This is a genomic window from Legionella fallonii LLAP-10, from assembly GCF_000953135.1.
Taxonomy (GTDB): domain Bacteria; phylum Pseudomonadota; class Gammaproteobacteria; order Legionellales; family Legionellaceae; genus Legionella; species Legionella fallonii.
The window spans coordinates 1-57,671 of the sequence record NZ_LN614828.1 but is presented as its reverse complement, the minus strand read 5'-3'; the positions used below and the strand labels follow the sequence as shown (position 1 = coordinate 57,671).

Below are 57,671 nucleotides of genomic sequence, written 5' to 3'. Positions count from 1 at the left end.
GATGCAAAGGCGCTTCTTGGGCTGCTTTTTCCATCAAATTGTCAAAATCTGCCAATCCTGATGCGGCACGCGTGTTGATGGGGCCTGGAGAAATGGCGTTGACTCGAATCTTTTTACTACCAAGTTCCATCGCTAAATAGCGCACTGAGGTTTCAAGTGCTGCTTTGACTGGCCCCATGAGATTGTAGTTTTTTACTACTTTGTCAGCGCCATAATAACTCATTGTGATTATTGAGCCTCCATCGGTCATCAGCGGCTCAGCAGCTTTTGCCAAGCGGATGAACGAATGACACGAGATATCCATGGCAATCATAAAACCATCGCGTGAACAATCCACGACACGACCTTGTAGATCAGACTTAGGCGCAAAAGCAATCGCATGAATCATAAAATCCAGGGTTCCCCAATGGGTTTTGATACTCTGAAACAAGGCATCCAATTGAGAGTCATCCATAACATCAAGTGGCATAAAGAGAGGACAAGAAATTCCATCAACTAAGGGTTGCACGTACTGTTTTGTTTTCTCATTCTGATAAGTGATGGCAAGCTCTGCACCTGCTTCATGCAAGACTTTAGCACATCCCCAGGCAATAGAATGCTCGTTCGCCACTCCAACAATCAGTCCTTTTAAATAAGTCATCAGTTATTTTCCTTACTGCTTTCGAGAAGCGACAGAGTGTGCATCGCCATAATTCGTTCTTCATTCGCCGGGATAATGTGCATTTCAAATGGCTTAAGAAATGCAAGATGGTGCAAAATAGTATTACGTACAAAGGCTGAGTTTTCACCAATTCCGCCAGTAAATACAACGCCATCGACACCACCCAATGCCACCGCCATCATGCCCATCCATTGGGCTGTTCTCATACAAAAATAATCAAGTGCAAATCGTGCTTCAGGCTCAACGCTATGTTGCAACAGACGGACATCCTGCGTCCAGTGTGACAATCCAAGAAGTCCAGACTCATGATAAAGGATAGACTCTATTTCTTCAGGAGACAGATGAAGCTCACGCATCATATAAATCACAGCGCCTGGATCAAGACTCCCACAACGTGTGCCCATTGGTAAGCCATCAAGGGCTGTCATGCCCATAGTCGTATCCACACTGATGCCATGATGCATCGCACAGAGACTCGCACCATTGCCAAGATGGGCTGCGATAATTCGTCCACTTGCTAATTTGGGTTCATTTTGCTGTAACGTATAAGCAATCCATTCATAAGAAAGACCATGAAAACCATAACGACGAATGCCTTGGTCGCGCAGTATTTGCGGTAGGGCATACTCCGTAAACAAAGGCTCGTGATGGGCATGAAAGGCTGAATCAAAACAAGCGATTTGCATGACCTCTGGCCTAAGTTCGCTAATCATTTTAATTGCCGCAAGGTTATGCGGTTGATGCAAGGGGGCTAAGGGACATAATGCCTCCAGTTGGATCATCACGTCCGGGGTGATGCGCGCACTGCTGGTGAAGTAAGTACCACCATGAACTACTCGATGAGCCACCGTACTCACCTGCCAGCTTTGATTTTGCGCTTCCATCCAGTGCAGAATAAAACGCAAGGCGCTTTCAGGAGTAGTGTCAGCAGGAAGTACTGTGTTATCCACATGATTCTGAGTATGGCGCGTTTCATGGGTTACTGTAAATAAGGGTTTGCTCTCAAAATCATACACTTTGCCTTGCGCGAGAAGAGGTAGCGCTGGCTCCCTAGCAAACACTTGAAATTTGACGCTGGAGGAACCGGCATTAATCACCAGAATGCATTCTTTTGATTTGCGTGTCATTTAATTTTTCCCGCCTTGCGTGCCGCCGCCAACTTGACGGCCAAGGCACAAGAGAAGAGCCGAGTCCGTAAGGAATCGGCACGACTCACTAAAATGATGGGCACACGTGCACCTAGAACAATACCGGCAGCATCCGCATGGCCTAAAAAAGTAAGCTGCTTTGCCAAAATGTTACCCGACTCAATTTCAGGGACGAGCAGGATATCGGCATCTCCTGCAACTGATGAAACAATGCCTTTATCCTCTGCAGCTCCCCTGCTAATGGCATTATCAAACGCCAGTGGTCCATCAAGAATGCCATCGGTGATTTGGCCACGCTCCGCCATTTTACATAAGATTGCGGCATCAACCGTCGCTTGCATCTTAGGATTAATCAACTCGACCGCTGCAAGAATGGCTACTTTGGGTTTTTTATCTTCACCGCATAAGACACGCCAAAGATTAATTGCGTTTTGACAGATATCTGCCTTCTCGCTCGCACTGGGCGCAATATTAATCGCAGCATCGGTAATAATGAGTGGTTTATGATAAGAGGGAATATCCATGACATAAGCGTGGCTAATCCGATATTGAGTTCTCAGGTTGGAAGTCGCAGGCACAATAGCAACTAACAACTCATGAGTGGTCAAAGCACCTTTCATAATGGCATCTACTGTACCAGTCGCTGCTAACTCCGCAGCTACGCTGGCTGCAGCATCACTATGCTCCGTATCAATAATTTCCCACTCAGAGATATCAATTTTAGCCTCAGTAGCGGCTGACTTAATTTTTTCTATTGGGCCAATTAATACCGGGATCATAAGCTTAGCTTTCACCGCATCAGCTACTGCTTCCACCACATTGGCTTTTACCGGATGGACCACCGCGGTACGAATCCTTCCCATACATTGACAGGTTTGAATGATGGCTTGAAAACGATCATGATTATGAATTTCCACCTGAGGCAGATTCGCTTTGGCGACTCGTATTTTTTGTGTTGGTGCGAGCACAGTAGCCATACCTTCGATCACGATTTCGCCGCGCTGATTTACCCCCTTGCAATCTAACGTGACGATGGCTTGCTTAGCCCGTTTGTCACGGACAATAAGCGTGATGGTAATCGTGTCGCCAATGCGTACTGGTTTTTTAAATTGGATATCTTGCTCAAGATAAATCGTTCCTGGCCCCGGTAAAATGGTTCCGAGCAATGCCGAAATCAGCGAACCAGACCACATGCCATGCCCCACAATGCCATGAAAAATATCGCTTTGGGCGAATTTGGGATCCATATGCGCCGGATTCACATCACCGGACATGGCCGCAAAAAGCTCGATGTCCTTTTGAGTGAGCGTCCTGCTCAGGCTCGCCTGCTGCCCCATGGTAAGCTCATCAAAAGTGACATTCTCCAGAAATTCCTTATCCATCATAGTTCCTTTATTTTTGCATCACATAACTGCCAGGAGCTAAGGGCAGCGCGTTATCGATGGCAGGCGGGGAAATCCGCTTTGGGGTATCTTGCCGCACCAGCCAATCATGTAAAGCGTGCCACCAGGAATCCTCTCGCTTTTCTGCTTTATTTAACCAGCGAGGAGGGCTTAAATAAGCGTCACCCTTTTTGCGTTCATGAATACGATAATAACATCCGGGACGACCTGGTTCGCTGACAACCCCTGCATTATGCCCACCACTGGTCAAAATAAAGGTGGTATCACCATTAGCCATCAGATGAATTTTATATACCGATTGCCAAGGCGCCACGTGGTCTTTTTCAGTACCTACCGCAAAAATAGGCAATTGAATGTTTTCAGCAGCAACCGGCTCGCCTTCCACAGTGAAGCGTCCCTCAGCAAAATCATTGTTTAAGAAGAGCTGTTCAAGGTATTCACTATGCATTTTGTAAGGCATACGGGTGGCATCTGCGTTCCACGCGAGCAAATCAATGGTGCCGCGGCGCACCCCGTGCATGTAATCCTGAATCATTTTAGACCAAATCAAATCATAGGCACGCAACATCTGAAAGGAACCCGCCATTTGTTTGGTATCAAGATAGCCTTGCTCCCACATCATGTTCTTGAGAAAAGCAACTTCACTGTCGGTGACAAAAAGCATCAATTCTCCCGCTTCGGTGAAATCGCCTTGCGCAGCAAGTAACGTGAGACTGTTAAGACGATTATCTCCATCGCGTACCATCGCCGCGGCTGTAATCATTGCCAATGTGCCACCTAAACAGTAGCCCATCAGATTAATTTTTGTTTGCGGAAACAAAGCAGAAACCGCATTTATGGCCGCCATTGCCCCTTGTCGGTAATAATCATCCATCCCTAAATCACGATCGTCGCCATTGGGGTTACGCCATGAAATAATAAACACGGTGTGCCCCTGACCAACAAGCCATTTAACCAGTGAATTATTGGGGGATAAATCCAAAATATAATATTTCATAATCCATGCTGGAATTATTAACACCGGCTCTTTAAATACCGTTTTGGTTTGTGGCTCATATTGAATGAGTTCAATTAAATGATTCTGAAAGACCACACGTCCTGGAGTAATCGCTACACCCTTACCGGGTATAAACTCTTCCGCGCCAGCAGGTGGTGCACCGGTTAGCCTATCGAGCATGTCCTGAATCGCTAGTTCAGTGCCATGAATCAAATTAAATCCATTGGAATGAATCGTTTCGTAGAACAAATCAGGGTTAGTCCAGGCAAAATTAGAAGGAGAACATGCATCAAGGAATTGGCGTGCCCAAAAAGAAACGGTGCGTTCAACCGATTTAGGTAATCCTGGAACCTGGGTTGTGGCACGTCGCCACCAATCTTCAACTTGCAAAAATTGCTCAGCAAACAACCGCCAGGGCATGGCTTGCCAGCTTTCTTTATGAAAGCGAACGTCTTTACCCCCTGCAGCACGGTCCACGCAGAGCACATTATTAATGCAATCATGCGAGTGCAAAGCTGGATAAAGTGCTAACTCCAATAAGAGTCCGGGTGACTGTTCCAATTGCACTAGCCAAGAAAAGAAGGCAATCCTCAGAGCTGCTGGGCTCATTCCTGCTGTTGCCTTACCCAGATTTGCCTGAAAAAATTGAGTGAGAAAGCTAAAAAAATGAGCGAGTTCATCTGAATCGCTAACCGAGCAACACGGCATAGAGGCATTTGATGACGTCAGTTCCTTCTGGGAAGTTGGTGTCTCCTCGTTGGAGCAGCATTTTTTCCTTGGTTCATTCATGTCGTATATCCGTCCTTGGTATAATTATGAATCAGGGTTGTAGTCTTGGGTGGCTCAATTGGCTCCAGCGATTTGCTTCTAATTTCTGCTCACTAAAACAAAAAACGTTTTCGCAAATTCAATGAATCCATTAGAATCATAGCATAATCATGATGCAATAAATTCTTCTAGGCCCTTCTCCTTAGTATTTATATTTAATTTATGTCGTAAATTTACGTAACGCAATATTGCGACTCGCAAATTTACGAGTTATAACGAATTAAAAAATAAGGCTGTTGATTTGACTTAGAGCCTTTGTGATTGCCTCCATTTATTGTCCAGTAATTAAAGTAGCGTGGCGCTGAAGTTGTAATGATTTGTATTTTATGTGAACCTAAAAATCCCCTCTAAAGCAAATGATTGTTGATTGTGACTTGTTGTAATATCGTTTTTATTCAGAAAAGAACTGACGTTAGAAAAATCACGTCGAGTTTCTGCACGAAACTCAAGATTTTTAATAGGAAAATAGCTCAATGTTACAGTGAGCTCATCCCAAGTTTGAGCGACTCCCGTGCGATAACCATTTCTATCAGAAAAAATTTCTCCACGTAAGGAGGTTCGCCATTTCTGATTCAATTGATAATTCACATATCCAGCAATACCTTGCCAGACTGCTTCTGCTATAGTGCCATTTGGAAGCGCGGCTTTCGTTTGTAGCGCACCATCATAGTTAATTACAAAACTTAACTGTTCCGTGATTGTGAGCGTGGCAATTAAATCAATCAGAGAGCGCTGCCCTGTAGGACCGCTTGATGTCCTTTCAGCAACACGCTGTTGACCCGAATAAGCATAAGCTGCTAAAGAAAACTTGGGGTTAAACGTATATGAGGCGCCCAATTCAATGGTTTTCTGACGACTCGTATCACGAATATTGTCCCAACCATTATTGATACCGCCTACCAAGGTGAGTTGATTGTTTGGAATATAGAAAACTCTAAATCCCGTCACGGTAAAAGGTTCTGCATAACCCCAGAGAATAGAGCGAGAAAAATTGGTATCATTATAAGAAAAGAGATTTTCAGCACCGGCTAATTCAATAAAACTTCCTCCCATGAAAGTCAAAGAACCGCTTGCATACTGCATATAAGCTTGTGGCATTGCAAGGGAACGAATATTCCAACCATAGGGTGCAAAAATATTGGGATCACTTCCTGCTACAGGCGTCATTAAACCGCCAAACCCTTGTTGCGGTTGATACGCCAAGGTAATACCCGCTTGTTGGAGTGTTAATCCATTCGGGTTGATGTCAAAGACGCGATCATAGGTGCCACTAGCAAACTTATTGCTGTTTTGAAGATAATTATAGGAACCATCAACATAACCCGAGAATTTAAAGTCAGATGGAGTTTTCGCTGTCGAAGGAGCGTGTTGCATCTTGGCTAAGGCTATTCCGGGTACTAAAAAAATAAATAGGATCAAAGCCATTCGCTGATGCATAGTGAATCATCCTAGTTATGAAACACCAGGACCATTTGTTGGGAAGTGTTCTGGATATTCATCACTTACTCACCGGACTCCTTTATTTCAGTTATTTTTGATTCTTGCCATATTAAAAAAACAGCCGGAATCACAATAAGTGTGAGTAGGGTTGCGGTAATCATGCCACCGACCATGGGTGCAGCAATACGACGCATGACTTCAGAACCTGTGCCACCACCAATCATAATGGGCAACAAACCACCAATAATAGCGAGTACCGTCATCATCTTAGGCCTTAGACGAAGCAGTGCCCCTTCAATCACGGCACTGCGCACATTGGCTTTGGTGAGCGCACGTCCCTCTTGCTGGGCCAGTTGTTGCTGCTTTAGAAGTGCTTGATCAAGATAAATAAGCATAATGACCCCTGTTTCAGCAGAGACACCCGCCAAAGCAATAAATCCAACTCCAACCGCAATCGATAGATAATATCCGAGTAAATAAATAAACCATACTCCACCCACGAGCGCTAAAGGTAAGGTGCCAAGAATTATGAATACTTCCGAAAAGCGACCAAAATTTAAGTAAAGTAAGACAATAATGATAAGCAGAGTCAGCGGGATAACAATCATAAGCCGTGCTTCAGCACGTTCCATATACTGGTATTGCCCTGACCATAATAAAGAATACCCAGGAGGCAATGAGATGTTCTGTTTCACTGCCTGTTGGGCTGCTTTCGTGTATGAGCCGAGATCGCGTCCTGCTATATCGACATAAACCCAACCTGCGGGACGCGTATTCTCCGTTTTAATCATATCCGGACCATCGGTCACCGATAAGGTTGCAACGGCCTCTAAAGGAATATGGGCACCAGTGGGAGTCACAATAGGTAATTGGCGCAATTGCGCCACTGAATCACGCACAAACTGGGGATAACGCAAATTCACCGGATAGCGCTCAAGTCCTTCGACGGTCTGCGTGATGTTCATGCCGCCCACCGCATTTTCAATCATCTCTTGCACATCGCGGATGTTTAAGGCATAACGAGAGGCTTTGAGTCGGTCAATGTCCACATTCACGTAGCGCGCACTCACTACTCGTTCTGCAAACACCGATGCAGTACCTGGCAAAGGCTTTAGTACTTGTTCAATTTTCTCTCCTATCTCTTGAATGACTTTTAAATCAGGACCAATAATTTTAATTCCCAAAGGCGTTTTAATGCCGGTCGCTAACATATCAATCCGATTACGAATGGGCATGACCCAAACATTGGTCACACCGGGTATTTGCACATGTCTATCCAACTCGTCTCTAATTTTTTCAAAAGTCATTCCAGGACGCCATTCACTCTGTGGTTTAAATTGAATGGTGGTCTCAATCATCGACATGGATGCAGGATCGGTTGCTGTTTCTGCATGCCCAATTTTCCCAAACGCTGATTTGACTTCGGGAACGGTAAGAATTAATTTATCGATCTGCTGGATTAATTGCTGCGCTTTACCCACTGCAATCGCTGGGAACGTCGTTGGCATATACAGCAAATCGCCTTCGTTTAAAGGCGGCATAAATTCAGAGCCTAAGCGGGTGACTGGCCAAAAGCCAATGAGTACAAGGACAAAGGCAATCACTAAAATCGTCTTGGGCGCTTTAAGCACCGCATGAATAACCGGTTGATAAACCGCTTGCAAGGCACGATTTAAGGGATTTTCTGTTTCCGGTCGAATACGACCGCGAATCAGATAGCCCATCAGCACAGGAACTAAAGTAATCGACAAGGCTGCCGCACAGGCCATGGCATAGGTTTTGGTAAAGGCTAAGGGTGAAAAGAGACGACCTTCTTCGGCTTGTAACGTAAATATAGGCAGAAAACTAAACATGATAATCAGCAAAGAAAAAAAGAGCGAGGGCCCAACTTGCAAGGTGGCTTCTTGAATAATTTGCCAACGATTTTCTTTGGTCACTACAGTCTGCTCAAAATGCTTATGCACATTTTCAATCATAACAATGGCAGCATCGACCATCACCCCAATAGCAATAGCAATGCCCCCTAAAGACATGATGTTTGCCGTAATGCCTTGCCAATACATAATAATAAAGGAAGCCAAGATACCGATTGGCAAGGTAATCACAATGACTAAAGCAGAACGCAAATGAAATAAAAAAGCAAAACAAATCAAGGATACTAAGACGAATTCCTCAATCAATTTATCATTGAGGGTATTCACTGCGCGTTGAATCAGGCTTGAGCGATCATAGGTTTCAACAATGTTCACACCCGGTGGCAGACTGTCTTTTAACTCCGCCAATTTTGCCTTAACATTTTGTATGGTTTTCATGGCATTTTCACCAAAACGCATGATGATGACGCCACCCACCACTTCACCTTTGCCATTGAGCTCTGCGATACCGCGACGATTTTCAGGACCCAGCCTCATGGTTGCCACATCAGATAAGAGGATGGGCGTTCCTTGTTTCGAAACACCTAAAGGAATGTTTTCAAAATCAGTAGTTTTTTTGAGGTAGCCGCGAGCACGTATCATATAATCGGCTTCACCCATTTCAATGGTTGAGCCTCCTGCTTCTTGGTTGGCATCTCGAATGGCTGCAATCACTTGGGGTAGGGTTAAATCAAAAGCACGTAATTTGCTGGGATCAAGAATCACTTCATAACGGCGCACCATCCCGCCAATCCGTGCCACTTCAGAGACGCCTGGTACTTTCTGTAACTGAAACTTTAAATACCAATCTTGCAGAGTTGTTAACTGGGATAAATCATGCTTGCCTGTCGTATCCACCAAGGCGTATTCATAAACCCACCCCACCCCTGTTGCATCGGGTCCTAATGCGGTACTTGCATTCGGTGGTAACCGATTGGCAACCTGGCTTAAGTACTCAAGGACTCGGGAACGCGCCCAATACAGATCGGTTCCGTCTTTGAAAATCAAATAAATATACGAATCATCAAAGGCAGACTGGCCTCGCACCGTCACCGCCCCAGGGACTGCAATCATCTTGGTGGTCAAAGGATAGGTGACTTGGTCTTCAACAATTTGCGGGGCTTGGCCAGGATAGGTTGATTTAATAATCACTTGCACATCCGATAAATCAGGAATGGCATCCAGCGGTGTTTGTTTCAGAATATAAAGGCCTGAAAGAATTAATAAAAGGGTTGCCAGCAGGATAAAAGGCCGATTCTGGATGGACCAGCGAATAATAGCCGCAATCATGGACGATGACTCCCTGCATGGATTTTAATGTGCATTCATTTTCCCTTTTTTGCTTTGCTTGTCATTCATGCGCTGTAAACTTGCTTTTAAACTGGCCTCCGAATCAATCAAAAACTCTCCTGAGCTCACCACGCAGTCTCCTTTTTTTAATCCCGATAAAATCTCTATTCGGTCACCTGATTCAATGCCGGTGACTACGGGTTGAACTTGGAAGCGACCTTCACTCAAAGCAACAATCACATGAGCCCCCTCACCCGTTTGAATGATGGCCTCTTTGGGAATGCTCAACACCTGTTCCAAGGGTGTCAGGGACAAGGTAACCAGGGCATACATGTTGGGTTTTAAGTGATTGTCCGGATTGTCAAAGCGTAAGCGCACTTTAAGGGTACGTGTTTTCAGATTGAGCTGAGGGTAAACGTAGTCAATCCTGCCCTTCCAAGCTTTGCCAGGAAAAGCAGGGAATTGCGCTTCGGCCAATTGCCCTACTTTAAGCCATGAGGCTTGTTGCTCAAACACCTCCACAATAATCCAGATGGTTGATAAATCAATAATACTCATCATTTTCATTTCAGGCGTTATCCGCATGCCTTCGCGAACATTTAAGGTAGCCACAATGCCATTTTGCGGGCTAAAGATATCCACAAGCTGACTTGCTTTGCGCGTTTTTTTTAACTGTTGAATTTGTGTTTCGGCCATGCCAAGGGAAATTAATTTTTGCTGCGAGGCATCAATCAGGGTCGACTCCTTGGTTTCAAGCGCAATTAAATATTCTTCTTCGGCATTGACCAGGGTTCGTGAATAAAGCTGCATGAGTAATTGGCCTTGGGTCACAGGAGCTTCGGTTGTTTTGACGACAAGATTTCGAATCCAACCATCAACATAAGCGTTAATGTTACTAATAAGATTTTCGTTCGAGGTCACATAGCCCACAGTGTCAATTTTTCGGACAAGCGTTCCTTTTCTGACAGGTGCGGTACGCACCCCGAGATTATCCACAATCTCAGGGGCTATGCGTACGGTTATTTTGCCATTGGTTGTCGCCCCTTCATTATCAGAATAAACGGGCACCAGTTTCGTCCCCATGGAAGAAAGGCCTGGCTTATTGTACCGAATCATGGGATTCATGGGGTCAATCCAATACATGGGCTTTCCTTTTTCATTGTTCGCATGTTCTTGATTCGTCGTTTTTTCAGTAGGGAAAGCGCATTTTTTCACTAAAAAAATGACTGCCAGTAACACAATAAGGAGTGCGACTATTTTCAGCTTCATCCTGTTTTTCCTTCTAGGTAGAGTAGTGTTACCCGTGTTTTAAGCTGCTCAATTTCAACATTTAATTGCTCCAACTGGATATTGAGTTCTCCGCTGTAGGCACGCAATACTGTATTCATGTCCGTTGTGGCACTTTGGTACGCCAGCAAGGCTGCTTTGGCATTTTGCTTGGCTTCTGGCATCAGCTTTTGCGTAAAGACTGCGTCACGTCGTATGAGCTGCTGCCAAGCAGCATACGAGCTGATGAGCATTTCCATTAAATCGCGAAAGTGGGCATTTCTGTCCAAGAATGCCGATTCTAAATGAAGAAATTGTTCCCTTAGACGTGGTGTTTGGCGATGCTTGGGGAAAATGGGTAAATCAACGGTAACTTGCGCGGTCAACATATTGGAACGGGGCGTCCCATCGGGCATGCGGCCTTGTCTCACCCCATAATTCACATCAAAAACCACTCCGGGTTTAAATTGCTCTTTTGCTAAAGCCACTGCTTCGCGATTGGCCTGAATGGAACCTAAATCTGCTTTTAATAAAGGATGACTTTTTATGTTATTTTTTAATGTACTTAATGATGGGAGGTGGGGTAACTTAGGTAACTTAGCGGCCAGCGGACGTCTTGCCTCTTCTTGCCCTATCCAACGTCCGAGTTTTGCACGCACTTGTTCTATTTGCTGGGTGATTTGAACTTGTTGTTCGTCTAATTGGGATAGTTCTACTTCCACCTGCAGTACGTCCGATTGGGTAGCTATAGCTTGCGCATATTGCGATTTGGCGACTTTAAGTAAGTACACAAACAAACGACGATTCGCCTGAACAATATGAGCTGCTTGCTGCCAATAGTACAATTCAAGCCAGGCCTCATGTGCTGTACGGGCTAGAGCCAGCTTTTGTTCTTGAAATCGCGCACGATAGACCACCGCTTCTGCTTTGGTCCTTCGTGACTTGATAGCTAAAGAATGTCCTGGCGGAAGTCGTTGCTCTAATCCACCCATGATCATCGTCATCTCATCTTGTGTAAAGCTGAAGTTATTGGTAGGCACGTTAATAGTCCCTGCCATCAGCTTCGGATCGGGTAATTGACGATCCGCGATGGCTTTCTGATCTAAAGCTTCCGCCTCAGTACACAAACGTTTCAGTTCAGGAGAAAACAAAATGGCAAGCCGACCTGCTTCGGAAAAAGAAAGGGGCGTTGACAAAGTAGTGGCATACGTATTTAAATAAAATACAGAAAAAAGGACTACGGTGATGCCACCTAGCCTTTTCTTCAATGCGATGATTGATTGAACACATAACCCCATGAAGCAAATATCCCTATCACTTATGAACCACTTTAGTGTCACTTGAGTTATCCGAATTTCCAAATTGGGATAGTGTTTTTATGGCGTGTCCACAAGCAGCCTAAAACATTTAAATGTGCGTTTGAGTATATCATTGTATAGCAAGGTACGTAAAATGGATTGTTTATTTAGTGCCAATAAGCGCTTCCGCACTCAACATAATAATCTGAATTTCTTCCGTAATTTCTTCTTGACGCAGCAAATTAAGATATTCTTTTAATGAGTTCTTTTTACTTTCTAAACGATCTAACGAGCTATTCAAATGAAAGAGCCTTTGATGATTTTCTGCAAAAAACGATTGATAAAAAACCGAATAACACATGGAAAATAGGTAATGATCCACAAATTCAGCTAAAAATTGCTCATGAGCTAAATTGAGTAGCGGTGGAATGGAACCATGATTTGCATCGTTGGCGCAAAACTCTTTGAAGGGTTGCATGGTTTTTGCTTGAATTTGATTGTGTTCTTCCTCATTGCACAGAATGTCCCACTGCCAGGAATGCAAGGCAATATGTCTTTGGGAGGACACTTTCTCTAAAGTTTGTAACAGGTTTAAAATCACGGCTGGAATTTCTTCAATGGCATTAGGCCCATCGATTGTGGCCATGACTCGAGCATCATCCGCCATTTTTAAGGCAAGTTTACGCCCGACCACAATGAGTGCTGGGTTAAATTCAGCATTGCGCTCTTTTAAAGTATCTAACTGATGCATCACATTATCATTAAAACTGCCGCAAAAGCCTCTTTCTGAGCCGATGAGAATATAAATCGCAGGATGAGCTTCTTGTTGATTCGTGGGAAAAATAGGATAAAAGCTTAAAAAATCACGGCTCACCTCACGAAGTGTTTGCATGACTTGTTCCTGCAGGACAAGAACTTTAGTGATTTTATTCATTTCAATGAAACACAAATTTTTCATGGCGGTCATGATGTCACCAATTTCTTCTAAGGTATGAAGGTGCTCTTTTAGTTTAGTTCGTTTCGTCATAAAATCTTCCGTGAGTTAAAGGATAGGTTAAGCCTTAGCCATTTAACCAGCTTTTTACCGCATTCTTCCATTGTTCTCGTGAGCTTCCTAAAGTCAAGTCGGTCTTTTTTAGTTCTTGTTCTATTTTTTTGAGAACAGGTGGAATCTCTTCTACAGTCAATGGGTCCAATAAACCGTCGTTGTAGGCAATAAGCCAGGCTTGTTGAAACTCAATAGGCAGCGGTGATAGTCTGTCTTGCTTCAATATTTCTCTTAAAAGTCGTCCCTTTTGAATCTGCTTTTGCATTTTGGCATCCAGCCGTGCACCAAAGCGGGTAAAAATTTCTAAATCAAGAAATTGCATGTAATCCAGTTTCATTCTCCCGGCTTCTTTTTTAATTTGTGGATGCTGGGCTTTACCACCAACGCGTGAAACGGATTTGGTGATATCAATGGCTGGAAGAAAGCCTGAAGAAAAGAGTTTTTCATCAAAAAAGATTTGTCCATCGGTGATGGAGATGAGATTGGTCGGAATATACGTTGCAATTTCACCTTCTTTGGTTTCAATAATCGGTAGTGTAGTCATACTGCCGCCACCCATTTCAGCAGACAAGCAAGTGGAGCGCTCTAACAAACGTGAATGAAGATAAAAAATATCTGCAGGAAAGGCTTCGCGTCCAGGAGGTCTGCGCAGTAAAAGGGAAAGCTCTCGATAACTGTTCGCATGGGCACTCAAATCATCATAAACCACTAGCGTATCTAAACCCTTGTTCATCCAGTGTTCGGCAATGGCGCAGCCCGCGAATGGGGCAAGATAGAGAAATCCTGGTAATGCCGTTGCTTGGGCCACCACAATGGTTGTATAGTCTAGGGCATTAGCCTCTTTTAATAATTGAATGGTATTGCTTACGGTCGAGCGCTTTTGGCCAATCAATACATAAACACAACGTACATTTTGATTTTTTTGGTTAATGACCACATCAATGGCCAGCGAACTTTTTCCAAGCCCATTATCCCCGATAATTAACTCCCGCTGCCCTTTACCCATGGGAATTAAATTATCAATAATTTTATTCCCCGTATAAAAGGGACGATTCACAAAATCACGATGAATGATGGGTGGGGACAACATATCCAATAAACCCTGTTCCTCACATTGAGGCACTTCACCGCCATCTAACGGATTGCCTAAAGGGTCAATTACTCGCCCAAGCAGTTTATCGCCTACAGGGAGACTCAAGGCGCGCTTCAAATGAAACATGGCGGTGCCTGCTTTTAATTTTTTCGTTTGCACCAACATAATCGCGCCCACCAAATCTTCCATGAGATGAAAAACCATCGCGATACAACAACCATCGACTGAAATTAAAATTTCATCGATGGCAGCAGTGGGTAATCCCTTAATCCAAATAATGCCATCGCCTACTGAAACAACCTGTCCTTGCTCCGAGACTCTGATTTGAAATTGATAATCCTCAATACGCTGCCGCGTTTTATCAATCAACGAAGGACGATTAGACAAGTCCATTTTTGCTCTCCGTAAAGAATTTGAGTTCATCGCGAAGATTGGCCTGCAAAACCACTGAGCCCATTTGAATGGTTAATCCTGCAAGCAGAGTCGGATTTTCAGTAAAACGTGCGCTAAGTTTTTGAGGCACGAATTGTTCCATGGCTTGTATGAGATGCTGCCGTTGCTGTTCCTTGATGGGAAAGGCACTTTGGATGCATACACTGTCTTCTTCAGAGACTGCACTCATCGATTGCCATTGTTTGATTGGGAAAGAAGCGAGGTCCTCAATGGTTTTTGCAATGATTTTCTCTTCAAGACGAGCATCAGCAAAGTCGATGACGAGTTTTGCGGCAAATTTACCCGCCAAAAGCAAGGCTTCTCGTTCCTTTTTTTCAATGAGTACGGCGAGTTGTTGCTTCTCATGGGCAAAAACCTGCTCTTTTTCTTCACGCAATTGGTGTTCAAAACGAAGTTTTTCTTCCGCTTTCCATTGTTCCAATTCTTCTTGCAAGGTACTTTGCAGCGTTGTTTTCTCTTGTTGCCAATCGGTGAGACGATGCTCATAGTTTATTTGTAACTGGGTCGCTTCATTGTGTAGAGTTTGAGCCGTTGTTAATTGTTCTTGCACTGTTTTTTTTCTCTCTACAATGGTTTTTTGGATGGGTGCATAAAGAAAATGCTTTAAAATCCAAATCAGGACTAGAAAATTAATGACTTCTAATGAAAAAGTTGACCAAGACAGTTCCATTTATTTTATCCCTGCTGATTAACAAAATAAGACAATAATGGATTTCTAAAGAGAATAATCAATACAATCACCAAACAATAAATGGCTAACGATTCAATCATAGCCAAACCAATAAATAAGGTTCTGGTGATGGATTTTTCAGCCTCCGGTTGTCGTGCCAAAGCATCCAGTGCCTGACTAATCGCACGCCCCATAGCGAGCGCCGGACCTATGGTTCCGATAGCAATCGCGAGTGCTGCTATAACGGTTGATGCTAAACTAAACCAACTGATACCATTCATGATGATTCTCCTTGCTTCTTCAGCTCGTGTGATTGAATTCCCCCAGCAATATAAATTAAAGCGAGCATCCCAAAAATATACGCCTGGATAATGGCCTCAATAATATGCAACATGAGGATGGGGATAGGGGCTAAAAATCCGGCAATCATAAGTACAATCAATGCGGTTAATTGCAAGCTCATCACATTACCGAATAAGCGTACTGCCAAGGCCAACGTTCGAGAGACCTCACTGATTAAATGAAACGGCAACAAAAAAGGCGTGGGTTTAAGATAATGCTTTAAATAATCGCGTAGCCCTTCGGCACGAATGCCAAACCAATGCACTGATAAAAAAGTCAAAATTGCAAGGGAGGCCGTCACCGATAAATCAGCCGTCGGGGCATAAAATCCCGGAATCACCCCAATTAAGTTGGATGTAAGGATAAAAATCCACAAGGTGGCCACAAAAGGAAACACCAAATCCACATGGGCAGGCAGTACTTCTTTAATTGCATCATGCATGGTGCTCAAAATTCCTTCTAAAATAACCTGGCAAGTACCGGGTTGAAGGGATGGTTTTCGCGTTGAAACCCAGGCAAAAAGAAATAAAGCCAGCATAATAAGCCAGGTAGTCAATAGGCTTTGGCTGATGTTGAGCCACCCTAGTGAAAATGCAAAGCGCGCTAAAAATCCTTCTGAGCCCACCGCTATTCCTTAATCAAAAGATACACATTAACTGCACCAACAATCACACCGACAAGGATTAAATTGATGGTCCAACTGATGGAAAACCCTTTTATTTTTTCATCGAGCCAAACCCCAAGATAGGCTCCGGCAATAATCGGTAATACAAAAACAAAGCCTAAGGTCCCTAAATAAACCGTTTGGGCTAATAAAGTGGATTTACTTTTTTTTGCCTGGTTCATTTTGTGAACACTTCGTTTCACCTGTTGTTCCAGTTCCTTCTTTGGATCTTTAAATGCCATAGCCATTCTGCCGTTTTAATTCCCATAAACGTTTTAACATTGCCTCATCCAAACGATGCAAGCTGTCTTTAATGCTCAAAAGATTTTCTTCTTCAAACTGTAATTCTTTCTCGAGTGCACTGTGTATGGCTTGATACTCTTTATGGCGCACATAATGGCGTGTCACAATGTAGAGTTGATTTTTATTAAAATAAACCACCGCGCCGGGTACAGCTAAATAGTGCGTTTCGTTATGTTCATCACGAAACCAGGCCAAACCAAACTTTAAACAGGTCATCATGCGGGCATGATTGGCCAAAATCCCAAACTGCCCCGAAGCATCCTCACCCACAAAACTAACCACCGTATCGATTTGTTCATATTGAGTTGCACTTTGAAGATGAATTGTAAATGGTTCCATGTCAGTCGTGAGCCCCCTTATTCATGGAGCCCATCATATAACACTCCTCTTCTGAAAATGCATCGTAATCGCCTTTGATGAAGGATTCGCAATCGGTTAAGGTTTGCTCTAATGCAACCGATTGCCCTTCAATACCGGTTTGTTGTTTGGTTACATGGAAAGGTTGCGTCAGGTAGCGTTGTAATTTACGCGCTCTTAACACAATATTGCGGTCTTGAGACGAAAGCTCTTCAATTCCCATCATGGAAATGATGTCTTCGAGTTCTTGATAACGTGCCAAATGTTCGCGTACGGCTTGCGCAATCGCATAATGGCGCTCGCCTAAAATCATTTTATCCATAAATTTACTTTTGGAAGCAAGTGCATCGATGGCAGGATAAATGCCTTTACCTGCTTGTGCGCGTGAGAGCACCACAATCGAATCCAAATGGGTCACAATGCCGGTCACGGCTGGGTCACTCATGTCATCGGCCGGAACATAAACGGCTTGCACAGAAGTAACAGCACCTTTCGGGGTTGAGGTAATCCGTTCTTCGAGTTCGGCAATCTCCGTCATTAAGGTCGGTTGATAGCCGACACTCGCCGACATTCTGCCTAAAAGTCCTGAAATTTCACTGCCTGCTTGCACAAAACGATAAACATTATCAATGAGAAAAAGCACTTCATGAGATAGCGTATCGCGAAGATATTCGGCATACGTTAATGCCGATAATCCCGTGCGAAAGCGTACACCGGGTGACTCATCCATTTGCCCAAATATCATTAGGGTCTTATCCATGACGCCTGCAGCTTGCATTTCGTGCCACAATTCATGACCTTCACGAATCCGCTCGCCAACCCCTGCAAAAACAGACGTTCCTTGGTGCAATTGAATGATGGCATGCATCAATTCCATCAGCAGGATGGTTTTTCCAACCCCGGCACCTCCAAACAACCCTGTTTTACTACCCCTAACGAAAGGACAAAGTAAATCGATAACCTTAATTCCCGTCTCAAGAATACCTTCCTGGGTCGTTGTCATGTCAATTGAGGTGGGCTTGTTGAGAATGTCACGATATTCCTTAGTTTCTAAGGGCAAAACCCCATCCAAAGGTTCGCCAAAAATATTTAAGAGTCGCCCAAGACAATTAGGAGAAACCGGAATTTGCAAAGGGGTGCCTTGATCATAAACAGCTAATCCCCGTTGTAGTCCTGTGGCACGATGTAAGGTAATGGCTCTGGCATGATGTTGGTCCAGATGCTGACACACCTCAAGTACATAACTGTCCGTATCAGTGTAGGTTTTGAGCGACTGATATAATGGGGGTAACACATCACAAAATATTTTTACAACAGGTCCATTGACTTCGACAATAGTGCCTACGGGGTTTTCATTGTCTTTGGCAACTGCAGTATTATCCATAATTGTTCACTTTAGTTCGCGTCGCACCATGTTAAACATCAAACTTTTTCCCTAATGCTATTCCATGAAACAAAAAATACTTTACATAAGAGACTTTAAAAATAATTACTTCTGAAGACGATGGCTTAGATTTAAAAAACCATCTCTAGTGGCCCCCACCTCCATGCCCACCGTGTCCTCCATGCCCTCCACTGGTGCCACCATAACCTTCTTCGGTTGTCGCAGAATTTTGCTGCGTTTTGTGGCATGCGCTAAGTAGCGCAGATAGGCTGGCTAACATAACGAAAAGAAGTACAACCATCCTTGTATTTTTCATTAATGGCTCCAAATTATAGAAAATGCAGTACATCTAGCGATGCTTTTAAAACTCTATCATATATTTGAGACTTATCCCAACTGTTTAAAACACTCATATTGATACTCATACGACCTTAGAACGCGGATAACACGATGTAAATGAAGAACTCTTGCTTTTTTTAATACCAATTTTTGTACCGCTTTTCCAAATGATCCAGCTTATAATGGTGCATCATCCAATTCCCGGATTATTCGCAGCAAATATATCCTGTTGTTTGTCCGGGGTTTATTTTTAATGACAGCACAAGTGCTCTGTAAATGGCTTGTTAGTGTTTTTTGATTCTTTGATTATGAATTAATATCCCCTTGAGAGGATTATCCCTTTTTGAAAAGCTGTTTGGAATGTTTAACGCCCGCCGGTCCCGCCAGGTCTTTTATTATGAACATTAAGATCATGAATATTAGGATTTTTAGTTTCTGAGCAAGAGTTTGCCAATAGCATAGCTCCTAAGAGACAACAAACAGCAATAACTGTTTTGAATAATTTAATCATGATCATTAGCTTCCATGTTAATCAATCTTTAATGAACAGACTTCAAATTAACCAGTACTCTCATTAAATTTATAAGTAAAAAAATGGTTTAACTTAGTATAGCTCAAAAAGATTTACTAAGCATGATATTGTCAAGTTGAGTTATTATCAAATCTATCTGTGTATGGCATTAGGCCTTCTTTTATACCAAGTCTAGTACCGCCATAATTCGATGTAAGTCAAACACCTTCATCAACCCCATTCTCGATATCAATTCCAGTAACTTCCACATGACCAGCAAAATGCATGAGGTTAGCCATGGAGTGATGATTGTTTATTTTTGTAAAAATACTCTTCCTGGTCCACAATAGAAACTATTGAGTCATTCAAAGTCGTGGTGAAGCATGGATAAGCAAGATACCGAAGTCCCAGATCAAATCTGGCATGATCTTTTTTCTTACCCAATAGATTATTGGCAACGCTCTGTTTTGTTTTTTGATACTTTGCGTGAACGGGCCAACAACATGATGGAACATGAAAAACAAGGATTACCGCTGCTGTTAAATTTTAAATATGAATTAGTCATGGATGGAAGAACACTTGACCCCAAAACCAATTATGCGTTAATTAAAATCCTCGAAGTAGGTGACGAGTGTTTTGAAAAATGTTTCGATCCTACTTTGTCGCCAGTGATTATCGTTGATCCCAGAGCAGGTCATGGGCCAGGTATTGGCGGCTTCAAACGTGACTCGGAAGTGGGCATTGCCATGCACAGTGGCCATCCCGTGTATTTCGTTATTTTTTATCCTGAGCCCATTCCTCACCAAAAGCTCGCCGATGTCTTGACCACCCTGCGCCATTTTGTCGAAAAAGTGCAAGCCTTGCATGAAGGTAACTCCCCTATTCTTTATGGTAATTGCCAAGCAGGTTGGATGCTTGCTCTATTAGCCTCAGATTGTGTGGGATCGGTTGGTTTGACGGTCATGAATGGTTCCCCTGTTTCTTATTGGGCAAACAATGAAGAAGAAGCTAATCCCATGCAACTCTTAGGTGGACTCTTAGGCGGCGTATGGAGTGCACGCTTTCTCTCCGATTTAAAGGATGGAACCTTTGATGGGGCCTGGTTGGTTTCCAATTTCGAGATTTTAAATCCGACCACGACGATCTGGGATAAATATTATGGTTTATTTGATCAAATGGATGTGGAGCAGGAGCGATTTTTAGAATTTGAACGCTGGTGGAATGGTTTTTACCAATTTAGCCAAGAAGAAATTACAGCCACCGTGAATAATCTTTTTGTTGGCGATCAATTAGAACGTGGTGAAATGCTGATTCATCCAGGATGTGTTTACGATTTAAAACGCATTCAAAGCCCCATTGTTGTCTTTGCTTCCCAAGGCGATCAAATTACCCCACCACGACAGGCCTTACACTGGATAAGAACGATTTATCCCACGACTCAAGCTTTGAAGAAGGCCAAACAGCGCATTGTTTACCTCCTTCATCCATCAGTTGGGCATTTAGGGATTTTTGTATCCGCCAAAGTCGTGCGCCTGCACCATCGCGCCATCTTAGAACACGGTACTGCTATTGAACAATTAAAGCCTGGACTCTATGAAATGGTGATTGTGAATCCAACGGGCGACCCGGATTGCAGCAAAGAGCAATATCATGTGCGTTTTGAGGAACGTGATATTACCGAGCTGTGCACGAGTAGTCCAACACAGCCTTTTGAAAAGGTTCGGCAAGTGTCTGAAGCCAATGATTTGCTGTATCAGTCGGTGATGCAACCCCTTGTGCGAAGCACCAGCAATCCCTTTTTATCCTGGTGGCTTGAGAAAACCCATCCTATGCGATTAAGTCGCTACGTTTTTTCTGAAAAAATAAATCCACTCATGAAGTCTATAGAATTATTGGGGCAATCCATTAAAGCAAATCGCCAAATAATCCCAGAGAGCAATTATTTTAAAAAAATAGAACATGAAATGGCTGAAACTATAAGGGATTCGTTGGAATCGGCCAGAACAATGCGTAATGAGTTCATGATTAGCTTATTTGACACGCTGTATAAGGACCACGATTAACCTATAGAAAGTTAATTAATTGAGCGTATCACATCAAATTCATCATCTAAATCATGATTATTGTCTCGATGAATGGCTTCACGTGGATTCGCTTCATCAAGATAAACGTTATCGCTCTTTGTTTTTTCTTCACGTTCATTCTGTTTCAAAAAATCCCTCACCTGAGTATTCATCACCATTCCTTTTACTGATTCTCTGATTAAATTGGCAACGATTGTGGACTTTATGCACTATTCATTAAAGAAAAATGAAAAAGGGATGCATCTGAAAAAGCAAAACCAGGGTGAGCGTCTCATTGCCTCACCCGCAGGCCTCTAATTCTATTTTTAAATACATCCAATACTCTTTAATCTTAATAGAGAATTTATTCCCCTTTCATCATCGAGCATCCCATCATTCCATTGTCCATCATCATTTTTTGCCTATCCATCATCATTTGCATCATCGTTTGCATCATCTTCATGCGTTTTCCCATCATTTCCGGATTGGTTGCCGTCTCACCACCCATCTTTTGCATGATGTCCATGCCATGTTGTATCTCTGGCATTTGAGTTTTCAGTAATGCTTTCTTTTCTTCTGGTGTCTTAGCATTCATCAGTTGATCGTGCATCTCCTGCAATTTTTTCATTTCTTCTTGCATTTGTTGCATTGGCGCGGATTGCTGATCGTTATTTTGCATCGTATTGCCAGACGTAGTATTCATCATATCGTCCTCTGCATAGAGGGTTGGAGTCACCACGCTCAAGGTAGTCAAGATAATGAGTGCATTAAGTTTCAACATACAACCTCCTTGTTATTTTAGAAAGTAACCATACGTTACGTTCGAAAGTATATACCATTTTTCAAGGTATTGGTTCATTCAGATTAGGCAAAAACATAGCAATTATAAAAATTCAGAGTTATATTATACTGATGTATGACTTCTCTTCGGGTATCACTCGAGACAATGATTAGGCCAGGAAGATAAATCGATGATAACGATCCTCTGAACTCCCTTGCAAGCAATCAGGTTACGAGTAATGAGATGATGCCAAATGATGGAGCGCGACGGATATTATAAAATGAAACGGATGCCAAACGAAAAGGGTTTGCCCACATCGATGTCTCGAGGTGAAGAACGTGGTGTACTTGAGTCAAATCGATTGCACAAGCCCTTGCATAGCCCAAGTACATTCGGTTGTCGGATAACAATGAAGATCACGTCATTCATGATGGTGATGCTCGTGGGGATAACGCCCTCATCGACTGTATTCGCCCAAATGTCACCAGCAGACCACGCAGCACACCATCAGGGCAGTAATAATAACACCACGTCCACATTACCTCCCATTTCAACAACTCCGACTCCAACAAACGCAACGACGCAACCCTCAGAGCATGCAGCGCATCATAAAGGTGGTGCTGGCGGAAATATGATGGCTCCGTCTTCCGCCAAGCCAGGGCCTGCTGGCTGTTGTGGGGAGATGGCAACTGGCGGAAAGCCCTTTTATGCTTCGCTGATGGATTTTCCAGAACTCACTGATGAAGCGCGCCAATACATCAGAAATGAGGCCGTAGCTCGTCTCGGTTTAGGCGTGCAAATCATCACCGCAATACAAACTGAGCTTCATCGTGCCTTATCAACCAATGATCCTGCGGCCGCGCAAACTGCTCTAAAACAAGTGCGCGAGGGCCTATCATTTGCTGCCAGTGGGGCCAGTGCGCTACAGGCCTTAAATGAAACGCAACCACCACCTCAAATCGCGCTCACTTGGTTTAAGCGTGAAATGAATATTGAGGATAACACGGGTAATGAGATGAACGGCGGTTTTCGTGATCTCTCTTGGCTTCATTGGATAGTGATGCTCCTCTTGGTGGCTGCGCTGATGATGGCCCTTCTCGTTCAGCGGGCACGACATCGTCGGATTAACTCCCTGATTCAACGCCTAACACCTGGCAGTGAACCAGTAAAGCCTAGTACGAGTAACAGTCCTAAACCACCTGAATTGGAAGCATCTCCTCCAAAAACAGAGCCCCCTGCGCCCATACGGTGGTCAGGTATCTTACGCACCACGGCAATCTTCGATGAGACCCCAAACGTTAAAACCTTCCGGCTGATGGAGCCCAATCTTGGCCAAATACCGTTTATATTTTTGCCCGGACAGTACGCCACCATTACTTCAGTCATTAATGGCCAAAAAATACGTCGCTGCTATACTATCTCTTCATCGCCAACGCAACACGATTATATAGAGCTTACCGTGAAACGTGAGCAGTATGGAGTGGAATCGCGCCATCTTCACGATCACATCAACACAGGTGATTTGCTCGAGGTCTCTGCACCGGCCGGTGAGTTTTTCTTCACCGGCAAAGAAGCCAACGGCATCGTGCTCATCGCCGGAGGGGTGGGCATCACGCCCATGATGAGTGTTTTGCGCTATCTTACCGATCGCTCCTATCCCAAGGACATTCATCTGCTCTATGCTGTGAACACACCCTCTGATATCATCTTTCGTGAAGAATGCACCCATATTGCACGTCACCACCCGAATGTCAGTGTAGATGTGATTGTGCAAGCCACCGATGGCGCTGACTGGACAGGCCCAGTGGGCTTCATCACGCCCGATTTTATCGAAAAGGCGATTCCAGACATCGTCCATCACCGGATCCATCTTTGCGGCCCCGTGCCGATGATGGATGCAGTCAAAGCAGCCCTTCTGCAACTTAAAATTCCATCTGAACAAGTGAAGACAGAGCACTTCGCACCACCAAAAGGGGGTCCTGTATTTACTACTGAGCCACCTATTTTTTCCTCTACCGCAAAAATACCAGAAGCACCAACGGACGTCTCACCGATGATGCCCCCTTCAGCGCATGCAACCATCAATTTTTCAAAGTCAAACAAATCCGGCCCACTCGCGCCCAATCAATCGGTGCTTGAGGCGGCTGAGGCGATCGGTGTCTTTATCGATTCTGAATGCCGAACTGGCATTTGCGGGCGATGTAAAGTGCACCTTTTAGAGGGCTCAGTGAACATGGAGGTGGACGATGCATTGTCCGCAGAAGAAAAAGCGGCTGGTGTTATTCTTGCCTGCCAAGCGAAATCACCCAGCGATCTGGTAGTGGAGGCTTAATCATGGCTACCGAAGCTGAGAAAGTCATCGTAGGCGGTCTTTTAAGCGCATTAGCACTGATTGTTCCGGTGTTTCTTTTTCACGTGGCACCTCAGTTTCCGGGCAGCTTTATAGGTTTTCTATTTGGAGTTGCTGCAGCCACTTTATTTGTGCTACTCCTCGCTTATTCCCTCGTCAAACGATACCCTTGGATTAGAGAGCGCTTTAAAAGAGTGCTTCCAATAGGCACCGTTTTATCCTTCCACGTTTATGCAGGTACCCTTGGAGCACTTCTTGGGATTATTCATTCAGGACATAAATTTCAAAGCCCCTTAGGCATTACACTGATTATTCTGATGCTCGCGGTGGTCGCCACAGGATTTGTAGGGCGATATTATCTGGCACAAATCGGACTTGAGTTGAGTGATAAGCAAAAAGAACTCACTATTCTGCGTAACCGCTACGACAGCCTTGTGCACAGTGCGCGCAATTTAGAAAATCAAGCGGTGGTTGACCCTTCCGGAATCGCCTTGACTCATTTGCTTGGAGCAATTTCAGACCTCGAGTTTTCCATTACCGCCCAAGACCTGCTGAAAAAAGCATTTGGGCGTTGGCTCATCGTGCACATTGTCACCGCTATAGCGATGTACGTGGCCTTAGCCTTGCACATTTGGAGTTCAATCTATTATGGCCTACGGTGGCTCCCATGAAATCTCTTGCCCTGGCAGGATTGCTTGTTGCACTCCTCCTCATCATCTTCACTATCGTTGCCCCTTCCGCTCAATCCAGTGGTGATGAGCTATCGGTCTGGAACGCTGCCGTCAATCCTGGTCCGCTTTCAGCAGCGCACACCTTCTTAAGCAATAAATGCGAAAGCTGCCATGCTCCCAACCAAGGAATTGTGGCGGAGAAATGCATCACGTGCCACGCTTCATCACCCGAACTGTTAATGAATCCTGTCGATTCGTTCCATGCACATCTAAGCGATTGTCGCGGCTGTCATGCGGAACATCAAGGAAACAAGGCGCGTCCCATCCACATGGATCATGGGCGGCTCGTAAACATTTCTCTAAAATATGTATTGGAAACAGAAGGCCCTGCGCAGACCGACTCGCCTCATCCCACCCGATTAGACTGTCATTCTTGCCATGTTTTTCAGGATAAACACCAGGAATATTTTGGCAAAGAATGCGCTACCTGCCATTCGGAAAAGAGCTGGAAGATTCCCGGCTACTTGCATCCTAGCCCCACATCCACCAATTGCGTCGAATGCCATAAAGCACCACCAAGTCATCGCATGGAACACTTTGGGATGGTGGATCAGTCGGTTACTGGGGAAAAGGAAGCGCGTATTGACCAATGTTATCGGTGTCATCAAACGGACTCCTTCAACGATATAAAGGGCGTCGGCTGGTTTAAGATGCACTGACCTTGAGAATGTCGTCTCTATTGATGGTCTATTGAATTTAAGAGACAATAGATAATTATAGGGAACCGAGGGGATATGACGCTTAAAACCTCTTCGAGAAATCAATACTAGGGAGATTCCACCATGATAGAAATCCTACCCAATTGGCATCCTATCTTTGTTCATTTTACCGTGGCTTTATTTACCACCGCTTTTGGTTTCAACCTACTTGCTTATTTGGCTCCTTATGTACGATTCATTCCCGCAAAAATGGCTTTAGAATTTGAAGTGGTTAGCCGTTGGTGCTTATGGAGTGCTGCTGTCGTGACTGTATTGACCGTCCTAGCAGGTCTTTACGCCTACAATACCGTCACACATGATGAGGCAGGACACATGGCCATGACTGATCACCGTAATTGGGCCTTGTCTACGGCTTTTGTCATGGGGTTAGTTGCCATTTGGTCGATATGGCGCTACGCCAAGCAGAAAACAGTGACCATCACGTTCCTAATCGCAATGCTTCTGGTGCAAGGTTTACTACTCGCTACAGCCTGGCGTGGCGGTGAGCTTGTTTATCGTCATGGGTTGGGCGTCATGTCATTACCCAAAGCAGAGGGAGAAAAGCAGCATCATCATGAGGACAATATTATGATTGAAAGCCCTCTTAAGGCCCCGGCCAAAAAATAGAACGAGCAACCTAATCGAAATAATAAGGGAGAATGGATTCGGTGAAAAAAATAATTACATTACTTTTTATCGTATTGTTGGTATCCAATGTGTTTGCTGCAAAGCAAGTAATCAATTTGGTCGTGGGATACAAAACAGTTTACTTTGCAGGGAAACCCCGAAAGGCCATTGCGGTGAATAATCAAATTCCCGCACCCACCTTGCATTTTAAAGAAGGGGATCAGGTCACCATCAATGTGACTAATCATCTTGATAAAGGGACGTCAATCCATTGGCATGGTCTTTTAGTACCTTGGCAAATGGATGGTGTAGAAGAACTGAGCCAAAAAGAAATTCCCCCTGGTGGCGTTTTTCATTATCAGTTCACCTTGGAACAAGCCGGCACTTATTGGTATCATGCCCATGCAGGCCTACAAGAACAACAAGGTTTGTATGGCGCCTTTCTCATCGATCCGCCTAAAGCACCTCATTATCATTATACTAAAGATTTTGTGGTTGTCTTATCCGACTGGATAAATACAAAACCAGAACGAGTTTTAGCGAACCTTAAAAAAGCTGGAGATTACTATGCGCCTCGTTTTCCCCTTCAACCTTCGCTTGTAAAATTTATTCATGATTATAAAAAAGGTTCCGTTGAAGAGCGGAAAAGTTTAATCGCAGATTACAAAATGATGCAACAAATGCGTATGAGCATTTATGACATCAGTGATGTTGCCTATGATGCCTTTTTACTCAATGGCCAACCCAAAACCAACCCGTGGACCGCATTAGTTAAAAAAGGAGATGTAGTCCGCTTACGTTTTATTGGGGCAGGCGGTGGCACCATTTTTCATGTAAAAATTCCTGGTACGACCATGCAGATGGTCCATGTACAAGGTAATGATGTGAGCCCTTATACAATCGATGATTTTACAGTAGCGCCTGGGGAAACCTATGACGTATTGGTCAAAATTCAAAATAATGCACCCTATATTATTTACGCCGAATCATTCGATACCGTGGGCGCTGCTTATGGGGCCTTAGTCAGCTCAGCCAATCAACCGATTAATTACGGAGCGGTAACTCCATTCCCAGAGCCCTTACCTGTCTCCAGAGACATGATGGCATTAATGATGGGACAGATGAACCAAGGCTCTTTACCTAAGACAATGAATTCATCGGCTATGACAAAAACAACACCTCATGCCCATACTATGAAGATGAATTCAAACACGAAGATGAATTCAGACACGAAAATGAATTCAGACATGAAGACGAATTCCGACATGAAGACGAATTCCGACATGAAGACGAATTCCGACATGAAGACGAATTCCGACATGAAAACGAATTCCGACATGAAAACGAATTCCGACATGAAAACGAATTCCGACATGAAAACGAATTCCGACATGAAAACGAATTCCGACATGAAAACGAATTCCGACATGAAAACGAATTCCGACATGAAAACGAATTCCGACATGAAAACGAATTCCGACATGAAAACGAATTCCGACATGAAAACGAATTCCGACATGAAAACGAATTCAGGCATGAAAACGAATTCCGACATGAAAATGGATTCAGGCATGAAAATGAATTCAGACATGAAGACGAATTCCGACATGAAAACGAATTCAGGCATGAAAACGAATTCCGACATGAAAACGAATTCCGACATGAAAACGAATTCAGGCATGAAAATGGATTCAGGCATGAAAATGGATTCAGGCATGAAAATGGATTCAGGCATGAAAACGAATTCCGACATGAAGACGAATTCCGACATGAAGACGAATTCCGACATGAAGACGAATTCCGACATGAAAACGAATTCCGACATGAAAACGAATTCAGGCATGAAAACGAATTCAGGCATGAAAATGGATTCAGGCATGAAAATGAATTCAGACATGAAAATGAATTCAGACATGAAGACGAATTCAGACATGAAGACGAATTCCGACATGAAGACGAATTCCGACATGAAAACGAATTCCGACATGAAAACGAATTCAGGCATGAAAACGAATTCAGGCATGAAAATGGATTCAGGCATGAAAATGGATTCAGGCATGAAAATGGATTCAGGCATGAAAATGGATTCAGGCATGAAAATGGATTCAGGCATGAAAATGGATTCAGGCATGAAAATGGATTCAGGCATGAAAATGGATTCAGGCATGAAGATGAGTATGCCCACTGAACCATCCATTATAGGCGACAAGCTGTCTCCTCCCAGCTCCTCGTACAAAACCTCGGTAGGAACAAAATATCAACCGATGGTCGCGACGATTAAAACCAACGATCCGAATAAACCTGTGTTCAAGGTGATCAATATGGATTTGTTTGGCTATATGGATCAATTCATTTGGTTTATAAACGGCGTGCCTGCTTATAAAGCACATCCAATCATTTTAGAGCCCAATAAACGGTATCGTTTTGTTATCACCAATACATCGATGATGCATCATCCCATGCATATTCATGGCCATTGGTTTATTTTGCGCAAAGGAAATGATGCCTATGATCCCTTATTGCATACGATTGATGTCCCACCTGGGGCCACCATGACCGCAGATGTGGATACGGATGCAAGCGGCCAATGGTTTTTTCATTGTCATTTCCTCTATCACATGGTAGCGGGCATGTCACGAATGTTTCAGTATTCTACCTTAATCGAAATCACCAAAGGGGAAAGAAAACCGCAAGACATTGTGAAACAAACACCCTATTATAATCGCCCCATTGTACGAGTCGATGAAGCAAGACCCATCGATCTCTCTCTGGCTAAGCATCCCATGGTACATCCCGCAGGATTATGGATGGCTTCACTCATTGATGTAGGGGCAGATCCCTTCCATAATGCGCAACGTCTTAACTATAGGGGATTATATGGACCTGATTACAATAAATTGGAGTTATTCGTCAATGATGCCGAACTGTATAAGGGAAAACTTGAAAATGCAGACATTGATATTTTTTACTGGCATTTAATCAGTCAATTTTGGGCGATTAAAGGCGGCGCTAATTACACCAATAAACCGGCTAATACACCTTATTGGCAACCAGGGATCGGTCTTGAAGGAATAATGCCTTATTTTATTGATACCAATCTTAGAGGCTATTACTACAATGGTAGTGCGAAATTAGATCTTGAGTTATCACGTGATACGCAAATCACCAATAATTTTCTCATCAGAGCAGGAATACGAAGCATCCTCGCTTCAAAAACGGTGACCCAAGCTGATATCGGCAGTGGGTTGAATCAAATGCGTTATATTGTACGACCTTATTACCGCTTAATGCCAGCCTTAGACCTGTTTGTTGAATACGAACATGAGCATAGTTATGGGGCATTTAAGACCATTCAAGTCAATCAAGGTGAAGCGCCGACCCAAGACACGGTAACCTTTGGCCTTGTCTTGTTACTTTAATGAAGGAGAGTGATAATAAACAATGACGCTTCACGATTCCCTTACTTTTGTCTGCTTTCCTGACGAAGACAACTGTGCTATGTACATTCTGGAATAGCACAATGATGTCGCATAAGAGCAGTATGAATCGAGAGGCTCATACGGCTCTATGATAAGCTAAGAAGAAAGACCCTTGGCTTATCAGTTACGATGAAGCACTTATTTTTTCACACTCTTGAGCGCAATGAATACTCGTATCAGCACACCATTTACAATGCTCCATGTGACTAGCACGTTCTCTGCAAGCTTTAGCACAAAGAGCACAGATTTCTTGAACATATTGCGATCCTCTGGCCATCATTTCAGCGGCTAGAGCACAGAGTTGTGCGCAATCCTTCCTACCAACCTCAAAATAACCACCCCTATCCTTGTCTTTATCCTCATTGCGACAAGCTGTTCCGCAATGTTCACATTGAGCAGCACATGCCAAACAGGCTTCGATACACATTTGATATTGTTCATGAGCCATAATCATTTCCCTATTATATAGATAAGATTCCAATTCTTAATATAGTATAATTTTACTGTTTGCAGCGATAGGCTTTACCCTCTAACCCATGTCGATCAACCAAGTGCGTTTTCGGATTGCCTGTAAATAGTGACTGATGTTGGGTAATCGTAAGGGTATTTGCTCCTAAAAGAGCCGACTTATTTTTTAAAATATTGAGTTCATCTTGATACAAATGCTCATGGGATTGATACGATTGTGAAACTCCATTCACATCGTAAGCAGATATTTTGTCCAAATACTGACAACTTCGGCTGAGCTTACCTGCTTTGACTACTTTGATTTGAGCTCCTTCTGAAGTGAGCGCTACATTTTTACTACAACTTGAAAGCCCAACTAAGAGCGTAACTAATAGACAGTAGCTCGTCTTTTTTCTCATTTAATGCTCCTTGTTATTCTTTATTCTCTTTTAATTTAAAATGAGTCAATGCCATTTAATAAATGAATCATGCTCTAGGTGCACGCTCGCTAAAACCTACTCAGCTAATCATAAATCATGAATGCATCTCATGCGTCATGGTTAAAGGAGGCATAGCAACTCCTTTATAATGAACCAGGGTCATCATCCCACTTTCTTGATGATACAGCATATGACAATGCATCATCCAATTACCCGGATTATCCGTATCAAATTGCACCTTCACCGTGGAATGAGGCAAAACCAGTACGGTATCTTGGATGGCGCCGTTTTTAATGGCTTTTCCATCAATTTCAGTCACTTCAAACACATGACCATGTAAATGCATGGGATGAGCCATAGTGGTCTGATTGTGAAACAGCATCTCTACCCGTTTATTGGAAGTGACTTGCAAAGGTTTTATATGAGGCCAAACTTGTTTATTAATGGACCACGAATAACCCATCATATCACCCTCCAGATTGACAACCAGCGTTTGCCCAGGATTTTGTGGTTTTAAAGGATTTACTGCCTTGAGCTTGAGTTCCTGGTCGTAATTGAGTGCACCCGCTGTTGAATCCGCTTGCTCTTTAAGGACAGGAATAGTTGCTTTTGGTGTGGCAAGAATAAGGCCCGTTTGCATGGACGTGCCCTCACCTTGTGCAAGGATAGGATAAGCCTTTTCACCGACAGGAATTTTAACCAGTACATCCAGGCGTTGTCCTACTGGTAATTGAAACTGATTGGATTTCACAGGCTTAATCGGCTGACCATCAATGGCAATGGCCTCACCCTGTAACTGTCCCGTGTTGAGAAAAAAATTGGTCATCGCAGAGCCCGCTATAAAGCGCAAGCGTACGGTATCGCCAGGACGAACAGAGACGATTTCAGGATTTTTAAGGGTGCGGTAATTAGTAAGAAAGGCATCATAGGCCACATCATTTAAATCAAGCGTTACCTGCTTGCCATTCGCGGAAGCCATTCCACCGCCATGGTGCATGTGCGCCATTTCACCGTGTTTTAATTCAGCAAAAATGAGTTCCGGTTTTTTATAACTAAAATCACCAATGAATAACGTGACGTCCTTAGTGCTTTGGACCTCATCAGGATCGGATATAATGAGTGGAGCCGACAAGAACTGTTGGACTTGCAAGTCATGATGCGAATGCATCCAATAAGTCCCAGATTGTTTTAACGGAAAATGATAATGGTATTCACCACCTGGCGGAATAGGAGCCTGAGTGATGTAAGGCACGCCATCTTGATCATTAGGAACCATCAAGCCATGCCAGTGTACTGCCGTAGGTTTATCCGTCTGGTTTTTTACAATAGCGTCAAACATCTGTCCCTTTATCCCATAAAAACCCCAAGTCCCATCGGGCTGTTCTATTTTAAACAATTCACTCGCTTTACCATTGATGGTGGTCGTGTATTTTTTTATAAGGAGTACGGTGGGTTTCGCAGGTTTCGACACAGGCGCATTAGCGCCTGCAATTAGGTTATTTAAAACTAAAACAATGAACAATAAACCGCGAACAACTAACATCATAACAGCTTCCTGGATTAATTAGGGGCAACAGGAGTATACAGCGTGCGTAGCTGCACTAACACCTTTTGTAATTTTTGCCAATTGGTTTGTGTGCCTTCTTTATCCTTGTTATCGCCTGTTTTGTCAAGACGAGTGGCCAATTGGTCAACATAGCTTAAATTGTTTTGCAGTGTTTTTTTCTGCTCCTCCGATAAGTCCTTGCTTAATGCAGGTAACGCGTTGACTAAATCACGAATGGCAAACGCATGTTCGTGTATGGAGGTCAGCTGATTATCGGTTATCGCCTTCTCGATGGACGCAGCATGCTTATCTACAGCCTGCCAAATGGCTGGAATGGTTTTAGGAATGACTTCAGTTTGCTCTTCAGTCGGGTTAGCAAATACCTGGGAGTAGCCACAAACCATCAAAACACTGGCTATAAGCCCCAACCAAAAGTGTTTTTTTTGTTTCAAAGTACGGTGCATCATGTTTTTTCTCCTTGAGTAGTTTCATTAAAAGCAGTACGTTTTTCTCGCCACACTTCGATGGCGTTATACACGGTAGGCACTACAAACATATTTAAGACCGTCGATGTAAATAATCCACCTAAAAGCACCTGAGCCAAAGGACGCTCCAATTCTTTACCTGCAGGTGAGCCCCATAATAGAGGAAATAACCCCAGTGCGGCCGTTGCGGCAGTCATTAATACCGGCACCAAGCGGTCCATAGTGCCATCAAAAACCACTTGTTCTCGAGTTTTGCCCTGCAATCGTAATTGATTGTAATGACTCACCAAAATGATTCCGTTTCTCGCAGCAATACCAAACAAAGTAATAAAGCCGATCATAGCCGCCACACTCATCTCACCGCTGACCACAAACAACGAAATGACCCCACCAATGAGTGCTAAAGGCAAATTAAACATCACCAATAACGCTTCTCTAAAGGTGCCAAAGGCTTTATGCAGTAAAATCAGCATGATAAAAATCACCAATCCACCAAAGGCCAAAATAACTTTGGACGCTTGTTGCTGGCTTTCAAACTGGCCACCGTATTGAATAAAATAACCGGTGGGGAGTTTAATTTTTTGTTGTACTCGCTGTTGCACCTCAGTAATCACACTGCCTAAATCGCGGCCCTGCACATTAAAGCCAATGACTAACAAACGTTGCACCTTCTCACGATTAATGGCAAAAGGTTGCGGTTTCAATTCAATCTCAGCCACGGCGCGCAGGGGTATTTGCGCCGTGCTGTTTTCCCCCACCCCATGCGCATCAATGAGCATGTTTTGAATGGCTTTAACGCTATCACGTCCCGGTTTATCCATCCGCAGATATAAATCAAAGGTTCGTTGCCCCTCTAAAACACTGGATACACTGACGCCATTCAGCAGCACCTGCACGTCTTCAGAAATCTGCCCAACATTGACTCCATAACGCGCTGCTTTTTCGCGATCAAGCTTTATCACCAGCTGTGACACTTTAATCTGTTGCTCTTTATTCACATCCACCACCCCGGGTACTGATTTTAAAAGGGCCTCCATCGACTGCCCTAACTCATTGAGTGTGGATAAATTATCCCCAAAAATTTTAACGGCCACTTGAGCTCGAACGCCGGAAAGTACCTCATCCATGCGATGGGCGATGAATTGGCCCACGTTAAATACCGTGCCTGGAATATTGGCCAAATCCGCACGGATACGACGCAGCAGTTCATCCGGTGGCATGGATTTGTCTTTAGCAAAATCAAGGCGCACATCAAACTCACTGACATTAGGTGGCAAGGCATCCTCATCCAATTCACTGCGTCCTGCACGCTGCGCAATGGAAATCACTTGCGGGTAGCGAAGTAAAACCTTTTGCACCTGTTGGCCTAAACGCATGGATTCATCCAGTGAGGTTCCAGGCAAGGTACTCATTGCGACAATAAAGTTGCCCTCATGAAACTCCGGTAAAAAAGAAGTACCGAAAAAAGGAAGTAACGCCAAAGCAAAAATAAACGCAGACAGGCTTAGGGCGAGCACTAATTTGCAGTGCGATACGGACCATTGGAGTGCGTTTAAAAAATGTTTTTTTAGCCACAAGACAAAACGAGTTTCGGATTCAACCTCGTGATTCGTTTCGCGCTCAACCGTATAATGTCGCTCTTTTTGCGATAAGGCATGCAAACTGACTTCGGCATCGTGTTGTTTTTCTTGGCGATGTACCAGCAACAGGTAGCACAAAGCAGGTACCATGGTGATGGAGACCACCAGAGAACCTAATACGGAGGCAATGTAGGCAATGGCTAAAGGGCTAAAAATGCGCTCAGCAATGCCTGACAAAAAGAAGATGGGTAAAAAGACGAGACTAATAATCATCGTGGCATAAACCACCGAGCTTCGAATTTCAAGTACTGCATCAAAAACCACTTCAATGGTAGGTAAGGGATGAGCTTCCTGTCGATTAATCCGCAAGCGATGCACTACGTTTTCAACCGTAATGATGCCGTCATCAACCACTTCGCCAATGGCAATCGCCATACCACCTAAGGTCATGGAATTAATGCCAATGCCAAAATAATGCAGGACTAAAATACCAACCACGAATGAAACCGGCATGGACAAAAAAGTAATAAAAGAAGCACGCCAATTCATCAAAAAGACAAAAAGAATCGCAATGACAATCACCGCACCTTCAAGCAGGGCCCGTGTTAAATTGTGAATAGCGGATTCAATAAAATTGGCCTGGCGAAATACATTGGTTATTAAGGTTACATCAGCAGGCAGTGCTCTGTTAATTTCTGCAAGTGCCTTTTCTACTTTAGCTGTGGTCGTGACCGTATCGGCCCCATAGGCTTTAGAGACGGTACCAATCACGGCATTTTGGGTATTATAGCTCCCATCACCGCGTTTAATCTCACCACCAAAAGCAACGTGCGCAATATTATTAATGGTAATGGGTACACCATTACGAACAACAATCAACGTTTTTTTAATGTCGGCTAAGGATTGAATACGCCCCATGGTACCCACCACCATTTCAGTTCCTGCCTGATGCAAAAAAGCACCAGGCACATTTTGATTGGCAGAAGTCAAGGCTTGGCGTACCTCTTCCACGGTGATTCGATACGCTAACATGCGCTCGGGAATAAGACGGACTTGATATTGCTTGACCTCGCCACCAATAGATACCACAGAGGCCACGCCGCCTAGTGCCAAAATCCGTGGTCGAATAGTCCAGTCCGAAATAGTGCGCAGAGTTTCAGGGCTTGCAGTATCACTGACCAAAGCGTATTTAACCAACCATCCCACGGCAGAGGTAACCGGTAACATCACCGGCGAACCAACCCCTGGTGGCAAGCGATTAGTCACTTGCTGAATGCGTTCATTCACCAATTGGCGATTACGGTAGATGTCAGTTTGGTCATCAAATACGATCGTGATAGTAGAAAGACCCACGGACGTTTTAGAACGCACACTAACCACCCCAGGCGTGCCGTTAATTGCACTTTCCAAAGGATAGGTAATTAAGGTTTCCACATCCTGGGTTGCCATACCTGGGGCTTGAGTTTGCACCACCACTTGCGGTGGGGCAAATTCAGGAAATACATCCACAGGCATTTGTTTTAAGGTATAGCCACCTAACAAACACAAAACCAAGGTGAGTGCCAAAATTAAAAGACGATTATGCAAAGACCAGGCAATGAGGTGCGTAAACATTAATGGGGCTCCTCATGACCTAATCGGGATTTGCCACCGCTAGTTAAGGATAAGGTATACAGTTCCTGATTGCCTTGGATGACCACCTCATCACCGGGTACAAGTCCTTCTTTTATTTCCGTATAACTGTCGTCACTGGCACCAACACGCACATTCACCCGCTCATAGTTATTGCCTGTGCGTACAAAGACAAACGAGACATTATCCACCTCAAGAATCGCGTTGCTTGGTACAGTCAGTGCCGCATTGGCATAGCGTAAAACAAGATTAGCCCGCACAAACATACCTGGCTTTAATACGTTGTCTTGATTATCCAAGCGGATTTGGACATTAACGGTACGCGTTAAAGCGTCCAAATTGGGCTCAATGAGTGTCACTTTGCCTGGAAAAATCTGCTTGGGATAACTTAATGCATGAACATTAACCTTCTGCCCTACTTTAACGCGGCTTAAGTCTTCTTCATATACTTGCGCCACAACAAGCAACTGGTTCCGATTACTGACATGAAACAAAACGGTATTAGGCTCCACTGCCTGTCCCAAATTAACATTACGTGCATCAATAACCCCATCAATCGGGGATTTCACCGCCACACTAGGCGGTGGATTGCCAATTAAACGCGATTGCACCGTAGCCAAAGCCTGGTCTTTGACTACTTTATCGCCTAAATTGGCATTAATGGCCGTCACAGCCCCACTGATTCGTACACTGACATCGGCTTGAGCATCGGGCAACAACTGAATTTGGCCATTAAGAGTCAGCAATTCTGCCATAGGACGAGGGGTCGCATCAGCCACCTCAATACCCAACATTTGAGTTTGCTCCTTGGTCAATTGTACAGGTCCCGCTTTTCCCCCCTCATTGACCTCAATTTCATCCCCATGTGCACTTACTGAAGGTGCATTTAAGAAGAGGCACAAAACAATCGCCGCACTCAGTCCTGTTTTAATCTTTTGTTGCCAAGTCATAACCATTGTCATTCCTCTGATAGGCTAAATACGAACACAGTTCCTTGGGTTGATCTGTACCCATTGCAGTACATAATGCAACATACACCTGAAAATATTTCTCTAATGTATTTAAATAAGCATTCTGTAAATCATTTTGTTGGCGCTGAATTTGCAATACATTTAACAGTGAAATTTGACCATTCTGATAGGCATCTTGTGCCAACTTTATATTCTCAATACTTAAACGAAGGGAGGTGTTTTTGGCCTGCACAAGACTGGCGTGCAAGGCTTTAAGTTGCGCGTAATTGCTGGCTACTTCCGTTTCAATCGCAAGATTTAAAGCGCGTAGCGCCATGAGGGCTTGGGTTCCTGTGGCAGCTGCCTCAAGGATTCGCCCCTGATTGGCATTTAACAAAGGCAGGGGAATGGAAAGAGTGACCCCTAAAGTGCGATCGGCTGGCTGTGGTGGTCCATTTTCTATAACAATCTTATCTTGTTGAACGCCAAGACCCAAAGTCCAATCGGCAAAGCGTTGGGCTTTCGCAAGACGCCTGTCGGCATTGGCTCTACCCACCGCCAACCAAAGACTTTGTCGGTCAGGGCGATGCTGTAAAGCAAAGGACTGCAACGTTTGAAGTTTAAGGAGTTTGAGGTGGATTGGTGTCTCTAATTGGATCCTCAACGGTTGATTGGCTTTCCGACCGAGTAATTGATTCAAGGTAGCATATTGACTGATGCGAAGGCTGTGCAAAAGATGCTTGTCTTGCTCAATGCGCTGATATTCAATACGCGCCGAATTATCATCGAGCTTGGAAATTTCAGCAGCATGATAACGATCATGAATCACATTCACCAGCTCCCGATTAATACGCAGTAAATAATTGGCTTGTTGCAAGCGCTTCTCAGTAACCACAAGTGCATAAAAGGCAATAGCTACTTTAGCGCTTAACTGACGTTCCGCTTCTCGAATTTCAGCCCTGGCGCGTTCTACATCAATACGGGCTACCGTTTTTTGTTTGGCAATACGCCCAGAAATAGGAAACGCTTGGGTAAAGGCCGCGCTTCGAGAATATTCGCCTTCATTATTAAACAGTCTGTCGTCGTTATTCGACACATTAAAATTGGGGTTTGACCAAAGCCCTGCTTGCACTAATCGACCCGCGGCAATAGAGACATTGAAACGCGCTGCCCTTAAATCTTTGTTATGGTCTATAGCCAGCTGGGTTAGTTCCTTAAGGCTTACAGCAGGCTGAGCGATCACAACAAAAGAGCAAAACACAAGTATTAAAATGAGTAAACAACGCTCATTCACCCTGATTAAATGCTTCGCCTGCCCTAAAAAAATTCTTTTTAGGGGTAAGGAACAGGCTGGTATGAGTGGATAACCCCAAGAATCGTTCATACGTGTAACCACCGTAGGCGAAGTGCATTCCCAATGACGGATACCGAGCTCAATGACATGGCAGCAGCAGCAATAATTGGGCTCAAAAGCATCCCAGTCATAGGATACAAGACCCCTGCAGCAATGGGCACACCTAGTGCATTGTAAATAAATGCAAAAAACAGATTTTGGCGGATATTGCGCATCGTCGCTTGCGATAAACGCCTGGCCTTTAAAATGCCATTTAAATCACCACGCAATAAGGTAATCCCTGCACTTTCTATCGCCACATCCGTGCCCGTTCCCATGGCAATACCAATGTCGGCTTTGGCAAGTGCTGGCGCATCATTGACCCCGTCTCCTGCCATAGCAACAATGCGACCTTTAGCCTTCAATTCACCCACAATACGACTTTTATCTTCAGGCATGACTTCAGCCATCACGTGCTTTATGCCCAATTTAGCGGCAACTGCTTCACCGGTTTTTTTACTGTCCCCAGTCAGCATAAAAATTTCAATTCCATCCTCCTGAAGTTCACGAATGGCATCGGGTGTTGTGGCTTTAATCGGGTCTTCGACAGCCAAAATCGCAGCCGCTTTACCGTCCACCGCCATGAACATCACCGTAGCCCCTTCGGCCCGTAGCTTATCAGCTTTTGCCACTAACAGATTACTGTGAACACCAAGCTCTTGCATCAACTTGGCATTGCCGATGCCAATGGAACGTCCCTCGATTATTCCTGTCACCCCTTTGCCCGTCGGCGCATTAAATTCTGAAACAGGAGCTAAAGTCAGCTTTTTCTCTTTTGTTGCGGCCACAATGGCATTGGCCAGCGGATGCTCACTGTTGCTTTCTAATGCCGCAGCCAAAGCCAATGCCTCATCTTCTTCAAACTCATCGGCCGTGATAATTTGTGTCAGCTTTGGATGTCCTTCAGTTAATGTACCCGTTTTATCAACCACTAAAGTATTCACTTTCTCCATGTGCTCCAACGCTTCTGCATTTTTTATCAGTACTCCATTTCTCGCCCCAAGTCCAACTCCGACCATAATCGACATCGGAGTGGCAAGGCCCAAGGCACAAGGACAGGCGATAATGAGCACCGAAACTGCCGCGATGAGCCCGTAGCTGAATGCGGGTTGCGGGCCATAGAGTACCCAGACACTAAAGGACACCACTGCAATCAAAATAACAATAGGCACAAACCAAGAAGACACAGTATCAGCCAAACGCTGGATTGGGGCGCGACTTCGTTGTGCCTCACTCACCATCTGTACAATGCGCGCCAGCATCGTGTCACTGCCAATATGCAAGGCTTTCATGACAAAACTACCGGTCTGATTTATTGTCGCACCAATGACTTTGCTACCCACATCCTTAGCTACAGGCATAGGTTCACCAGTAACCATCGATTCATCTACATGACTATGACCATCTTGTACTTCGCCATCAACCGGTATTTTCTCACCAGGCCGTACGCGCAGCAAATCCCCTTCATGGACTGCATCAAGTGATACTTCCTCTTCGCTACCGTCTTCCCTCAAACGATGTGCACTCTCAGGGGCTAGTTTCAGTAAGGCACGAATCGCACTACCCGTTTGTTCGCGCGCTTTGAGTTCCAACACTTGTCCTAACAAAACCAAAGTAGTAATCACTGCAGCTGCTTCAAAGTAAACGGCCACCACGCCTTCTTTACGAAAGACTGCTGGGAATAGTTGTGGGAATAAGGTGGCCACTAAGCTGTAAACCCAAGCTACACCGATACCCATGGCAATCAAGGTAAACATATTCAGACGCGTCTTTAGCGATTGAAATGCCCGCTCAAAGAAAGGCCAACCTCCCCACAAAACAACAGGAGTTGCCAGCACCATCTGCATCCACGTGGATTGACTTGCAGAGAGGTGAGATATTCTTCCATGCCCACTCATTTCAAGAATAAAAACAGGTAGAGTCAAAATGAGGGAGACCCAAAAACGACGGCGCATATCCCGATATTCAGGACTAACTTCCTCCATGATTGTCGCAGTAACTGGCTCCAGAGTCATGCCACAAATCGGGCAGTTACCTGGATGAGATTGGCGAATTTCTGGGTGCATGGGGCAAGTGTAAATCACCTCGCCACCTTCGTTAGAAGAAGCAGGCTTTCCTTGATGCGTGTCTTGCTTGGAATGACAACACTTATGGTTCTTTGCGCCTTCAGTGGGTTTTGCATTATCCTGTTCGTGTGGCATAGTTCACCTATTCGTATTTTTTGAGTAGTTCCATAATCTCATGGATGCGTTCCACCCTGAGTGATTCATCCTGACAGCAAGAAGCATCGGCAATGCACTCAATGATATGGGTTTCAAGCACACTAAGCTCTATGGATTTAATGGCGTTTCGAACAGCACGCAACTGAGACAAAATATCAACACAATACTGTTCCTGTTCAATCATGCGCTTAATACCTTGAAGCTGGCCCACAGCACGGTTGATGCGAGAACGCTCTTTGGTATGTGAAGAATGGTCTGGCATAGCTTACCTTTAATAATTCCCACCGAAACATTCGCTAAACAGGAGTATCCAAACATGAATCATATGGCCGATTGAGCGAATGGATGCACTATTAAGAATTCTAAATAGTTCCCATTATGTATCGCTTCACCCAATCTCTGTCAAGTCATACCCTGGGGGGTATAATGAATAACCCTTTGTTTCGATAATAGTTTATCCAGCATGAGCTTGTAACTTGCACTATACTCAATAAAAAAGGACTCATCATGATGAAATTAACGTTCCTAGGCGCCACAGAAACTGTAACGGGCTCTAAGTACTTAGTTGAGGCAGACCATAATAAAATCTTAGTGGATTGTGGGTTATTTCAAGGGTATAAGGAGCTTCGCCTTCGCAATTGGACATCACTACCTATTAACCCCTCATCCATTAACGCAGTACTTCTTACTCATGCACACATCGATCACACCGGTTATTTACCCTTATTAGTAAAAAATGGCTTCTCTGGTCCTATTTACTGCACACCCGGTACCAAAGATTTATGTGCCATCCTTTTGCCCGATAGTGGTCATTTGCAAGAAGAAGAAGCCAAAAATGCCAACAAGTACGGCTATTCCAAACATCATCCGGCCCTACCTCTTTATACAATCCAGGATGCAGAAACGGCGTTAAAACAATTCCGAACCAAACTCTACAATACCCTTTTTGATCCTTTTAAAGACATGGAGGTTCAATTCATCCGTGCAGGTCATATTATTGGCTCATCCTTTGTTCGCATGAAGAACCATAATACGTCCCTTTTATTTACTGGCGACATGGGAAGGCCTCATGATTGTGTCATGCAAGCGCCAAGCCTCATTGAAGACATTGATTATCTGGTGATTGAATCAACCTATGGGAATCGCCTCCACGACAAGACTCCTCCTACAGAGCTTTTAAAAAACATCATTAATAAAACCGTGCGACGAGGGGGTTCCATCATTATTCCAGCCTTTGCCGTGGCGCGCGCCCAAAGCATACTCCATTACATCGCACTATTAAAACAAGAGCAATCCATCCCGGATATTCCTGTATATCTCGATAGCCCCATGGCCATCAATGCAACCCATATTCTGTGTCACCATCAAGAAGACCACCGTCTGTCGGAACAGGAATGTAAAAACCTGTGTGACACGGCAACCTACATCAGGACCCCTGAGGAATCCAAACAACTCGATAGCAATCAATTTCCCAAAATCATCATTTCGGCCAGCGGCATGGCAACAGGAGGTCGTATTTTATTTCATTTAAAAGCCTATGCCCCTCACCATGAGAACACCATCCTTTTTGCCGGCTACCAAGCAGGTGGAACGCGTGGTGCCCGTATGATTCAAGGTGAGACGGAAATTAAAATACACGGGCAGATGGTTCCTGTTAAAGCACAGGTTGAATCCTTAAGTAACCTCTCGGCCCATGCAGATTATGAAGAGCTCCTGCACTGGTTAAGCCATTTTCGTAAACCGCCTAAAAAAGTTTTTATTACCCATGGCGAACCCCAAGCGGCAACTTCATTAAAGGCGAAAATAGAACAGCAATTTGGCTGGACCTGTGTGGTTCCTCACTACCAACAAACGGAAGAGCTCACGTGAACACCACTCATGCAGCATTAACACTCACCCATATAGGGATTAACTCGTCAAAAATGGCGATTATTTACATGCGCGAAGACTGTCACATCTGTCGCTCAGAAGGGTTTGTGGCCGAGGCCCGCGTAGAAGTCACACTCAATAACCAAACCATCATCGCCACCATCAATACCACTGAGATGACATCAAATTTACTCAAACCAGGCGAGGCAAGCCTCTCGAGCTATGCTTGGGATTTGCTCTCAGCAAAGATAGGCGATAAAATTTCTATTGCCCACCCAAAGCCACTTGACTCATTAAGCTCTATTCGCTCCAAACTTTATGGGAATAAATTAAAAACAGAAGAAATTAACCACATTGTGGCTGATGTCGTGACAGGACAACTCTCCGATGTTCAGATTGCTATGTTTCTTGCAGGAAGTGCGGGAAGTCGATTGAGCACCAATGAAATCCTTGATTTAACGAACGCCATGGTACAAACCGGAAAGAAATTGCACTGGCCCTCACCGTTTATTGTGGATAAGCACTGTGTTGGTGGCTTACCCGGCAATCGCACTACCTTAATTGTAGTTCCTATAGTTGCAGCCTTTGGACTCATGATGCCCAAAACCTCCTCCAGAGCCATAACCTCACCCGCAGGAACAGCCGACACCATGGAGGTTTTTGCGCCCGTTAATTTAGACATCAAAACCATGCAAAAAGTAGTGGAGCAAGAACATGGGTGCATTGCTTGGGGTGGTGCCGTTGCTTTAAGCCCTGCGGATGATTTACTCATTCGCATTGAACGTTCCATCGATTTAGACAGCGAAGGACAAATGGTGGCTTCCATTCTCTCTAAAAAAATTGCCGCAGGTTCGACCCACATTGTCATTGACATTCCCATTGGTCCTACGGCAAAAGTAAGGACGATGGAACAAGCAACAGCGTTAAAAAATACCTTAGAGCGTATTGCCAAAGAATTTTCCATCCAACTCAATAGTGTTTTTACAGATGGAACCCAACCCGTTGGTCGTGGCATCGGGCCTGCTCTTGAAGCAAGGGATGTATTTTCTGTGCTTTCTTGTCACCCCTCAGCACCTCAAGATTTACGAGACCGTGCCTTAACCCTGGCAGGACACCTACTCGAATTTTCTCCCGAAGTTGTATCCGGTACGGGCAAACAACTGGCAGAATCCCTATTGAATAGCGGAAAAGCATTAACAAAATTCGAAGCAATTTGCCAAGCCCAAGGTGGATTTTTTGATATTCCGTCCGCACCCTACACCCAAACCATTGAATCCACACAAACAGGCAAGGTTACGAGCATTGATAATCGCTTAATTGCCCGTCTTGCAAAACTAGCCGGGGCACCCAAATCAAAAGCAGCGGGAGTTGAACTCTTAGCGCCTTTAAACACTAATGTAGAAAAAGGCCAACCTTTACTCATTGTTCATGCAGAAACTCAAGGTGAGCTTGATTATGCCTTGGCGTTTCATCGACAAGGGCATCCTGTTATCCATATTGAGGAATCCCCATGAAGCCAACACCAATCCTCTTTTCCCTGTTTGGCAGCGACCATTTTGCCAAGGCGATGCAGCCGCAACTGGGGTATGAAATGGGCAATATCACACTGCACCAATTTCCCGACGATGAAACCGTGATTAACATCAAATCTTCAGTGAACGACAAAGACGTCATCATGATTGCTGATTTAACCCATCCCAATGGCAAAATACTGCCTCTTCTCTTCGCTGCTGAAACAGCCAAAGAATTAGGAGCAAAAAAAATAGGTCTCATCGCACCCTATCTTGTTTATATGCGCCAGGATAAACGCTTTCAACCCGGAGACAGTATTACCTCTCATTATTTTGCAACATTGATTTCGAATTATTTTGATGGGCTGATGACCATTGACCCTCATCTTCATCGTTGGCATGCTTTAAATGATATTTATTCCATCCCAACAATTGCACTGCATGCAACTAAGCCCATTGCAGCTTGGATTAAAGCTAATGTACCTGATGCATTGCTTATTGGACCCGATGCTGAAAGCGCGCAATGGGTTTCAGATATTGCTCAAAGAATTAAAGCACCCTTTTTAATTCTGGAAAAACAAAGAAAAGGTGATAATCTCGTTGAAATATCCATTCCACAAATTGACTTATATCAAAACCATACACCCATCTTAGTCGATGATATTATTTCAACCGCAGCCACCCTGATTAAAACAGTCAATCATTTAAAATCACTCCATATGAAGCCTCCTATTTGTATTGGAGTACATGCGCTGTTTGCAGGAAACGCCTATGAGGACTTACAAAAATCAGGAGTCAAGCAAATCATCACCTGCAATACCATTGCGCATGCCTCGAATGCAATTGATGTAACGGATTTGATGATTGAAGCAATGGATGATTTATTTAAGACTTAAGGAGATAAGATGGAGGACGCCATTGAATCCATAAAACAGTATATGCGAGCAGCCAATTACCTCTCTGCCGCGCAAATTTATTTAATGAACAATTGCTTACTGGAACAACCACTTACCTTTGCAGACATCAAACCACGCTTATTGGGTCACTGGGGTACTTGCCCAGGCATTAATTTCATCTATGCTCATCTTAATTATCTTATTAAAAAACACAAATCATCCATCCTTTTTGTGCTTGGTCCAGGTCATGGTTATGCAGCGCTACAAGCCAATCTTTTTATTGAGGGGACTCTAAAAAAATACTATCCAGAAGCAACACATACCGAACAAGGAATAGCTTACCTTATTAAAAATTTTTGCTGGCCTTATGGTTTTCCAAGCCACAGCAACCCTGGAACTCCTGGTGTTATTTTGGAAGGAGGTGAATTGGGTTATTCACTCGCTACAGCTTATGGTGCTGCACTTGATAATCCTAATCTTATTGTCGCTTGTGTTATTGGCGACGGTGAAGCTGAAACAGGACCAACAGCCACAGCCTGGCATTTGAATAAATTCATTGATCCTGCGACTAATGGTGCCGTTCTTCCTATTCTTCACCTAAATGGATACAAAATCTCTGGCCCAACCCTTTTTGGCCGAATGAGCAATAAAGAATTGAAATCACTCTTTTATGGCTACGGCTATCAGCCATTTATTGTTGAAGGTCAAGCCATTCATCAAAAAATGATGGGTGCGCTTGATCAGTGTTATCAAACCATTCGAGCCATCCAAGAATCAGCTCGCAAGGGCAACCTAAAAACACCGCCAAGACTTCCAATGATGATTTTAAAAACCTTAAAAGGCTGGACGGGAATTAAAACCTTACATGGCCAAAAAATTGAAGGCAATTGCCTTTCTCATCAGGTAGTCGTCACACAAGCCAAGACTGATCGTTCAGAACTACGACTTCTAGAGCAATGGCTTCGGTCTTATCATTTTGAAACCCTGTTTAATAAAGAAAATGGATTTAACGAACACATTCGCTCTCTCGTTCCTGATAGTAAGTTATGCATGGGTAATAGCAGACATGCCTTTGGAGGCAAACCGCAAGTCAAAGCGCTTAAGCTTCCTACCATCGAACACATTGCAGAAGACGCAACCACTCCAGGAACAATAGGCTCAAGCAGCATGCGATGTACTGGAATTTATTTAAATGAACTGTGTCAATTCAATACAATTCATCGTAATTTTCGTCTCTTCTCCCCTGATGAAACCTACTCCAATAAGCTCGATAAAATTTTTGAAACTACTCAGCGCGCCAATGTGCAATTGAAAAAAGCATGGGATAAGGATATAAGCTCCGATGGACGAGTCATTGAGATGTTAAGTGAGCATGCTCTTCAAGGACTCATGCAAGGTTATGTGTTAACTGGTCGTCATGCGATTTTTGCCTCTTACGAAGCTTTTATTCAAATCGTCTCCAGCATGACGGATCAATACATGAAATTTTTACAAATTGCCCGCAACATTCCCTGGCGAGGAGACATCCCCTCTTTGAATTATATTTTAACTTCTTCAGGATGGCGGCAAGAACATAATGGATTTTCGCATCAAAATCCTGGTTTTATATCAAATCTTCTACAAAAACACGGCTGTTTTACGCGTGCCTTTTTTCCACCGGATGCCACTACTATGCTGGTGGTTTTAGAGCGTTGCCTTACCTCCTGTAATGCAGTCAACGTGATTGTTGCAGGTAAAACACTAGAGCCCCGCTGGCTAACGCCAGAATTAGCAAGAAAAGAACTTGAGCAGGGTCTGATGATTTGGGATTTCGCAAGCGACCTTAACCCAGATATTGTCCTTGCAGCAGCAGGAGACTATTTAACCAAAGAAGCCCTTGCAGCCATTACTTTGATTCAAGAGGACATGCCATCCATTAAAATTCGTTTTGTTAATATTCTTGAGCTTTCCGCTTTAGGCTTTGGAAATTCTGATTGTTCTTTTTCAAAAAACAATTTTAATGACTATTTCACAGAAAATAAGCCTGTCATTTTTAATTTTCACGGTTACCCTTCTGTCCTGCAGCAGTTATTATTTACGATGGGCGACACCAGTAGATTTCACATTCATGGTTATGTGGAAAATGGCTCTACAACGACTCCTTTTGATATGCATATTAGAAATAAAACCAGTCGATGGCATCTTGCCAAAGAAGTATTCTCCCTTATGGCAGAACAAAAAGTTATTCCTCAGCAGGATAGTGCAGCGCTTAATAAGAAATATGATAATAAGCTCTCAGAGCATCGTGTCTATATTAAAAAACACGGTATCGACCCCGATGAAATAGAACAATGGCAGTGGAAATAAAGTCATTTAATGTGAGTAGGAAAATATCGATAAAGGTGAGAATGGTGAATTATAAGTGCAAAACAAGCCCACAAAGGCGTATATGAATAATTCAAATAAAATAATGGTATCCATGAAGAAATATGTTTGGGTATTATATTTCCTTAAACGCGATCCCAGAGTTAATTGGAAAGCTAAATTAGTTGTATTTATAACTCTCGCTTATGCATTAAGCCCAATTGATTTAATTCCTGATTTCATTCCTATTTTAGGATTACTCGATGATTTAATCATTATCCCTTTAGGAATTTACTTAGCTATTAAACTAATACCTCAAGAAGCTTGGAATGACTGAAATCGGCTTGCAGAGATTTCTATTGATAAGGGTAAATTATTACCCAAAAACTGGGTGGTTGCGTCAATTATTGTGTTCTTATGGGTAATAGTTATCGCGCTAGTTGCTAAATGGCTATGGCATTTTTTTCCTACTCAATGGCCAAACCTTATTTGACCTACACTTTATTCGCTTCGCTCATTCTGTATATAAAATTCATGCAGTTTTTCCTGCAATAGCTTTTTGTCCGGCATTGAATTTTATATTCCGCAATCAGTGCGGGAGAAACTGTTCTATTTAAAGAGTATTCAACCCACCCCATTATCTTTGCTCGCACAAAGAAGAACACCCATTGCAGGATTTTCATGTGGTTTTCTGGCGTCACGATCTAATGCTTCCAAATAAAATGATAATTTCCCAAGATATTCGGGTTCAAAACGCCCTACTTTTAAGCAACGAGACAATTCAATCCCCTATGAAAAAATAATAAATCCAGAAAAAATCTCGCCCCAATTCAATAAAAAAATCTTTAAGCTTTGTAAGTAAACCTTGATGCAAATCTGATTCACTGTGACCATCAGGTAGTCCTAGAAACTCCACCATATACGTATCTTTAAATATACCAATAGCACTTAGATGAGACTGGGTTAATGTCATAGATGCTTTTTGCTGGGCTTAGGACTGTTCTCTTGAACAAAGCTGATTTAAATTGCCTTTCTAGCTCTCTTTTGCTCCACTGTTCATTCCCCTGGTCAGCCATTTTAATCTGAAGGCTGCACCTATTCAAACACAGTCTTCAAAACAAAATATCGACATCTATACTACAGCAAATATCGCAGCCCCATGGATAGGTTCAGGCAAAAATGGAGGTTCTTTTTTTATTGCATAAAACCCATTAATACTTGGCCTAACTCCATCAAACGATTCCTGCACCTCATCGGATTGATACACATTCATTTGTTCCAGGCGAATAATCTGTTGTTCCTGTCTGTCTAAAAGCTTGCGATACCTCTGATTACTTTCTTCTAGTTGTTTTGTAACCACTGAAAGTTTGTGTTCGGCCTCACAAATTCGGTCTGCTACCTCAACAAAGCTTTTCTCTTTATTGTTTAAAAATTCCTCCAATCTTTTTTGAAAAGCAGCCCGCTGTTCTTTGTCTTGAATCACTATGTTAGAAAATGTTTTCACTGTTCCACTTAAGACAAGTCCAACAGCCCTCGCCTGCTCCACTTCTTTCCCCATTTTTTCTTTAATGTCATCAAGTTCTTTTATTTTATCAGACAACTGATTTTGATTTTCTTTATACGCCTTTACAACCTGCTCCAATTCTTTTTGAGTGTTTTCTAAAGCTTGTGACTGCCCCTCTATAGAGCCTTTAAGCGTTTTGGCAGTAAGTTCGAGTTCAATCTGAGTTGCACGCAGTGCTTTTTCGGTATCAGTAAGCTCATTAATTTGTGACTTTAATGATTTAATCTGTTCAGAAAATTGTTCGATATTCACAGTCAGGCGCGTATTTTTTTTCTGGAATGCATCAATTTCAATGGCCAGTTGTTCGCGTAAGAGCTCTAAAATTGAAATAACCGAGTCCAGCAGATCAGCAAGACTTGAAATTCCTGCCTTTAAACCTTCGATATTATCTGTATTTTGACTCTGATGATTTTCAAGAAGGATGTGGCTTGCCGTATAAACAATCCCAGTAACAATACTGAGCGTAATAAGGGCTACAAGATTTGCCATGAGTCCAATCATCAAAAGAGGTACGGTGAGCACTACACCTGCGGTAATTTTTTGCCACAAAGGGATTTCGTTCCAAAAGCTGGCAGCCCGAGATAATAGACTTGGGTTTTGATTCATCGCCTGAATTAATTGATTCAGATCTGCTTTAATTTTTTGTATTTTATTTTGAGTAGTTACAATCTTCTCAAAACGTTCTTTATCTTTTTTTGTTTTTTGATTGAGGTCGTCCTGCTCCATGTTTTCTGACTGATGGAGTGAAGACACCAACTCAAGTTCCAGTTTTTGATACGTCATGATTCTTCCTTACAATGAGTGAGTCATCCACTTTTTAAAATGCTAAACAGTGTCACATGATTATCAGGCTAATCTTAAAATAAACATGGTGACGGGAAATCTTTTAAATTATTGAGTTAATTACCAGTACCTTTTACGTATTGGATTGAGATGTAATTAAAGTTTTTGTGGTAAGGTCTAACAACCCTAAAGATAAGGTCTTACGGTTGCTCATTGAAGGGTGAAATAGATTTTTAATATTTAGAATGTTACTCATTACCACGTTTCCTTAATTTGGTTTGAAACAACAATCAACCGAGCGCCTTTCCTGGAGCGGTTAAATCTTGATCATTCTATCGAATAATTTGTGTTCAGTCATTCTTTTTTTAGTGACTCAATAGTCTTAATGGTGCTGTAGATATAAGGTTACCTGAACGGATGCTTTTTGGATCCCACCAGCCACCTAAAGGTTCATTTTCATCAAAATACTCATGCACTTTTTCAAAGGAATATTGGGATAATTGTTCATATTCTGATTGGGGTAACAGCATGTAGTGCTCTTCGTCATCGATAATAGAGTTCAGCATCGTTCCAACCAGGCGACATTCATGCCATTTTGCACGGGTAGCGCGGTTTGATTTAAGATAATTACTCTACTTCTATTCAAAAAAATGGCATTCAAAGCACGCATTACCAACTGAGCTTCCCTTTTAATATCGAATCTATCTATGTTTAATGATTATTGAATATACAGAGTTATTCTAAACGCGTTTTAATAGCGCTTAATGAAACGACGTTTTTATGCAACTAAAACCATTGGTTATAGTCAAAACAACGCTTAAAACTAAAATATGGAAGTTGATTTTTTTACTTAAGTGGATAAAAATTGACTTTCAGTGATGTTTTGCTAAAAGCTGATCCTTTAAACAAGAAATCATCCAAACAAAGTCACTTTAGTAATTGCTTTTATCTCTTTCTGTTTTCTAACTACCACTTAATTTAGATGTATGGACCAATACATGATTATCAGCCAGCTTTTCAGATTGGAATTTACAAGATCATCTGAAGGCACTTACTTGTCCTGTATTGGCAACTCATGGTGACAGGGATGAATATAGATCAACTGCGTTTCCAAAGTTTATCGTTAACCATGTGAACTATTTTTCAAAAATGATTATTGTTAATGATTGTGGTCATACGCCCCACAAGGAGTACCCTAATTTGATAAAAAATACAATAGAGCAGTTTGCAAAAATGTGGATATCCAAACCTAAAGCTAGTTAAAAACGCTTATGATATTCGCTAATCAACTACTCTCTTTTGTTGATTATCATAATAAGCCAATTAACTTCACTAGCAGAATTCACTTCGATAATACCCCCATTCAGCATTAATTTTTGCTGAAACATTTGTAGTAAATTGTTGCGATTGACAAGCGTTTCACTCTTCGCACTTTTCATGTGGTTTTGTTAGAAGTGGGACTTGTTATGCCCTCCCATAAAACCACACCATTTAATAATTCATATGAATTACAGAATTCATTCATTTGTTTATTGTTTAAAATCAATAACTTATAAAAAATGTCCCCGGGGGACAATTTATTTATTTTATGATTTATAGTAACAATTACGTGAAATTAAAAGCATTTGTTCAAACAGAAACCAGATTAATTTCTAATTAAAATTTCACTCAGTAACTACTCTAAAAACAATTTAGATCACCAATAGCTCATGGAAAAAAACCTATTAATTTACATTTGCAAATAATTAAATCTCATTCTTTTAGTACATTAGTAATTAATTTTTTTAAAATTTAATTACATCAAGTATAAAATTATTAGAAACAGGCATTTATATTATCAAAATAATGAGATGCCAATAGCAGCTTGAGAAAAGTCTATGATTAAATTAGTTATTAAAAATCATTAAACAGCAAACCTTTACAAAAAACACACCACCGAAAATCCACTTATCAATTTCAATAGAAGCATTAATACCATTTTGCTCATCCCTAATACCAGTTATCATTTCGAATGCCAAAGAGAATGTCAAACAGAATTAATAGAGTCACTCATTAAAGGGATGAATGACACGAGTTAAAGTACTATCAACTTAACTTTGGCCAAGCTGAGATCAGTATATTGGGAGATTACAATGCCTTAAAGGAAACCGAAAAGATAACGTTACCCTGTAGAGCTAATTAGTATAGCAGTATGGAGCTATCACCGTTTTTAACAACAGCTATCGAGACGTATCTAAGAATTATTATATCGTGGCATTGAGGTTAGCTATGAAACGATACGTCAATGGCGATTTAAGTTTAACTCTTACTTTAAGGGTGTGATTAAGAAGATGATGGCCTAAACCTTCTGATAAATGCATATGGATGAGCGACAGTTTAGCAACAATGACTAGGTGTATTATTTATGGCGTGCCATAAATGAAGAGGGGCATGAGCTAGATGTGTTCTTGCAAAATCACCGTAACAAAAAATCGGCGATTCGCGTCCTATTTTGTCTATTGTGCCCTATACCAAGCCGCGAGCGATTGTGGTAGGAAAATTAAAAGCCATTCGAAGCTATTTAGCAAATGAGCAAGGGCGCACCTTGCATCGCTCGCATAATGAGCCCAATAAGCAGATCGAAAATACCCATAAGCCGCACGAAGAAAAAAAGCCTAATTCATTTCAAATCACCAGTCAGTGCAAAGATCATCCGAGATCTCATGGAAAAAAACAGAAATCTGTTCGCCGTGCCCGTAGGACAACACCAACTCGGAGACACAATAGAGAGTCCAATTCAAAAAAACAATAGAACTTGGACAATTAGCAGCATGATTCTTTGCGCCTAAAATTCGACACTCACCGCCTTCTTGCATTAACAAAAGTCAAGTTGGCGATATCATGACATTCAACAAAAAACGAGAAAAATATCAAAGAAAATTCCGAGATAATGTATTTTAAAATTCATTATGTAAATAGCCCTCATAATATCTAAAATTTCCAGGGCAAAATACAGTTATCTAACCTAACATTTACTGCATAAAGGTCTATATAAAAAAATAAAATATCCCATAAAGGTACACCATCACCATATACCTACACCATAAAGCCCCATAAAGCTACACATATAATAAAAACAAGTGATTAACCCCATATTTCTACACACAAAAACTCATATACCTACACTATACATCCCAAATATATACACAATGAAAATGTAATAAATAATTAAAAATCAATTGGTTACAGATAAGTCGTGTAAGGAAGTTATGAAAAGAAGAAAAAAGATATATATTTTCTTTTTTTAAAAAAACTTGAATAGTACAAATTACCGCTTGCAAATTGATTTCACTAAAGTTACTCTAAAAAAGTAATAGTACAAAACACCTTATTCTAAAAAAGGGAGGACGGATGAAAGTAATTACAACAGCTGGAAACAAAGGAGGTATTGGTAAATCAACCATTGCACTCACTCTTGCACAGTATCTAGCTAAATGTAAAAACATGAAAGGGGCATTCATTGATCTGGATCCGCAAGGAAATTCCTCGTCTAGCTTGATTCCAACTACCAGAGATCCTGCTCACCCAACCGGTTATATGCCTAAAGCCCATCCTGAATGGGATCCAAATAACTTACCAGAAGATGATCCACATTGGGATGGTGTTAGTAGTATTGCAGACATATTCATAGGAAAATCTATTTATCCATATCCAACCTGGGTTGACAATTTAGATTGTTTCCCTTCTTTTGCTTCATTACTAGAAGATGCACAACGTGTTTTAAAAGTTGATGTAAAAGAAAAAGTTATAAATCGCCTTAAAGAATTTACCGAAATGCTATCAACTCATAGTGATTATCAATTTGTTATTATCGATACGAATCCACAATTTGGCCCACTAACAATGGCCGGATTGCGCGCAGCAAGCCATGGTCTATTGCCAACTGAACTTGAACAATATGGTATTAATGGAACCATAGGAATGATTCAGGCGATTTCACAAGAGCAACTTAGAAGAGTAAAGGACGATACTATCAAAATAGCTGGAATTTTACCTAACCAAGTGCGTAAAACAGCAGTACATACGAAGTTTCTTAATGATTTGCGCTCAATAGAAAAATCAGAAGAATGGCTGTTACCTCCTATAGCTCAAAGAACCATTTATTCCGAATTGGTAGTAGAAGATGCAAAACCTAATTGTGTATTTAATCTACCACAAACACATCTAGCGAGAGTTGAAAGTGAAAAATGGTGCTCTTATGTATATGACAGGGTATTTCATAATGTATACAACAAAATAGAGGAAAAGGAGGCTTCTTATGGTTAATAAATTCAAATTAAATCCTGTCAAAACGGAAGCTATATCGAGATCATTAGCAATTGCTAATGATTATGCAGGGGAGCTATCAATAGAAGTATTGTCCTTGGATAAAATAGAACTTGATCCAGAAAACAATCGTGAGCTAGCACTAACTCTTCATGATGCTATGAATGGAATAGAACCTTCGGATCCTGACTACGCAAAAAAGAAAAATGATTGGAAGTCACTTGAATCATTGGCGAAAACTATATTGGATGATCAATTAATTAATCCCATATTTGTATACAGATTTGGGAACAAATGTCGTTTAATTGCTGGCGAACGTAGAACATTAGCCTCAGCAATTGCTGGTAAAAAAGAAATTATAGCAAGAATCGCAAGTCAACGACCTGTTGGTACAAAGTTAAGAGTTCTACAGTGGATTGAAAATAATGAACGAGTAGACTTATCTTTAGCTGAAAGAGTTGCGAGTATTGAGGCTATTGTTAAGGAATATTTAAACGAAAATAAAGAAATAAATGATAACGAGAAAATAACATCAAAAATTTTAAGTGACTTAACGGGAATGTCCATAACACAATCTCGAAGATATATTCTGATTTTGCAAGCAAGTTCAGAAATAAAACAGGCGATTGCTGAAGGAAAAATAGAGAATATAAAATTAATTGAATTAATTATTTCAGTTGAAAATGCAGAGCATCAACAAGTTCTTTTAAAGGCAGCTATAGAAAATTTATCTTTTGATGCAATTGTTAAATTAAAAAAAGAACTTGAAGTTTCCTTAGTTACAAAAAAAGAAATAAGAGGGCGTAAACAAATAAATGTTAGTTTAGGTAAGGTAAAACCAAATATTGCAAAAATTATCTTTGATGCCTTAGTTTCAAGCAGCATTTTACACGAGAACATTGTCGAGCAAATGAATACGATAAGCAATAATGTCCAATGGAATAATGGTAAATCGGTTGAGGAATGCTTTAAAAAAATACTTCCTCTAATTGCTCAGGAAATGTGATTAAAATGAATAAATTGAAACTCAATAATAATGAAGACGACAAGAAAATTATTACATTTACTATTAATAAAGAAATCAAAGAGTCGCTCAGAGAAATTCTGTTAAATTCTGAAAAATATAATTTAAAAAAGAAAACTGATTGGGTGAATGAAGCCATAATAATGTTGAAGGAAAATCCTGATTACAAAGAAATGGTGCTTAATGCAGAAGGGAATAGTGAAAACTTTGTATTTGATAAAATTTACATGACATTTGAGCAACGATGTTTTTTTTCTGATATGAGAAATGAAGTTGTAAAGGAATATCCTGATATAAGAGGCCCTCAAGCTGCCATAATCCGCGCTGCTATTTTGAGTAGAATAATGAGGAAAAAATAAGAAAAAAGGCCAAACGGAGTGGAACCGGTAATGTTCGCTGAAAAAATAATACGCAAACATGTCGCAATTATTCATGCATACTCGTTAATGAGTGTCTTGCAACGAAAAATTGTTAATGTGTTTTTGTATGAAGCAATAAAAGGAGATGGCCGCATACATAACCATCAAAACTCGGTTGCTGTTGAATGTAACATGCCTTTTTCTAAGCTGTTAAAAGCAGTTAAATTTAACAGTAATAATACTCAATATCTAAAAGAGTCTATTGATGGGTTGGCATCATTAAAAATACAATGGAATTTATTGAAAGATAAGGTGCCTACAGACATTTCTTTTTTAAACTTACGAGTGTTACATGGCGCACCCACATTTTATCAAAATAATACCATCAATTTTTCTTTTCATAAAATCATGCTTGATTTATTAGTTAATCCATCTATATACGGTACTATCGACGTTGATCTGCAGTCTGAATTTGAATCGAAATACGGTCATGCTCTCTATGAAAATAGTACACGGTTTATTAATTTGCAAAAGAATAAAATTATTCCATTAGATACCTTCAGAAAAATTTTAGGAGTTCCTGAAGATAAATATCCAAGCATGCGGGAGCTTACGAGAAATGTTATTTCACCCTCGTTAGAAGAGGTTAATGATCGAGCTAATTTTGCTGTTAGTTTGGAACCAATAAGAATTGGTAGAAAAATTACTGGATTCGAAGTATTAGTTAACAACAAAAAAAATATATCAACATCAGAAGTCAGTCGCATTGAAAATGATAAGATACATAAAGAAATAAAAACAATTTTTGGTACATTAAGCCAATCAATATTAGAAAATATTATAAATAATTATTCAGAAGAATACATCCAAGAGAAAATTAACTATACCAAGAAATATGCAAAAAAAGAGAGCACAGGCTTTTATCCTATTCCATATTTTATTAGTGCTTTAAAATACGATTATAAATTCAAAGAGGAGGCTAAGCCTGAAGGTTCTCACGAAAAAGAATCTGATGAAGAAATTGAATGGAAAAAGAAATTATTTGTTTTACAGGCAGAATTCAATCATTGGGAAAAACTATTTGGCTATACTAAACCTGGAGATAATCAAGAGCATGTTAAAAAAATGCAAAAATTTGTTTTGGAGGCCCAAGAAAAATTAAACCAACATTACTTAGAAAAGCCAACTAAAATGGAGACGGTTTAATATGAAATTTCCTGCATTTGAGCCAATTAATCTAAAAAATGATATCCAATCTTTGGAAGCAATCGATCTGCGTTTATCAAAAATTTATCCAGATAAAAATCAAGCGAGGAAATTTTTTAGCGATATTTCACTAGAAGAGCTGGCTTCGTCAATTCGGCAACATGGGATTATACAGCCTATTCTTGTCAAAGAAATGGATCCTAATAAAAATGAATATCAAATTATTGCAGGTGAACGGCGTTGGCGTGCGGCTAAAATAGCTGGATTAGAAAAAATACCTGCCATCATTCGAAAATATGATAATGCAAATGGGATGGCGGTTTCTTTAATTGAAAATATTCAAAGAGAAGATTTAAACCCATTGGAAGAGGCACAAGCTATAAAGAGATTAATAGATGAGTGTTGTATGACTCATGGTGAAGTTGCTGAAACTTTAGGCAGATCACGAACAACAGTTACTAATCTTCTTAGATTGCTTACTCTTACAGATGAAGTAAAAGAAATGCTAAAAACAGGCTTATTAGAAATGGGGCATGCTAGAGCCTTATTAAGTCTGTCGAGTGCACAACAAGAAGATGTTGCAAAAATAGTTATCAATAAGTCTTTATCAGTTAGGGAAACTGAACAATTGGTTCAACGCTCAAATATGCCAAAAGATAGGCAAGAGTTTTTTCTTTCTCCCCAATTTGAGCAAAGAAAGAAAGAGTGGATAGCACAATTATCAAAAAAACTTTCATCTACGGTTAGCATGCATTTTAATTATGGTGGCAAAGGGAAAGTAGTTATAAGTTTTGATTCTTTAGAAGAAGCAGACTGGCTGATGTCGCATCTTAAGGTGGAAGGGTAATGCTATTTTTTATAGGTGGATAATTATATGGAAAATCTTAAGTTGTTACCTTGGGTGTTGAGTTATAATTTTATTGGTGTTTCGATACAAGATAATTTGTTTTAATTTAGTGCGTTGGCGTGATTTTTGTGG

General features: G+C 42.2%; 47 protein-coding genes and 2 pseudogenes (1 of these 49 running past the window's edge). 17 read left to right on the top strand and 32 right to left on the bottom strand.

Translation table 11 applies throughout. The annotated features are described in order from the left end of the window. The 18 genes from fabI to LFA_RS19980 form a co-directional block, all read right to left on the bottom strand. Positions 1–640: the 5' portion of an enoyl-ACP reductase FabI gene (fabI, locus tag LFA_RS17690; RefSeq protein ID WP_045097775.1), read on the bottom strand. Its footprint begins 116 nt before the window's first position; 640 of the gene's 756 nt are visible here — the first part of the coding sequence; its start codon is at positions 638–640; its stop codon lies beyond the left edge, outside the window. After that, a complete protein-coding gene (locus tag LFA_RS17685; protein ID WP_045097774.1) occupies positions 640–1,788 on the bottom strand; it encodes an acetate/propionate family kinase in 1,149 nt (382 codons plus the stop codon). The genes fabI and LFA_RS17685 overlap by 1 nt, the downstream gene beginning before the upstream one ends. Further along, positions 1,785–3,191, bottom strand: a complete 1,407-nt coding sequence (locus tag LFA_RS17680; RefSeq protein ID WP_045097773.1) for a bifunctional enoyl-CoA hydratase/phosphate acetyltransferase — start codon at positions 3,189–3,191, stop codon at positions 1,785–1,787. Before LFA_RS17680 ends, LFA_RS17685 begins: the two co-directional genes overlap by 4 nt. Before the next feature lie 10 nt (positions 3,192–3,201). Then, positions 3,202–4,998 carry a PHA/PHB synthase family protein gene (locus LFA_RS17675; protein ID WP_045097772.1) on the bottom strand — a complete coding sequence of 599 codons (1,797 nt, stop codon included), beginning with the start codon at positions 4,996–4,998 and terminating at the stop codon, positions 3,202–3,204. Between the two features lie 363 nt (positions 4,999–5,361). Beyond that, positions 5,362–6,474, bottom strand: coding sequence for an outer membrane beta-barrel protein (locus LFA_RS17670; protein ID WP_045097771.1), 1,113 nt, complete (start codon positions 6,472–6,474; stop codon positions 5,362–5,364). 65 nt (positions 6,475–6,539) lie between these two features. Continuing rightward, positions 6,540–9,680 (bottom strand): efflux RND transporter permease subunit, encoded by a 3,141-nt coding sequence (locus tag LFA_RS17665; protein ID WP_045097770.1) that lies wholly within the window; start codon positions 9,678–9,680, stop codon positions 6,540–6,542. Positions 9,681–9,704: 24 nt separating this feature from the next. Continuing rightward, positions 9,705–10,949 (bottom strand): efflux RND transporter periplasmic adaptor subunit, encoded by a 1,245-nt coding sequence (locus LFA_RS17660; RefSeq protein ID WP_045097769.1) that lies wholly within the window; start codon positions 10,947–10,949, stop codon positions 9,705–9,707. Further along, positions 10,946–12,244 (bottom strand): TolC family protein, encoded by a 1,299-nt coding sequence (locus tag LFA_RS17655; protein WP_052674065.1) that lies wholly within the window; start codon positions 12,242–12,244, stop codon positions 10,946–10,948. The genes LFA_RS17660 and LFA_RS17655 overlap by 4 nt, the downstream gene beginning before the upstream one ends. Positions 12,245–12,407: 163 nt before the next feature. Then, a complete protein-coding gene (locus LFA_RS17650) occupies positions 12,408–13,271 on the bottom strand; it encodes a F0F1 ATP synthase subunit gamma (RefSeq protein WP_045097768.1) in 864 nt (287 codons plus the stop codon). 34 nt (positions 13,272–13,305) lie between these two features. Continuing rightward, positions 13,306–14,778, bottom strand: a complete 1,473-nt coding sequence (locus LFA_RS17645) for a F0F1 ATP synthase subunit alpha (RefSeq protein WP_045097767.1) — start codon at positions 14,776–14,778, stop codon at positions 13,306–13,308. After that, on the bottom strand, positions 14,765–15,508 hold the full coding sequence (locus LFA_RS17640) for a F0F1 ATP synthase subunit delta (protein WP_045097766.1): 744 nt from the start codon (positions 15,506–15,508) through the stop codon (positions 14,765–14,767). The genes LFA_RS17645 and LFA_RS17640 overlap by 14 nt, the downstream gene beginning before the upstream one ends. A gap of 5 nt (positions 15,509–15,513) precedes the next feature. Beyond that, positions 15,514–15,789 (bottom strand): F0F1 ATP synthase subunit C, encoded by a 276-nt coding sequence (locus LFA_RS17635; protein ID WP_045097765.1) that lies wholly within the window; start codon positions 15,787–15,789, stop codon positions 15,514–15,516. After that, a complete protein-coding gene (locus LFA_RS17630; RefSeq protein WP_045097764.1) occupies positions 15,786–16,475 on the bottom strand; it encodes a F0F1 ATP synthase subunit A in 690 nt (229 codons plus the stop codon). Before LFA_RS17630 ends, LFA_RS17635 begins: the two co-directional genes overlap by 4 nt. A gap of 2 nt (positions 16,476–16,477) precedes the next feature. Then, positions 16,478–16,756 carry an AtpZ/AtpI family protein gene (locus LFA_RS17625; protein ID WP_045097937.1) on the bottom strand — a complete coding sequence of 93 codons (279 nt, stop codon included), beginning with the start codon at positions 16,754–16,756 and terminating at the stop codon, positions 16,478–16,480. Next, a complete protein-coding gene (locus LFA_RS17620; protein WP_045097763.1) occupies positions 16,746–17,156 on the bottom strand; it encodes a F0F1 ATP synthase subunit epsilon in 411 nt (136 codons plus the stop codon). Before LFA_RS17620 ends, LFA_RS17625 begins: the two co-directional genes overlap by 11 nt. A 1-nt stretch (position 17,157) precedes the next feature. Continuing rightward, on the bottom strand, positions 17,158–18,558 hold the full coding sequence (gene atpD, locus LFA_RS17615; RefSeq protein ID WP_045097762.1) for a F0F1 ATP synthase subunit beta: 1,401 nt from the start codon (positions 18,556–18,558) through the stop codon (positions 17,158–17,160). A gap of 145 nt (positions 18,559–18,703) precedes the next feature. Then, a complete protein-coding gene (locus LFA_RS19985) occupies positions 18,704–18,874 on the bottom strand; it encodes a hypothetical protein (protein WP_157010454.1) in 171 nt (56 codons plus the stop codon). A 387-nt stretch (positions 18,875–19,261) separates the two neighbouring features. Next, positions 19,262–19,408, bottom strand: a complete 147-nt coding sequence (locus LFA_RS19980) for a hypothetical protein (RefSeq protein WP_157010453.1) — start codon at positions 19,406–19,408, stop codon at positions 19,262–19,264. Between the two features lie 383 nt (positions 19,409–19,791). On the opposite strand from LFA_RS19980, the gene LFA_RS17610 reads away from it, so the two are divergent. Then, positions 19,792–21,471, top strand: coding sequence for a DUF3141 domain-containing protein (locus LFA_RS17610; protein ID WP_045097761.1), 1,680 nt, complete (start codon positions 19,792–19,794; stop codon positions 21,469–21,471). An 11-nt stretch (positions 21,472–21,482) separates the two neighbouring features. On the opposite strand, the gene LFA_RS19975 is transcribed toward LFA_RS17610, so the two are convergent. Then, positions 21,483–21,644 (bottom strand): hypothetical protein, encoded by a 162-nt coding sequence (locus LFA_RS19975; RefSeq protein ID WP_157010452.1) that lies wholly within the window; start codon positions 21,642–21,644, stop codon positions 21,483–21,485. A 191-nt stretch (positions 21,645–21,835) separates the two neighbouring features. Beyond that, positions 21,836–22,252: a hypothetical protein gene (locus LFA_RS17605; protein ID WP_045097760.1), complete on the bottom strand. Its 417-nt coding sequence runs from the start codon at positions 22,250–22,252 to the stop codon at positions 21,836–21,838. A 409-nt stretch (positions 22,253–22,661) separates the two neighbouring features. Between LFA_RS17605 and LFA_RS17600 the strand changes: the two genes are divergently transcribed. The 5 genes from LFA_RS17600 to LFA_RS20410 all read left to right on the top strand — a co-directional run bounded on the left by LFA_RS17600 (position 22,662) and on the right by LFA_RS20410 (position 30,077). Further along, positions 22,662–24,584 carry an FAD-binding oxidoreductase gene (locus tag LFA_RS17600; RefSeq protein ID WP_231865953.1) on the top strand — a complete coding sequence of 641 codons (1,923 nt, stop codon included), beginning with the start codon at positions 22,662–22,664 and terminating at the stop codon, positions 24,582–24,584. 2 nt (positions 24,585–24,586) lie between these two features. Further along, positions 24,587–25,273 (top strand): iron reductase, encoded by a 687-nt coding sequence (locus tag LFA_RS17595; protein WP_045097759.1) that lies wholly within the window; start codon positions 24,587–24,589, stop codon positions 25,271–25,273. Continuing rightward, positions 25,270–25,992, top strand: a complete 723-nt coding sequence (locus tag LFA_RS17590; protein WP_045097758.1) for a cytochrome c3 family protein — start codon at positions 25,270–25,272, stop codon at positions 25,990–25,992. The genes LFA_RS17595 and LFA_RS17590 overlap by 4 nt, the downstream gene beginning before the upstream one ends. A 123-nt stretch (positions 25,993–26,115) precedes the next feature. Further along, positions 26,116–26,658: a DUF2231 domain-containing protein gene (locus LFA_RS17585; protein WP_045097757.1), complete on the top strand. Its 543-nt coding sequence runs from the start codon at positions 26,116–26,118 to the stop codon at positions 26,656–26,658. A 41-nt stretch (positions 26,659–26,699) separates the two neighbouring features. Next, positions 26,700–30,077 carry a multicopper oxidase domain-containing protein gene (locus LFA_RS20410; protein WP_407927646.1) on the top strand — a complete coding sequence of 1,126 codons (3,378 nt, stop codon included), beginning with the start codon at positions 26,700–26,702 and terminating at the stop codon, positions 30,075–30,077. Positions 30,078–30,261: 184 nt separating this feature from the next. On the opposite strand, the gene LFA_RS17570 is transcribed toward LFA_RS20410, so the two are convergent. The 9 genes from LFA_RS17570 to LFA_RS17530 form a co-directional block, all read right to left on the bottom strand. Further along, positions 30,262–30,585, bottom strand: a complete 324-nt coding sequence (locus tag LFA_RS17570) for a ferredoxin (RefSeq protein ID WP_045097756.1) — start codon at positions 30,583–30,585, stop codon at positions 30,262–30,264. Between the two features lie 52 nt (positions 30,586–30,637). Next, positions 30,638–31,003, bottom strand: a complete 366-nt coding sequence (locus LFA_RS17565; RefSeq protein WP_045097755.1) for a DUF4156 domain-containing protein — start codon at positions 31,001–31,003, stop codon at positions 30,638–30,640. A gap of 115 nt (positions 31,004–31,118) precedes the next feature. Then, a complete protein-coding gene (locus LFA_RS17560) occupies positions 31,119–32,570 on the bottom strand; it encodes a multicopper oxidase family protein (RefSeq protein WP_157010451.1) in 1,452 nt (483 codons plus the stop codon). 14 nt (positions 32,571–32,584) lie between these two features. Continuing rightward, a complete protein-coding gene (locus LFA_RS17555) occupies positions 32,585–33,037 on the bottom strand; it encodes a hypothetical protein (RefSeq protein ID WP_045097754.1) in 453 nt (150 codons plus the stop codon). Continuing rightward, positions 33,034–36,249 (bottom strand): efflux RND transporter permease subunit, encoded by a 3,216-nt coding sequence (locus LFA_RS17550; RefSeq protein ID WP_045097753.1) that lies wholly within the window; start codon positions 36,247–36,249, stop codon positions 33,034–33,036. Before LFA_RS17550 ends, LFA_RS17555 begins: the two co-directional genes overlap by 4 nt. After that, on the bottom strand, positions 36,249–37,217 hold the full coding sequence (locus LFA_RS17545; RefSeq protein ID WP_084602261.1) for an efflux RND transporter periplasmic adaptor subunit: 969 nt from the start codon (positions 37,215–37,217) through the stop codon (positions 36,249–36,251). The genes LFA_RS17550 and LFA_RS17545 overlap by 1 nt, the downstream gene beginning before the upstream one ends. Continuing rightward, on the bottom strand, positions 37,195–38,601 hold the full coding sequence (locus LFA_RS17540; RefSeq protein ID WP_084602251.1) for a TolC family protein: 1,407 nt from the start codon (positions 38,599–38,601) through the stop codon (positions 37,195–37,197). The genes LFA_RS17545 and LFA_RS17540 overlap by 23 nt, the downstream gene beginning before the upstream one ends. Further along, complete coding sequence (locus tag LFA_RS17535) at positions 38,598–40,811, bottom strand: copper-transporting P-type ATPase (protein WP_045097752.1); 2,214 nt, start codon at positions 40,809–40,811, stop codon at positions 38,598–38,600. Before LFA_RS17535 ends, LFA_RS17540 begins: the two co-directional genes overlap by 4 nt. Before the next feature lie 7 nt (positions 40,812–40,818). Then, entirely contained in the window at positions 40,819–41,094 is a 276-nt protein-coding gene (locus tag LFA_RS17530; RefSeq protein ID WP_045097751.1) for a metal-sensitive transcriptional regulator, read from the bottom strand. 248 nt (positions 41,095–41,342) lie between these two features. Here LFA_RS17530 and LFA_RS17525 point away from each other — a divergent pair, with 248 nt between their 5' ends. From LFA_RS17525 to LFA_RS19970, 5 genes and pseudogenes are all read left to right on the top strand, one after another. Next, positions 41,343–42,701, top strand: coding sequence for an MBL fold metallo-hydrolase RNA specificity domain-containing protein (locus LFA_RS17525; RefSeq protein ID WP_045097930.1), 1,359 nt, complete (start codon positions 41,343–41,345; stop codon positions 42,699–42,701). Further along, on the top strand, positions 42,698–44,215 hold the full coding sequence (locus LFA_RS17520; protein ID WP_045097750.1) for a thymidine phosphorylase family protein: 1,518 nt from the start codon (positions 42,698–42,700) through the stop codon (positions 44,213–44,215). Before LFA_RS17525 ends, LFA_RS17520 begins: the two co-directional genes overlap by 4 nt. Further along, the gene (locus tag LFA_RS17515; protein WP_045097749.1) at positions 44,212–45,108 is read left to right on the top strand and encodes a ribose-phosphate pyrophosphokinase; all 897 of its coding nucleotides are present in this window, start codon (positions 44,212–44,214) and stop codon (positions 45,106–45,108) included. The genes LFA_RS17520 and LFA_RS17515 overlap by 4 nt, the downstream gene beginning before the upstream one ends. A gap of 9 nt (positions 45,109–45,117) precedes the next feature. Continuing rightward, on the top strand, positions 45,118–47,454 hold the full coding sequence (locus tag LFA_RS17510; protein WP_045097748.1) for a phosphoketolase family protein: 2,337 nt from the start codon (positions 45,118–45,120) through the stop codon (positions 47,452–47,454). A gap of 82 nt (positions 47,455–47,536) precedes the next feature. Beyond that, positions 47,537–47,785 (top strand): annotated as a pseudogene (locus LFA_RS19970) (YkvA family protein); the annotation flags it as partial. A 167-nt stretch (positions 47,786–47,952) separates the two neighbouring features. On the opposite strand, the pseudogene LFA_RS20510 reads toward LFA_RS19970, so the two are convergent. From LFA_RS20510 to LFA_RS19965, 3 genes and pseudogenes are all read right to left on the bottom strand, one after another. Beyond that, positions 47,953–48,533: pseudogene (locus tag LFA_RS20510) on the bottom strand (PDDEXK nuclease domain-containing protein); the annotation flags it as partial. A 50-nt stretch (positions 48,534–48,583) separates the two neighbouring features. Continuing rightward, a complete protein-coding gene (locus tag LFA_RS17495) occupies positions 48,584–49,798 on the bottom strand; it encodes a LegC2/C7 family Dot/Icm T4SS effector (RefSeq protein ID WP_045097747.1) in 1,215 nt (404 codons plus the stop codon). A gap of 365 nt (positions 49,799–50,163) precedes the next feature. Then, a complete protein-coding gene (locus LFA_RS19965; protein WP_157010448.1) occupies positions 50,164–50,364 on the bottom strand; it encodes a hypothetical protein in 201 nt (66 codons plus the stop codon). A gap of 1,827 nt (positions 50,365–52,191) precedes the next feature. On the opposite strand from LFA_RS19965, the gene LFA_RS20685 reads away from it, so the two are divergent. From LFA_RS20685 to LFA_RS17465, 6 genes are all read left to right on the top strand, one after another. Next, a complete protein-coding gene (locus LFA_RS20685) occupies positions 52,192–52,332 on the top strand; it encodes a DDE-type integrase/transposase/recombinase (RefSeq protein ID WP_157010447.1) in 141 nt (46 codons plus the stop codon). An 856-nt stretch (positions 52,333–53,188) separates the two neighbouring features. Further along, entirely contained in the window at positions 53,189–54,103 is a 915-nt protein-coding gene (locus LFA_RS17485; protein ID WP_045097745.1) for a ParA family protein, read from the top strand. Beyond that, the gene (locus tag LFA_RS17480) at positions 54,096–55,109 is read left to right on the top strand and encodes a ParB/RepB/Spo0J family partition protein (RefSeq protein WP_045097744.1); all 1,014 of its coding nucleotides are present in this window, start codon (positions 54,096–54,098) and stop codon (positions 55,107–55,109) included. Before LFA_RS17485 ends, LFA_RS17480 begins: the two co-directional genes overlap by 8 nt. A 5-nt stretch (positions 55,110–55,114) precedes the next feature. Next, positions 55,115–55,486 carry a hypothetical protein gene (locus LFA_RS17475; RefSeq protein ID WP_045097743.1) on the top strand — a complete coding sequence of 124 codons (372 nt, stop codon included), beginning with the start codon at positions 55,115–55,117 and terminating at the stop codon, positions 55,484–55,486. 30 nt (positions 55,487–55,516) lie between these two features. Next, the gene (locus LFA_RS17470) at positions 55,517–56,692 is read left to right on the top strand and encodes a replication initiation protein (RefSeq protein WP_045097742.1); all 1,176 of its coding nucleotides are present in this window, start codon (positions 55,517–55,519) and stop codon (positions 56,690–56,692) included. A 1-nt stretch (position 56,693) separates the two neighbouring features. Beyond that, entirely contained in the window at positions 56,694–57,539 is an 846-nt protein-coding gene (locus LFA_RS17465) for a ParB/RepB/Spo0J family partition protein (RefSeq protein WP_045097741.1), read from the top strand. Positions 57,540–57,671 lie beyond the last annotated feature (132 nt).

Bases quoted from the DNA above. Each gene is read 5' to 3' on its own strand.
- LFA_RS17645 (WP_045097767.1), bottom strand. From the start codon at position 14,778: ATGGACTTGTCTAATCGTCCTTCGTTGATTGATAAAACGCGGCAGCGT.
- LFA_RS17550 (WP_045097753.1), bottom strand. From the start codon at position 36,249: ATGTTTACGCACCTCATTGCCTGGTCTTTGCATAATCGTCTTTTAATT.
- LFA_RS17495 (WP_045097747.1), bottom strand. From the start codon at position 49,798: ATGACGTATCAAAAACTGGAACTTGAGTTGGTGTCTTCACTCCATCAG.
- LFA_RS17475 (WP_045097743.1), top strand. From the start codon at position 55,115: ATGAATAAATTGAAACTCAATAATAATGAAGACGACAAGAAAATTATT.
- LFA_RS17640 (WP_045097766.1), bottom strand. From the start codon at position 15,508: ATGGAACTGTCTTGGTCAACTTTTTCATTAGAAGTCATTAATTTTCTA.
- LFA_RS17675 (WP_045097772.1), bottom strand. From the start codon at position 4,998: ATGAATGAACCAAGGAAAAAATGCTGCTCCAACGAGGAGACACCAACT.
- LFA_RS17480 (WP_045097744.1), top strand. From the start codon at position 54,096: ATGGTTAATAAATTCAAATTAAATCCTGTCAAAACGGAAGCTATATCG.
- LFA_RS17530 (WP_045097751.1), bottom strand. From the start codon at position 41,094: ATGCCAGACCATTCTTCACATACCAAAGAGCGTTCTCGCATCAACCGT.
- LFA_RS17605 (WP_045097760.1), bottom strand. From the start codon at position 22,252: ATGTTGAAACTTAATGCACTCATTATCTTGACTACCTTGAGCGTGGTG.
- LFA_RS17465 (WP_045097741.1), top strand. From the start codon at position 56,694: ATGAAATTTCCTGCATTTGAGCCAATTAATCTAAAAAATGATATCCAA.
- LFA_RS17660 (WP_045097769.1), bottom strand. From the start codon at position 10,949: ATGAAGCTGAAAATAGTCGCACTCCTTATTGTGTTACTGGCAGTCATT.
- LFA_RS17535 (WP_045097752.1), bottom strand. From the start codon at position 40,811: ATGCCACACGAACAGGATAATGCAAAACCCACTGAAGGCGCAAAGAAC.
- LFA_RS19975 (WP_157010452.1), bottom strand. From the start codon at position 21,644: ATGAATACTCAGGTGAGGGATTTTTTGAAACAGAATGAACGTGAAGAA.
- LFA_RS17590 (WP_045097758.1), top strand. From the start codon at position 25,270: ATGAAATCTCTTGCCCTGGCAGGATTGCTTGTTGCACTCCTCCTCATC.
- LFA_RS17595 (WP_045097759.1), top strand. From the start codon at position 24,587: ATGGCTACCGAAGCTGAGAAAGTCATCGTAGGCGGTCTTTTAAGCGCA.
- LFA_RS17655 (WP_052674065.1), bottom strand. From the start codon at position 12,244: ATGGGGTTATGTGTTCAATCAATCATCGCATTGAAGAAAAGGCTAGGT.
- LFA_RS17600 (WP_231865953.1), top strand. From the start codon at position 22,662: ATGAAGATCACGTCATTCATGATGGTGATGCTCGTGGGGATAACGCCC.
- LFA_RS17650 (WP_045097768.1), bottom strand. From the start codon at position 13,271: ATGACGAAACGAACTAAACTAAAAGAGCACCTTCATACCTTAGAAGAA.
- LFA_RS17685 (WP_045097774.1), bottom strand. From the start codon at position 1,788: ATGACACGCAAATCAAAAGAATGCATTCTGGTGATTAATGCCGGTTCC.
- LFA_RS17565 (WP_045097755.1), bottom strand. From the start codon at position 31,003: ATGAGAAAAAAGACGAGCTACTGTCTATTAGTTACGCTCTTAGTTGGG.
- LFA_RS17610 (WP_045097761.1), top strand. From the start codon at position 19,792: ATGGATAAGCAAGATACCGAAGTCCCAGATCAAATCTGGCATGATCTT.
- atpD (WP_045097762.1), bottom strand. From the start codon at position 18,558: ATGGATAATACTGCAGTTGCCAAAGACAATGAAAACCCCGTAGGCACT.
- LFA_RS17625 (WP_045097937.1), bottom strand. From the start codon at position 16,756: ATGGCATTTAAAGATCCAAAGAAGGAACTGGAACAACAGGTGAAACGA.
- LFA_RS17515 (WP_045097749.1), top strand. From the start codon at position 44,212: ATGAAGCCAACACCAATCCTCTTTTCCCTGTTTGGCAGCGACCATTTT.
- LFA_RS17555 (WP_045097754.1), bottom strand. From the start codon at position 33,037: ATGATGCACCGTACTTTGAAACAAAAAAAACACTTTTGGTTGGGGCTT.
- LFA_RS19980 (WP_157010453.1), bottom strand. From the start codon at position 19,408: ATGATTAAATTATTCAAAACAGTTATTGCTGTTTGTTGTCTCTTAGGA.
- LFA_RS17560 (WP_157010451.1), bottom strand. From the start codon at position 32,570: ATGATGTTAGTTGTTCGCGGTTTATTGTTCATTGTTTTAGTTTTAAAT.
- LFA_RS17585 (WP_045097757.1), top strand. From the start codon at position 26,116: ATGATAGAAATCCTACCCAATTGGCATCCTATCTTTGTTCATTTTACC.
- LFA_RS17470 (WP_045097742.1), top strand. From the start codon at position 55,517: ATGTTCGCTGAAAAAATAATACGCAAACATGTCGCAATTATTCATGCA.
- LFA_RS17510 (WP_045097748.1), top strand. From the start codon at position 45,118: ATGGAGGACGCCATTGAATCCATAAAACAGTATATGCGAGCAGCCAAT.
- LFA_RS17670 (WP_045097771.1), bottom strand. From the start codon at position 6,474: ATGCATCAGCGAATGGCTTTGATCCTATTTATTTTTTTAGTACCCGGA.
- LFA_RS17665 (WP_045097770.1), bottom strand. From the start codon at position 9,680: ATGATTGCGGCTATTATTCGCTGGTCCATCCAGAATCGGCCTTTTATC.
- LFA_RS17635 (WP_045097765.1), bottom strand. From the start codon at position 15,789: ATGAATGGTATCAGTTGGTTTAGTTTAGCATCAACCGTTATAGCAGCA.
- LFA_RS17540 (WP_084602251.1), bottom strand. From the start codon at position 38,601: ATGAACGATTCTTGGGGTTATCCACTCATACCAGCCTGTTCCTTACCC.
- LFA_RS17485 (WP_045097745.1), top strand. From the start codon at position 53,189: ATGAAAGTAATTACAACAGCTGGAAACAAAGGAGGTATTGGTAAATCA.
- LFA_RS17525 (WP_045097930.1), top strand. From the start codon at position 41,343: ATGAAATTAACGTTCCTAGGCGCCACAGAAACTGTAACGGGCTCTAAG.
- LFA_RS17570 (WP_045097756.1), bottom strand. From the start codon at position 30,585: ATGGCTCATGAACAATATCAAATGTGTATCGAAGCCTGTTTGGCATGT.
- LFA_RS19985 (WP_157010454.1), bottom strand. From the start codon at position 18,874: ATGAAAAATACAAGGATGGTTGTACTTCTTTTCGTTATGTTAGCCAGC.
- LFA_RS19965 (WP_157010448.1), bottom strand. From the start codon at position 50,364: ATGCTGAACTCTATTATCGATGACGAAGAGCACTACATGCTGTTACCC.
- LFA_RS17620 (WP_045097763.1), bottom strand. From the start codon at position 17,156: ATGGAACCATTTACAATTCATCTTCAAAGTGCAACTCAATATGAACAA.
- LFA_RS17545 (WP_084602261.1), bottom strand. From the start codon at position 37,217: ATGACTTGGCAACAAAAGATTAAAACAGGACTGAGTGCGGCGATTGTT.
- LFA_RS17680 (WP_045097773.1), bottom strand. From the start codon at position 3,191: ATGGATAAGGAATTTCTGGAGAATGTCACTTTTGATGAGCTTACCATG.